General features: G+C 74.0%; 43 protein-coding genes and 2 pseudogenes (1 of these 45 running past the window's edge). 17 read left to right on the top strand and 28 right to left on the bottom strand.

Annotated elements, in window-relative coordinates; translation table 11 throughout:
- Positions 1–153: 153 nt before the first annotated feature.
- The 8 genes from NX801_RS13315 to NX801_RS13350 all read left to right on the top strand — a co-directional run bounded on the left by NX801_RS13315 (position 154) and on the right by NX801_RS13350 (position 11,415).
- Positions 154–4,098 carry a sensor histidine kinase gene (locus NX801_RS13315; RefSeq protein ID WP_258787827.1) on the top strand — a complete coding sequence of 1,315 codons (3,945 nt, stop codon included), beginning with the start codon at positions 154–156 and terminating at the stop codon, positions 4,096–4,098.
- 9 nt (positions 4,099–4,107) lie between these two features.
- Positions 4,108–4,521 (top strand): roadblock/LC7 domain-containing protein, encoded by a 414-nt coding sequence (locus tag NX801_RS13320; protein ID WP_258787907.1) that lies wholly within the window; start codon positions 4,108–4,110, stop codon positions 4,519–4,521.
- 116 nt (positions 4,522–4,637) lie between these two features.
- Complete coding sequence (locus NX801_RS13325) at positions 4,638–5,042, top strand: DUF742 domain-containing protein (protein WP_258787828.1); 405 nt, start codon at positions 4,638–4,640, stop codon at positions 5,040–5,042.
- A complete protein-coding gene (locus NX801_RS13330; RefSeq protein WP_258787829.1) occupies positions 5,023–5,610 on the top strand; it encodes a GTP-binding protein in 588 nt (195 codons plus the stop codon). Before NX801_RS13325 ends, NX801_RS13330 begins: the two co-directional genes overlap by 20 nt.
- Positions 5,611–6,125: 515 nt before the next feature.
- On the top strand, positions 6,126–9,707 hold the full coding sequence (locus NX801_RS13335) for a nitrate- and nitrite sensing domain-containing protein (protein ID WP_258787830.1): 3,582 nt from the start codon (positions 6,126–6,128) through the stop codon (positions 9,705–9,707).
- A 10-nt stretch (positions 9,708–9,717) separates the two neighbouring features.
- Entirely contained in the window at positions 9,718–10,131 is a 414-nt protein-coding gene (locus NX801_RS13340) for a roadblock/LC7 domain-containing protein (RefSeq protein ID WP_030980891.1), read from the top strand.
- A 95-nt stretch (positions 10,132–10,226) separates the two neighbouring features.
- The gene (locus NX801_RS13345) at positions 10,227–10,853 is read left to right on the top strand and encodes a DUF742 domain-containing protein (protein ID WP_258787832.1); all 627 of its coding nucleotides are present in this window, start codon (positions 10,227–10,229) and stop codon (positions 10,851–10,853) included.
- Positions 10,834–11,415 carry a GTP-binding protein gene (locus NX801_RS13350; RefSeq protein ID WP_069978110.1) on the top strand — a complete coding sequence of 194 codons (582 nt, stop codon included), beginning with the start codon at positions 10,834–10,836 and terminating at the stop codon, positions 11,413–11,415. The genes NX801_RS13345 and NX801_RS13350 overlap by 20 nt, the downstream gene beginning before the upstream one ends.
- Before the next feature lie 271 nt (positions 11,416–11,686).
- Here NX801_RS13350 and NX801_RS13355 read toward each other — a convergent pair whose 3' ends face one another.
- From NX801_RS13355 to NX801_RS13365, 3 genes are all read right to left on the bottom strand, one after another.
- Positions 11,687–11,884 carry an acyl-CoA carboxylase subunit epsilon gene (locus NX801_RS13355; protein WP_258787834.1) on the bottom strand — a complete coding sequence of 66 codons (198 nt, stop codon included), beginning with the start codon at positions 11,882–11,884 and terminating at the stop codon, positions 11,687–11,689.
- A gap of 107 nt (positions 11,885–11,991) precedes the next feature.
- A complete protein-coding gene (locus NX801_RS13360; RefSeq protein WP_258787836.1) occupies positions 11,992–13,575 on the bottom strand; it encodes an acyl-CoA carboxylase subunit beta in 1,584 nt (527 codons plus the stop codon).
- 188 nt (positions 13,576–13,763) lie between these two features.
- Positions 13,764–16,163, bottom strand: a complete 2,400-nt coding sequence (locus NX801_RS13365) for a polysaccharide lyase 8 family protein (protein ID WP_258787838.1) — start codon at positions 16,161–16,163, stop codon at positions 13,764–13,766.
- A 623-nt stretch (positions 16,164–16,786) separates the two neighbouring features.
- Between NX801_RS13365 and NX801_RS13375 the strand changes: the two genes are divergently transcribed.
- Positions 16,787–17,809: a hydroxyacid dehydrogenase gene (locus tag NX801_RS13375; protein WP_258787840.1), complete on the top strand. Its 1,023-nt coding sequence runs from the start codon at positions 16,787–16,789 to the stop codon at positions 17,807–17,809.
- Between the two features lie 27 nt (positions 17,810–17,836).
- On the opposite strand, the pseudogene NX801_RS13380 reads toward NX801_RS13375, so the two are convergent.
- Positions 17,837–20,923 (bottom strand): annotated as a pseudogene (locus NX801_RS13380) (endo-alpha-N-acetylgalactosaminidase family protein); the annotation flags it as partial.
- Positions 20,924–21,127: 204 nt separating this feature from the next.
- On the opposite strand from NX801_RS13380, the gene NX801_RS13385 reads away from it, so the two are divergent.
- Positions 21,128–21,784, top strand: a complete 657-nt coding sequence (locus NX801_RS13385) for a YceI family protein (protein ID WP_258787841.1) — start codon at positions 21,128–21,130, stop codon at positions 21,782–21,784.
- Positions 21,785–21,923: 139 nt separating this feature from the next.
- On the opposite strand, the gene NX801_RS13390 is transcribed toward NX801_RS13385, so the two are convergent.
- The 6 genes from NX801_RS13390 to NX801_RS13415 form a co-directional block, all read right to left on the bottom strand.
- Positions 21,924–22,223 (bottom strand): hypothetical protein, encoded by a 300-nt coding sequence (locus NX801_RS13390; protein ID WP_258787842.1) that lies wholly within the window; start codon positions 22,221–22,223, stop codon positions 21,924–21,926.
- Positions 22,224–22,377: 154 nt separating this feature from the next.
- Positions 22,378–23,751, bottom strand: coding sequence for a hypothetical protein (locus NX801_RS13395; RefSeq protein WP_258787844.1), 1,374 nt, complete (start codon positions 23,749–23,751; stop codon positions 22,378–22,380).
- Between the two features lie 171 nt (positions 23,752–23,922).
- Complete coding sequence (cimA, locus tag NX801_RS13400; RefSeq protein ID WP_258787845.1) at positions 23,923–25,548, bottom strand: citramalate synthase; 1,626 nt, start codon at positions 25,546–25,548, stop codon at positions 23,923–23,925.
- A gap of 570 nt (positions 25,549–26,118) precedes the next feature.
- The gene (locus NX801_RS13405; protein WP_258787846.1) at positions 26,119–27,210 is read right to left on the bottom strand and encodes a branched-chain amino acid aminotransferase; all 1,092 of its coding nucleotides are present in this window, start codon (positions 27,208–27,210) and stop codon (positions 26,119–26,121) included.
- 258 nt (positions 27,211–27,468) lie between these two features.
- The gene (locus tag NX801_RS13410; RefSeq protein WP_258787847.1) at positions 27,469–28,524 is read right to left on the bottom strand and encodes a 3-isopropylmalate dehydrogenase; all 1,056 of its coding nucleotides are present in this window, start codon (positions 28,522–28,524) and stop codon (positions 27,469–27,471) included.
- Between the two features lie 122 nt (positions 28,525–28,646).
- Positions 28,647–28,781 carry a hypothetical protein gene (locus NX801_RS13415; RefSeq protein WP_258787848.1) on the bottom strand — a complete coding sequence of 45 codons (135 nt, stop codon included), beginning with the start codon at positions 28,779–28,781 and terminating at the stop codon, positions 28,647–28,649.
- 532 nt (positions 28,782–29,313) lie between these two features.
- Here NX801_RS13415 and NX801_RS13420 point away from each other — a divergent pair.
- Both NX801_RS13420 and NX801_RS13425 read left to right on the top strand, forming a co-directional pair.
- Positions 29,314–29,664 carry a PadR family transcriptional regulator gene (locus NX801_RS13420; RefSeq protein WP_258787849.1) on the top strand — a complete coding sequence of 117 codons (351 nt, stop codon included), beginning with the start codon at positions 29,314–29,316 and terminating at the stop codon, positions 29,662–29,664.
- 106 nt (positions 29,665–29,770) lie between these two features.
- The gene (locus NX801_RS13425; RefSeq protein WP_258787850.1) at positions 29,771–30,517 is read left to right on the top strand and encodes a hypothetical protein; all 747 of its coding nucleotides are present in this window, start codon (positions 29,771–29,773) and stop codon (positions 30,515–30,517) included.
- A gap of 150 nt (positions 30,518–30,667) precedes the next feature.
- On the opposite strand, the gene NX801_RS13430 is transcribed toward NX801_RS13425, so the two are convergent.
- Together NX801_RS13430 and NX801_RS13435 are read right to left on the bottom strand one after the other, a co-directional pair.
- Positions 30,668–31,216 (bottom strand): GNAT family N-acetyltransferase, encoded by a 549-nt coding sequence (locus tag NX801_RS13430; RefSeq protein WP_258787851.1) that lies wholly within the window; start codon positions 31,214–31,216, stop codon positions 30,668–30,670.
- A gap of 132 nt (positions 31,217–31,348) precedes the next feature.
- Positions 31,349–31,723: a hypothetical protein gene (locus NX801_RS13435; protein ID WP_258787852.1), complete on the bottom strand. Its 375-nt coding sequence runs from the start codon at positions 31,721–31,723 to the stop codon at positions 31,349–31,351.
- A gap of 196 nt (positions 31,724–31,919) precedes the next feature.
- Between NX801_RS13435 and NX801_RS13440 the strand changes: the two genes are divergently transcribed.
- Positions 31,920–32,735 (top strand): DUF1206 domain-containing protein, encoded by an 816-nt coding sequence (locus tag NX801_RS13440; protein WP_428986139.1) that lies wholly within the window; start codon positions 31,920–31,922, stop codon positions 32,733–32,735.
- A 381-nt stretch (positions 32,736–33,116) separates the two neighbouring features.
- Complete coding sequence (locus NX801_RS13445; RefSeq protein WP_258787855.1) at positions 33,117–33,764, top strand: SigB/SigF/SigG family RNA polymerase sigma factor; 648 nt, start codon at positions 33,117–33,119, stop codon at positions 33,762–33,764.
- A gap of 134 nt (positions 33,765–33,898) precedes the next feature.
- Here the strand turns inward: NX801_RS13445 and NX801_RS13450 are convergent, their stop codons facing one another.
- Positions 33,899–34,270, bottom strand: a complete 372-nt coding sequence (locus NX801_RS13450) for an STAS domain-containing protein (protein WP_258787857.1) — start codon at positions 34,268–34,270, stop codon at positions 33,899–33,901.
- Positions 34,271–34,401: 131 nt separating this feature from the next.
- A complete protein-coding gene (locus NX801_RS13455) occupies positions 34,402–34,872 on the bottom strand; it encodes a MarR family winged helix-turn-helix transcriptional regulator (protein WP_258787859.1) in 471 nt (156 codons plus the stop codon).
- Between the two features lie 127 nt (positions 34,873–34,999).
- Between NX801_RS13455 and NX801_RS13460 the strand changes: the two genes are divergently transcribed.
- Entirely contained in the window at positions 35,000–36,175 is a 1,176-nt protein-coding gene (locus NX801_RS13460; protein ID WP_258787860.1) for a PP2C family protein-serine/threonine phosphatase, read from the top strand.
- A gap of 20 nt (positions 36,176–36,195) precedes the next feature.
- Here NX801_RS13460 and NX801_RS13465 read toward each other — a convergent pair whose 3' ends face one another.
- From NX801_RS13465 to NX801_RS13475, 3 genes are all read right to left on the bottom strand, one after another.
- On the bottom strand, positions 36,196–36,654 hold the full coding sequence (locus tag NX801_RS13465; RefSeq protein ID WP_258787861.1) for an ATP-binding protein: 459 nt from the start codon (positions 36,652–36,654) through the stop codon (positions 36,196–36,198).
- Positions 36,655–37,062: 408 nt separating this feature from the next.
- Positions 37,063–38,694 carry an L-glutamate gamma-semialdehyde dehydrogenase gene (pruA, locus tag NX801_RS13470; RefSeq protein ID WP_258787862.1) on the bottom strand — a complete coding sequence of 544 codons (1,632 nt, stop codon included), beginning with the start codon at positions 38,692–38,694 and terminating at the stop codon, positions 37,063–37,065.
- 48 nt (positions 38,695–38,742) lie between these two features.
- Positions 38,743–39,669, bottom strand: a complete 927-nt coding sequence (locus NX801_RS13475; protein WP_258787863.1) for a proline dehydrogenase family protein — start codon at positions 39,667–39,669, stop codon at positions 38,743–38,745.
- A gap of 173 nt (positions 39,670–39,842) precedes the next feature.
- Here NX801_RS13475 and NX801_RS13480 point away from each other — a divergent pair, with 173 nt between their 5' ends.
- Positions 39,843–41,225: a PucR family transcriptional regulator gene (locus tag NX801_RS13480; RefSeq protein ID WP_258787864.1), complete on the top strand. Its 1,383-nt coding sequence runs from the start codon at positions 39,843–39,845 to the stop codon at positions 41,223–41,225.
- A 36-nt stretch (positions 41,226–41,261) separates the two neighbouring features.
- On the opposite strand, the gene NX801_RS13485 is transcribed toward NX801_RS13480, so the two are convergent.
- A complete protein-coding gene (locus tag NX801_RS13485; RefSeq protein ID WP_258787865.1) occupies positions 41,262–42,167 on the bottom strand; it encodes an NADP-dependent oxidoreductase in 906 nt (301 codons plus the stop codon).
- A gap of 87 nt (positions 42,168–42,254) precedes the next feature.
- Between NX801_RS13485 and NX801_RS13490 the strand changes: the two genes are divergently transcribed.
- Complete coding sequence (locus tag NX801_RS13490) at positions 42,255–42,842, top strand: TetR/AcrR family transcriptional regulator (RefSeq protein WP_258787866.1); 588 nt, start codon at positions 42,255–42,257, stop codon at positions 42,840–42,842.
- On the opposite strand, the gene NX801_RS13495 is transcribed toward NX801_RS13490, so the two are convergent.
- The 10 genes and pseudogenes from NX801_RS13495 to NX801_RS13540 form a co-directional block, all read right to left on the bottom strand.
- Complete coding sequence (locus NX801_RS13495) at positions 42,817–44,037, bottom strand: hypothetical protein (protein WP_258787867.1); 1,221 nt, start codon at positions 44,035–44,037, stop codon at positions 42,817–42,819. The two genes, NX801_RS13490 and NX801_RS13495, sit on opposite strands and share 26 nt — an antisense overlap.
- A complete protein-coding gene (locus NX801_RS13500) occupies positions 44,034–44,519 on the bottom strand; it encodes a hypothetical protein (RefSeq protein WP_258787868.1) in 486 nt (161 codons plus the stop codon). Before NX801_RS13500 ends, NX801_RS13495 begins: the two co-directional genes overlap by 4 nt.
- On the bottom strand, positions 44,516–45,394 hold the full coding sequence (locus tag NX801_RS13505) for a hypothetical protein (protein ID WP_258787870.1): 879 nt from the start codon (positions 45,392–45,394) through the stop codon (positions 44,516–44,518). Before NX801_RS13505 ends, NX801_RS13500 begins: the two co-directional genes overlap by 4 nt.
- A gap of 177 nt (positions 45,395–45,571) precedes the next feature.
- Positions 45,572–46,330, bottom strand: coding sequence for an SDR family oxidoreductase (locus NX801_RS13510; protein WP_258787871.1), 759 nt, complete (start codon positions 46,328–46,330; stop codon positions 45,572–45,574).
- 317 nt (positions 46,331–46,647) lie between these two features.
- Entirely contained in the window at positions 46,648–48,252 is a 1,605-nt protein-coding gene (serA, locus tag NX801_RS13515) for a phosphoglycerate dehydrogenase (RefSeq protein WP_258787873.1), read from the bottom strand.
- A 618-nt stretch (positions 48,253–48,870) separates the two neighbouring features.
- Positions 48,871–49,872: a ketol-acid reductoisomerase gene (gene ilvC, locus NX801_RS13520; RefSeq protein ID WP_258787875.1), complete on the bottom strand. Its 1,002-nt coding sequence runs from the start codon at positions 49,870–49,872 to the stop codon at positions 48,871–48,873.
- 223 nt (positions 49,873–50,095) lie between these two features.
- Positions 50,096–50,620: an acetolactate synthase small subunit gene (ilvN, locus tag NX801_RS13525; RefSeq protein ID WP_258787877.1), complete on the bottom strand. Its 525-nt coding sequence runs from the start codon at positions 50,618–50,620 to the stop codon at positions 50,096–50,098.
- 29 nt (positions 50,621–50,649) lie between these two features.
- A complete protein-coding gene (locus NX801_RS13530; protein WP_258787878.1) occupies positions 50,650–52,509 on the bottom strand; it encodes an acetolactate synthase large subunit in 1,860 nt (619 codons plus the stop codon).
- 671 nt (positions 52,510–53,180) lie between these two features.
- Positions 53,181–55,988: pseudogene (locus NX801_RS13535) on the bottom strand (putative bifunctional diguanylate cyclase/phosphodiesterase); the annotation flags it as partial.
- A gap of 1,183 nt (positions 55,989–57,171) precedes the next feature.
- On the bottom strand, positions 57,172–57,671 hold the 3' portion of the coding sequence (locus tag NX801_RS13540) for a 2-hydroxyacid dehydrogenase (RefSeq protein WP_258787880.1). Its footprint extends 451 nt past the window's final position; only the last 500 of its 951 coding nucleotides appear in the window; its start codon lies beyond the right edge, outside the window; the stop codon is at positions 57,172–57,174.

The following is a 57,671-nucleotide window of genomic DNA, read 5'->3' on the forward strand; positions in this document are numbered from 1 at the left end:
CAGCGGCGCGACGCAGCGCCGAGTGAGTGGCGGGAAGGGGGGAGCCGCACCGGTCACTCACGACCACCGAACGAGCGCCACGGCGCTCCAAGACGCCGACACCGTCTTCTCCGCGCGAGCGGAAAGACGCCTGGTCCAGAGGTTGCGACGCTAGTGCAGGGACGTTTCAAGAGGGATGGCAGCGCTGCGGCGGAGCAGGAGCCGCGCGGCGGGACCGACCGCGGCTCCTCGCCCCAGCACCCCCAGAGCCAAGGAGCCGTGACGGGCGGTGCCCCCACCGACCACGCGCAGGCTCCGGGCGCGGCGGGCCCGGCGCACTCCGGCCGTACCGCCCGCGCGGGCCGCGCCGCCGGTGCGGCGCCCTCCGCCGAGCCGGCGGACGGCAAGCCGGCGGGTCCGGGCAAGGGCAAGGCGGCGAAGGGCCCCAAGAGCCCGTCCGACACCGGCCCCCGAATAGCCCTGCGCAACTGGCGCATCAGTACCCGACTGGTCTCCCTGCTCGCCCTCCCCGTGGTCGCCGCGACCACCCTCGGTGGCATGCGCATCAGCGAATCCATGGAGCGCATGGAGCAGCTGGACCACATGCAGCTGCTCACCGAGCTGACCAGGGAGGCGACCAACCTCGCCAAGGCGCTCCAGAAGGAGCGCGACGAGTCGGCCGGTCCGCTCGCCACCGGCCGCGAGCCGAACGAGAACGCCACGGTCGTCGAGCGGCGGGACGCCACCGACAAGGCGCAGAAGGCGTTCCTCAACGCCACCGACAAGATCGGTGACACCCAGGGCGACGAGGCCCTCCAGGCCATCCGCGCCAATGTGAGCCAGATCGGCACCCAGGTCGTCACCCTGGCCTCGATCCGGCAGGACGCCTTCGACCCGAAGCGGCAGAAGTCGCAGACCGTCGACGCCTACAACCGGGTCATCGAGTCGCTGCTGAGCCTCTCCCAGGACATGGCCCAGGCCACCAGCAACCCCGAGATGATCAAGCGCACCCGTGCGCTGGCGGCGTTCTCCTCCGCGAAGGAGTACGCCTCCATGCAGCGGGCCATCATCGCCGCCTCGCTGCCGGGTCCCGCGGGTCTGGGCAAGGAGCTGCAGGCCGAGAAGATCAACCCGAACGACCGTCTCTACGGTGAGGCGGCCCGCACCAACGAGGACGCGGCGCTCAAGTCGTTCCAGTCCATCTACGCCTCCAACGGCGGCAACGCCGAGGAGCTGCTGGCCCCGCTCAACGAGGGCAACGCGGCCATCCAGGAGGCGGACTCCTACGCCACCCGGGCGCTGACCGACCCGATGGGCATCAGCAACTCCCCCCGTACCTTCAAGGACTGGGCCGACGCGTCCGGTACCAAGATCACGGCGATGGACAGCATCGAGGCCACCCTGCTGGGCGAGATGGAGACCAAGGCCCGTGAGCTCCGCTCGGAGTCCGAGCGCGAGGCGATCATCAGCGGTGCGCTGATCCTGCTGGTGCTCGGGGTGTCGCTGGTCGGCGCCTTCGTGGTGTCCCGCTCCATGATCCGGTCGCTGCGCCGGCTCCAGGACACCGCCACCCGGGTCGCCCAGGACCGGCTGCCCGAGCTGGTCAAGCAGCTCTCCGAGTCCGACCCGCAGGACGTGGACACCTCCGTGGAGTCGGTCGGCGTCCACTCCCGGGACGAGATCGGCCAGGTGGCCGCGGCCTTCGACGACGTGCACCGCGAGGCGGTCCGACTCGCCGCCGAGCAGGCCCTGCTGCGGGGCAACGTCAACGCGATGTTCACCAACCTCTCGCGCCGTTCCCAGGGCCTCATCCAGCGTCAGCTCTCCCTCATCTCGGAGCTGGAGTCCCGCGAGGCCGACCCGGACCAGCTCTCCTCGCTCTTCAAGCTCGACCACCTCGCCACCCGTATGCGCCGGAACGGTGAGAACCTCCTCGTCCTCGCCGGTGAGGAGCCGGGCCGCCGGTGGACCCGGCCCGTCCCGCTGGTCGACGTGCTCCGTGCCGCCGCCTCCGAGGTGGAGCAGTACGAGCGCATCGAACTGGCCTCGGTGCCGCCGACCGAGGTGGCCGGCCGGGTCGTCAACGACCTCGTCCACCTCCTCGCCGAGCTGCTGGAGAACGCCACCTCGTTCTCCTCGCCGCAGACCAAGGTGCGGGTCACCGGTCACGCGCTGCCCGACGGCCGGGTGCTGGTGGAGATCCACGACACCGGTATCGGCCTCTCCCCCGAGGACCTGGCCGCGATCAACGAGCGGCTCGCCTCGCCGCCCACCGTGGACGTCTCGGTCTCCCGCCGGATGGGTCTGTTCGTGGTCGGCCGGCTGTCGCTCCGGCACGGCATCCGCATCCAGCTCCGTCCCTCGGACTCCGGCGGTACGACCGCGCTCGTCATGCTCCCGGTGGACGTGGCCCAGGGCGGCCGCAAGCCGCAGAAGGCCGGACCCGGCGGCCAGGGCGCCCCGTCCGCGCCCGGTGGCCGGCTCCCCGGCGGCCCCGGCCAGTCCGGTGGCGGACGCCCCGGTCTGCCCGGCGGCTCCGGCGGCGGTGGCTCGGCCGCCGGCCTGCTGAGCGCGGGCGCCGGCGCGGCCCGCAACCAGGGCGGCGGCCAGGGCCCGCGGGCCGCGCTGCCCGGCCGCGACGACGCCCCCGGCAGGCCGGGCGGCGGCCCCCAGCAGGGCGGCGGCCTGTTCGGCGGCGGCAACGGTGCCGGCGCGGGCGCCCGGCCGGGCCAGGAGCGCCCGAACCGCCGCCCGCAGCCGCAGGACCGCGCCCCGGCGCGCGGCGGGAACGGCGACCAGAACCTCTTCGGCGGACCGTCGGCGGCGGGCGCGGCGGGAACGCCGGGCGCGCCGGGCACCGCGGGCACGACGAGCAGCGGTCTCCCGAGCCGCTCCGACGTCTGGGGCGGTTCCGCCCCCGGCCCGGCCGGCTCCCAGCAGCCCGGCTCCGGCACCCCCCAGCAGCCCGGTTTCGGCAACGGCTCCGGCGCCCCCGGCCAGTCCGGCTTCGGCAACGGTGCCGGCGGCCAGGCCCCCGGCCGCCTGGGCGGCACCGACCGGCCCGGCGCCGGCCCGGTGCCCCCGGCCGGCCGCCGCGACCAGGGCCCCGGGCGCGAGCAGCGCCCGGCCGCTCCCGACGCCCAGCGCCCCGAGCTGCCCGGCGGCTCCGCCCAGGGCGCCCCGCGCCCGGCGGCCACCAGCTGGGGCGCCGTACCGGCGCAGCCCGGGCCCGCCCGGTCCGCGACCCCGCAGGACGGGCCGCGCGGCCACGAGGAGCCGGACGTCACCGGTGGCCACCGGGCCCGCGACGGCTACGGCCAGGACCGGGGCGGGTACGGCCAGGGGCTCCCCGACGGCCACGGCGGCCGCGACGGCTACGCCCAGGACCCCGGCCGCGACGGCTACGCCCAGGACCCCGGCCACGGCGGCTACGCCCAGGACCCGGGCTCGACCGGCCAGTTCGCACGCCCCGGCGCCGGCGAGCCGCAGCACCGGAACCAGCACCAGGGCCAGGCGCCGAACCAGGGCCAGGGCCAGAACCAGGGCTTCGCCCCGGAGCGGGGGCAGGACCCGCTGGGCCTGCCGGCCGGCGACGGCTACGGCGCGCCGCAGCGGCAGGACGCCCTGCCGCCGGCCGGCGCGGGCGACGGCCGGACCCCGCTCTACGACACGCTGGAGACCAACTGGTTCCACGGTGCCCCCGAGGGCGGCCGGCCGGACCAGCAGGGGACCCCGGCGGCGAACGGCGGCGGCCACCCGCGCCACGACGAGACCGTCCAGCACCCGGTGGTGCCGCACTCCGCCCAGGAGTCGTCCACCACCGGCCAGTGGCGGACCTCCCCCAACGACGAACTGGTGCGCCAGGCCGAGCGGGCGCGGAAGCCCGCCGCGGGCGGGATCACCACCTCGGGTCTGCCCAAGCGGGTGCCGCGTGCCAATCTGGTGGCGGGCACCGCGCAGGAGCAGAACCACCAGAGCGGGCCCCAGGTCTCGCGCGCCCCGGACGATGTGCGCGGTCGGCTGACCAACCTGCGCCGGGGCATCCAGCAGGGCCGGCAGGCGGGCAACTCGTCCACCGGCAGCTACGACATCGGCCCTTCTCACCAGCAGGAGCGTTAGTTGAGACCGATGAGCCAGGCGGCGCAGAACCTGAACTGGTTGATCACCAGCTTCGTGGGCAACACCCCGGGTGTCTCCCACACGGTGGTGGTCTCCGCCGACGGACTGCTGCTGGCCATGTCGGAGGGTTTCCCCCGCGACCGTGCCGACCAGCTCGCCGCCGTCGCCTCCGGGCTGACCTCGCTGACAGCGGGGGCGTCCCGGATCTTCGAGGGCGGCCGGGTCAGCCAGACGGTGGTGGAGATGGAGCGCGGCTTCCTCTTCATCATGTCCGTCTCGGACGGCTCCTCGATGGCCGTACTGGCGCACCCGGACTGCGACATCGGTCTGGTCGGCTACGAGATGGCGCTGCTGGTCGACCGGGCCGGCAGCGTCCTCACCCCGGATCTCCGCGCGGAGCTCCAGGGCAGCCTGCTCCACTGAGGCGGTACGCCCCCGCGTACCGCTCCGCCAAGTCAACCGTCGGCCGGTCCGACACCGGCCCCCCACCGGCCCAGTCAGCGACAGGCAGACCATCTGCTGTCACGCCCGGAGGATTCATGACCCCGCCCCCCGCCTCTCACGATCCGTACGGTGTCTCACTCGATTCGTACGAGGAGGAAGGCGACCAGCCGCTGGTGCGCCCGTACGCCATGACCGGCGGCCGGACCCGGCCGCGGTACCAGCTCGCCATCGAGGCCCTGGTCTCGACCACGGCCGACCCGGCGATGCTCGGCACGATGCTCCCGGAGCACCAGCGGATCTGCCACCTCTGCCGTGAGGTCAAGTCGGTGGCCGAGATCTCGGCCCTGCTGTCGATGCCGCTGGGTGTGGCCAGGATCCTGGTCGCGGACCTGGCGGAGGCCGGCATGGTGGCCATCCACCAGCCGGGCAACGGAGAGGCCGGCGGCACGCCGGACGTCACGCTGCTGGAAAGGGTGCTCAGTGGACTTCGCAAGCTCTGACGGCGGGACCGGCCAGAGCCGGTCGACCACCAGCGCGAAGATCGTGGTGGCGGGCGGGTTCGGCGTGGGCAAGACCACCTTCGTCGGCGCCGTCTCGGAGATCAACCCGCTGCGCACCGAAGCCGTCATGACCAGCGCCTCCGCCGGCATCGACGACCTCACCCACACCGGCGACAAGACCACCACCACCGTCGCCATGGACTTCGGCCGCATCACCCTCGACCAGGACCTCATCCTCTACCTCTTCGGCACCCCCGGACAGGACCGCTTCTGGTTCATGTGGGACGACCTCGTCCGCGGCGCCATCGGCGCCGTCGTCCTCGTCGACACCCGCCGCCTCGCCGACTGCTTCCCCGCCGTCGACTACTTCGAAAACAGCGGCCTCCCCTTCGTCATCGCCCTCAACGGCTTCGACGGACACCAGCCCTACACCCCCGACGAAGTACGCGAAGCCCTCCAGATCGGCCCCGACACCCCCATCATCACCACCGACGCCCGCCACCGCGCCGACGCCAAGAGCGCCCTCATCACCCTCGTCGAACACGCCCTCATGGCACGGCTCAAGTAGGGCACGGCCCGAGCCGGGACGACGGCTCCCCCGCGGGGAGCGGTCGCGACGACCGGGGTGACCGTATGGCCGGACGACCACCGCCGACCGGGGTGACCGGGTGACCGGACGACGACCGGAAGGATCTTCAAATGGGGGCAGCTCTACGCCAGTTGTTGTAGTCATTCCGGACGAAACGCGGAGAATCCAGCGGGATTCACGGGGGCGGAGTGTGTCCTTTGACACGGTCCGCCCCCGCGTTCATAACGTTTCGACAGAGAATTGCGGCAGGACGGACACGACACGCGGTCGCCCGGTGCCGCTGCGCTCACATGAGCCCCGCCATTTGGCGGCGGTCGCTCTTTATGCCCGTTTTATCTGCGGTGCTGGGCACGGCTCCTGCCCGGAACGGGCTGTTTGGAACCCGGCCGCTTCGCATGCTGCAATGCGTCGACCTGTCGAACTCCAGAGTAGTTACGGCCCCGAACAGTAAAACGGCACGACCCAGGTGCCGGCGCCGAGAGGTTGTTGGTCGAGTGAGGCGAAGCAAGAACAGCGCCGCAGAGCAGCAGGCGCGGGGGAACTTCACCCCCGCCCAGCGCACCGCGGTGCCGCCTGCCGATGCGCCTGCGGACCCCCCGGCCACCGCTGCCGGCGGCGGCAAGGGCGGTTCCGGCAAACTTTCCCCGCGCAACTGGCGGGTGCCCACCCGGCTGAACGCCATCCTCCTCATACCCGTGGGCGTCGGCCTCGTCATGGGCGGCTTCCAGGTGAGCGCGTCCATCAGCACCTGGCGCGAGGCGCAGGACGCCGAGAAGACGGCGCTGATCGTGCGCGCCGCCTCGGAGTACGGCTCCGCGCTGCTCGACGAGCGCGACCTGACCGCCGAACCGCTGCTCACCGCCAAGTCCGACGAGGACCGGTCCGCGCGCGCCGTCAAGGACGCCTACGCCAAGACGGACGCCGCCAAGGAGAAGTTCGACGCCGCCGTGCGGGACATGCCGTCCAAGCGCGGCCTGGACCGCCGGCTCCAGCTGTTCCGGGGCGAGGAGCCCAAACTGGAGCAGCTCCGCCAGCAGGCGTACATCAAGGCGCAGGACCCGACCCGTACCGAGGAGGGGTACGTCGAGGTCCAGCACTCCCTGATGGAGTTCTCCAACGAACTCAGCCTGGGCACCGGCAACATCACCAGCTTCGGCCGTACGGTCTACGCCCTCCAGCTCGCCAAGGCGGCCGCCTCCCTCCAGCGCTCCATCGGCACCCATCTGCTGGTCCGGCCGAGCACCAGCGAGCAGGTCTTCCGCCAGCAGTCCACGGCCTTCAACTCGTACAACTACCTGGAGCAGATCGCCCTCGGCGAGTTCGTCTCCGGCGGCACCGCCGAGGACGCCGAGAACCTGAAGCGGGTCATGGCCGGCAAGGCCACCGAGGGCGGGAAGAAGCTCCAGGCCGCGGGCATCGACTTCGACCTCAAGCCGGGTCAGACGGTCTACGACTACCTGGCCGCCCAGATCGGCGGCAGCCCGGACGCCGAGTCGCTCAAGGGGCTGAAGTCCAAGGGTGTGATGCCGGAGACCTGGCTGGGCGCCGCCACCGCCAAGTTCGACGGCTACGGCGAGGTCGAGTCCGGCCTGGTCAGCAAGGCGGTGGACGAGGCCGCGGCGATCTCCGACGACGCCAGGAACGACGCGATCATCACCGGTGCGGTCACCGTGATCGCCCTGCTGACCGCCTTCATCCTGGCCGGGATGATGGCCCGCCAGATGAGCCGCGCGATGCGCACCCTGCGCACCGCCGCCTTCGGCATCGCCGGACAGCGCCTGCCGATGCTGGTCGACCAGCTCTCCCGCACCGACCCGGGCCGGGTCGACACCCGGGTGGAGCCGATCCCGATCGACTCGCGCGACGAGATCGGCGAGGTCGCCCGCGCCTTCGACCAGGTGCACCGGGAGGCCGTCCGGCTCGCTGCCGAACAGGCGCTGCTGCGGGGCAACGTCAACGCGATCTTCACCAACCTGTCCCAGCGCAACCAGTCGCTGATCGAGGGCCAGCTGACCCTCATCACCGACCTGGAGAACAACGAGGCCGACCCGGACCAGCTGGAGAACCTCTTCCGGCTGGACCACCTGGCCACCCGTATGCGCCGCAACGGCGAGAACCTCCTCATCCTCGCCGGTGAGGAGCCGGGCCGCCGCTGGGACCAGCCGGTCCCGCTGGTGGACGTGTTGCGGGCCGCCTCCTCGGAGGTGGAGGCGTACGAGCGCATCGAGCTCAGCGGCGTACCGGAGACGGAGATCCACGGCCGGGCCGTGACCGACCTGGTGCACCTGCTCGCCGAGCTGCTGGAGAACGCGACCACCTTCTCCTCGCCGCAGACCAAGGTCCGGGTCACCGCGACCCGGCTGCCGGACGGCCGGGTGATGGTGGAGATCCACGACAAGGGCATCGGCCTGACCGCCGAGGACTTCGCGGACATCAACCACAAGCTGGCCAATCCGCCGACCGTGGACGCCGCGATCTCCCAGCGGATGGGGCTCTTCGTGGTCGGCCGGCTGTCGGACCGGCACGGCATCCGCGTCCAGCTGCGCCCCTCGGGCGAGCAGGCGGGCACCACCTCGCTGGTGATGCTCCCGGACGCGATCACCCACGGCGGCGGAGACGCCTCGCCGGACGGCGACTTCACCGTCTCCTCGATCATCCCCGAGCAGGACGGCTACCGGGGCGCACCGGCCCGCACCGCCGCCGAGCTGGGCTTCGACGACTCCCAGTACGAGCAGCCGGCCGGTACCGCCAAGCGTCTCGACCCGGTCGACAGGTCGCTCAAGCGCGAGGAGCGCCGGGCCGGGCTCGCCGCCCAGCTGAACGGCTTCGAGCGGCCGGACCAGCCCGACCGGGGCCACGGCGGCCCGGAGCAGGGCGGACCGGCCGGCGCGTACGACCAGGGCCGCGGCCAGGAGGCGTACGGCCAGGAGGCGTACGCCCAGGGCCCGTACGGCCAGGACGGCTACCCGGTGCCCGGCGGCTTCGGCCAGGACCCGAACGGCCACGGCCACCGGGACGGGTTCGCCCCGGCCGGCGAGGGGCTGCCGGGGGGACCGGGCACGGCCGGCCAGGACGGCGGCTACCCGGCCGCCGCCGACTACGCCACCGGCGAGCACACCGCGCCGGGCGACTACCCGACGGGCGAGCTCCCGGTCCAGGGCGACTACGCCACCGGTGAGCTGCCGGTCCAGGGCGCGTACCAGGGGACCGAGTACGGCGGCGGTGGGTACGCCACCGGCACCGACACCACGGACGGCTACGGCACGGGCGGCTACCCGGCCCAGGACGCGTACGCCGCCGGCGGCTACCCGGACGCCAGCGCCGGCCAGGGCGGTGACCGGGGCGGGTACGACGGCTTCGGTACCGGCGCCGCGCACGACGACTGGCCCCAGCAGGACGGCCGCGCCGGTCACCCCGGCCAGGGCGACCAGGACGCGTACGCCACCGGCTACGACGGGCTGCCCGGCGCCGGGACCCCCGGCGCCCCGGCCGGCGTTCCCGGGAACGGCTCGGAGCGCGTAGGCTTCGACCGTCCGGGTTCCGTCACCGGCACCGACGGCCTCCCGGCCGAAGGCCATGAACTGACCGACGCCGGTCTGCCGCGCCGCGGCAGCCCCCGGCAGCAGGCCCCGCAGCAGGAACAGTCCGCGCCGCAGGCCCCGTCCGCCCCGCAGGGGCCGCGGGAGCCCCTGCCGGTCCGGGGGGTCCCGCACGGGGGCGACGCTCCGCAGAGCTCTCCGGAACCGGCGGGCGACGCGGACGGCTCCGACGGCTGGCGCTCCACCAACGACGAGCGCTGGCAGCGGGCCGGGAAGCTCAAGGAGCCCAAGGCCGGCGGAGTCACCTCGTCCGGACTCCCGCGGCGCGTGCCCAAGGCGAACCTCGTCGAGGGCACGGCGGAGCAGACCCCGCAGGGCGGCCCACAGGTCTCCCGCGCCCCCGAGGACGTGCGCGGCAGGTTGAGCAACCTGCGGCGCGGTGTCCAGCGGGGACGCACCGCGGGAACGGACACGAACGGACCGGCCACTTACGATCGACCCAGTGGCCCGGGTAGTACCTACAACCAGGAGCGTTAGTGTGAGCCCGATGAGCCAGGCGGCGCAGAATCTGAACTGGTTGATCACCAACTTCGTGGACAACACCCCCGGTGTTTCCCACACGGTGGTGGTCTCCGCCGACGGACTCCTGCTGGCGATGTCCGAGGGTTTCCCCCGCGACCGTGCCGACCAGCTCGCCGCCGTCGCCTCCGGACTGACCTCGCTGACCGCGGGGGCGTCCCGGATCTTCGAGGGCGGGGCGGTCAACCAGACCGTGGTGGAGATGGAGCGCGGCTTCCTCTTCATCATGTCCATCTCGGACGGCTCCTCGCTGGCCGTCCTCGCCCACCCGGACGCCGACATCGGTCTGGTCGGCTACGAGATGGCGCTGCTGGTCGACCGGGCCGGTACCGTCCTCACCCCGGATCTCCGTGCGGAACTCCAGGGTTCTCTGCTCAACTGACAGACAGGCCGTGCGTTTCACGCCACCGCGCCATAGGGTGCGGTGGCGCGGCTCCACAGGGACATGGACCGCGACCGGCAGTCGGAGGAGGCAACGTGGCAACACCCCCAGGCGGACACCATCCGTACGATCCGTACGACGGTGCCCAGCGGGCCCACGGTGAGAACGGGCAGAACCGCTTCAACTTCCCCTCGGCGCCCAGCGGTCACGGACCGGGCCACGACCCGCGGCAGCAGCAGCCCTACCCGCAGCAGCAGCCGTACCCGCAACAACAGCAGCAACCGCCGTCGTACGACCGCCCGTTCGACCGGGCGGCGGCCCAGCGCGGCCGGCCGGCGCAGCAACGCCGGCGGGCGGCACCGGCGCCCCCGGCGGGCGGCCACAATCCGCTGGTGCGTCCGTACGCCATGACCGGCGGCCGGACCCGGCCGCGGTACCAGCTCGCCATCGAGGCCCTGGTCTCGACCACGGCCGATCCGTCCCGGCTGCACGGGCAGTTGCCCGAGCACCAGCGGATCTGCCGGCTCTGTGTCGAGATCAAGTCGGTCGCCGAGATCTCGGCACTTCTCTCCATTCCCCTCGGCGTCGCCCGGATCCTCGTCGCCGACCTGGCGGAGGCCGGCCTTGTCGCCATCCACCAGCCCGGCGGCGACGAAACCGCCGGCGGACAGCCAGACGTGACACTGCTCGAAAGGGTGCTCAGTGGACTTCGCAAGCTCTAGCGGCGGTGCAGCCCGCTCAACCACCAGCGCGAAGATCGTGGTGGCGGGTGGGTTCGGCGTGGGCAAGACCACCTTCGTCGGCGCCGTCTCGGAGATCAACCCGCTGCGCACCGAAGCCGTCATGACCAGCGCCTCCGCCGGCATCGACGACCTCACCCACACCGGCGACAAGACCACCACCACCGTCGCCATGGACTTCGGCCGCATCACCCTCGACCAGGACCTCATCCTCTACCTCTTCGGCACCCCCGGACAGGACCGCTTCTGGTTCATGTGGGACGACCTCGTCCGCGGCGCCATCGGCGCCGTCGTCCTCGTCGACACCCGCCGCCTCGCCGACTGCTTCCCCGCCGTCGACTACTTCGAAAACAGCGGCCTCCCCTTCGTCATCGCCCTCAACGGCTTCGACGGACACCAGCCCTACACCCCCGACGAAGTACGCGAAGCCCTCCAGATCGGCCCCGACACCCCCATCATCACCACCGACGCCCGCCACCGCGCCGACGCCAAGAGCGCCCTCATCACCCTCGTCGAACACGCCCTCATGGCACGACTGCGGTAACGAGGTCCCGTCCCTCCCCCGGCTGCCACCGCCGCCGGGACCGGCCGCCGCACGGGACGCACGCCACGGGCCCGTCGCACCTCACCGGTGCGACGGGCCCGCGCTGTTTCCCGTACCGGCGCGGCGGTACGACCCGGCGGTGCGGCGGTGACGCGCGGAGGCGGTACGGCGGCGGCGCGGTGACCCGGCGGTACGGCGAAGGCCCCCGGTGCCCGTGGCGATCGCCGAACGGGTACCGGGGGCCTTCGGTGGCAGCGGGGCCGGGCCGGGGTCAGCCCTGCCAGGAGTGGGCCGAGCGGAAGCCGGACTGGCGCTCCAGCCGCCGCCAGCCGGCGGTGGAGCGGGCCGGGCCGTGCGCGGCGGCGGCGGGGCGGGCGTTGGCCCGGGCGAGCAGGACGGCGGTGATGGCCGCGAGCTCCTCGGGGTCGGCGTGACCCTTCTCGACGCGGAGGAGGGAGGCGTTGGTCACAGAGTGCTCCTCGAAGGGGCCGGCGGGGCCGGCCGGATCGGTGGCCCCCGCGCGACCGGGACGGGACCGGCGGGGCCGGTGGGTCCCGGTGGCGGGGCGGAAGGCTGTTACTGGGGCGGGTTGCCGTGCTTGCGGGACGGCAGGTCGGCGTGCTTGGTGCGCAGCATCGCCAGCGAGGAGATCAGCACCTGGCGGGTCTCCGACGGGTCGATGACGTCGTCCACCAGGCCGCGCTCGGCGGCGTAGTAGGGGTGCATCAGCTCGGCCTTGTACTCCTTGACCATGCGGGCGCGCATGGCCTCGGGGTCCTCGGCGTCCGCGATCTGCCGGCGGAAGATCACATTGGCGGCGCCCTCGGCGCCCATCACGGCGATCTCGTTGGTGGGCCAGGCGTAGGTGAGGTCGGCGCCGATGGACTGGGAGTCCATCACGATGTAGGCACCGCCGTACGCCTTGCGCAGGATCAGCGAGATCCGGGGCACGGTGGCGTTGCAGTAGGCGTAGAGCAGCTTGGCGCCGTGCCGGATGATGCCGCCGTGCTCCTGGTCGACGCCGGGCAGGAAGCCGGGGACGTCCAGCAGGGTGAGGATCGGGATGTTGAAGGCGTCGCACATCTGGACGAAGCGGGCGGCCTTCTCGGACGCCTCGATGTCCAGCACCCCGGCCAGGGTCTGCGGCTGGTTGGCGACGATGCCCACGACCTGGCCGTCCAGCCGGGCCAGCGCGCAGATGATGTTGCGGGCCCAGCGCTCGTGGACCTCCAGGTAGTCGCCGTCGTCGACGAGCTCCTCGATGACCTTGGCCATGTCGTAGGGCCGGTTGCCGTCGGCGGGCACCAGGTCGAGCAGGACGTCGGAGCGGCGGTCGGCCGGGTCCTCGGCCGGGTGGGACGGCGGGTTCTCCCGGTTGTTGGAGGGCAGCATCGACAGCAGGTAGCGGACCTCCGCGATGCAGGTCTCCTCGTCGTCGTAGGCGAAGTGCGCCACGCCGGAGGTCTCGGCGTGCACATCGGCGCCGCCCAGGCCGTTCTGGGTGATCTCCTCGCCGGTGACCGCCTTGACCACGTCCGGACCGGTGATGAACATCTGCGAGGTGTCGCGGACCATGAAGACGAAGTCGGTCAGCGCGGGGCTGTAGGCGGCGCCGCCGGCGCACGGGCCGAGCATCACGCTGATCTGCGGGATGACCCCGGAGGCGCGGGTGTTGCGCTGGAAGATGCCGCCGTAGCCGGCCAGCGCCGAGACGCCCTCCTGGATCCGGGCCCCGGCACCGTCGTTGAGCGAGACCAGCGGCGCTCCCGCCGCGATGGCCATGTCCATGATCTTGTGGATCTTGGTGGCGTGCGCCTCGCCCAGCGCGCCGCCGAAGATCCGGAAGTCGTGCGCGTAGACGAAGACCGTACGGCCCTCGACCGTGCCCCAGCCGGTGATCACACCGTCGGTGTACGGCTTCTTGGCCTCCAGGCCGAAGCCGGACGCCCGGTGCCGCCGCAGCTGCTCGACCTCCCGGAAGGAGTCCGGGTCCAGCAGCAGCTCGATCCGCTCCCGCGCGGTCAGCTTCCCCTTCGCGTGCTGCGCCTCGGTCGCCCGCTCGCTCGGCCCGCGCCGGGCCTCTTCACGCAGCGCGTGCAGCTCGGCCACGCGCCCACGGGCGTCGGTCGCCTCACCCTGGGTTTCGTCCACAACGGTCATGGATCGACCTTACGGACCCGGACAAGAAAATCACGCCGTCGACTCCGTACAGTCTCGCGCCGGATCTGCTGTGAGCCCCGCACAGAACCGTCGGCGAAGGCAGCCGAACCACCAGCCGGAGACGGTGATCTCTTGTGGGGTTCCCACAAGGGCCACCCGGAGTCTGCCTGGAGGTCGCCCGGGGACGCTCAGAGGGCGACCGAGCAGTGGTGTCCGGCGCAGGCGGTGCCGGGCGCGATCCGCAGCCGCAGTTCCCGGCCGGCCGCCAGTACGGTGACGGAGGGGTCGGCGCCGAGCACCCGGCGGACCGGGCGCCGCCAGACCAGCTCCACCGGGGCCCCGGTGCGCGGCGGCTCGGCCAGCCACACGGTGGCGGTCCGGCCCCGGCGCCGGACCAGCACGCTCGCCGCCCCGGCGACGGTCAGCGCCCCCACCGTACCGGCCCGCCAGAAGTTGGCGGCGGTCAGCCCCAGCCGCCGCACGGCGATCCCCTGGCGGCCGGCGGTGTTGGCGAGCACGGTGTACCGGTACGGGTCACGGGCCCGGGCGGCGGTGCGGGCACGCCCGGCCCCGGGCAGCAGGACGTACGCGTAGCCGGCGTCCACCGGGTCGGTGCCGTGGTCGAGCCAGAGGGTCAGATAGCGGCGGGTGCGGCGCTCGGTGGAGCCGGTGCCGTTGATGTCGCGCCAGGCGCCGGTGCGGTCCTCGCGCAGGGTGCGCAGCGCCGCCGTGCCGCCGGGCAGCAACCAGCCGCCGTGGCCCTCCAGATGGGCCCAGCGGGCGCCGGTGGTGAGCCGCGCGGTGCCGCCCTCGCCCAGGCAGCGGTTGTCCACCACCGTCTCGACCGGCACCCCGTCGGCTGCGGTGATCCCGGCACCCAGGCAGATCACCGCGTCGTCCGTGAAGAACCAGGACTTCCGGGCCTCCAGGGTGGAGCCGAGGCCCCTCAGGTGCTGGCCCACGGCGGCGTACTCCCCGTCGGAGACCCCGCCGGTCCAGCGCACCGGTGGCTTGGGCTCGCCCCACTCGCCGCCCGCCCGGTCCGGCAGCCGCCGGGTGGAGACGGTGGTGCCGGGCAGCCGGTACCAGTCCACGGTCGGCCAGAACCAGTCGGTGTACTGCGCCCCGTTCCCCGGCCCCCACCAGGAGAGCAGCCCGGCCCCGGTGTGCCAGCCGCGCGGGTTCTCGCCGTTGCCGCACTCGTAGGACGCGATCCGGTCGGAGGCCATGGCGAGCGAGGCGGTCCAGCGCGGGCGGCGGTGGACGGCCCGGTCCATGGCGGCGAAGAGCCGGTGGCCGACCGGCTCCGGTGCGGGGGCCGCCGGTCCGCCGGCGACCGCCCGCAGCCGGGCGAGGTCGGCCGTCCCGAACTGGCCGTCGGTCAGCACCGGGCTCACCGTGTCCCGTTCGATCCACCCCTTGACCAGGCCGTGCCAGCGCTCCCGCTCGGCCGGGCCCGCGCTCTCCGCCAGCAGCGCGATCGCCGCGACGACGGCATGGCCGTGGTGGTGGTCCCCGCGCAGCAGCCCGCGCGGGTCGTTGCGGGAGATCCCCCGGCTGATGGCCCGTCCGCTGACGCAGTCCATCATCAGCCCGTCGTGGACGAGCGGCGCGAAGGCGTGCTCCACGCTGTCCAGGACCCGCTGCCGCTCCGGGTCGGTGACGGCCCAGGGCGAGCCTGCGAGCAGCGCGAACAGCCGCCCGAGCCCGTCGAGCAGCACCTGCCCGTACGTTCCGGTGTACGGCACCCAGGTGTGCTGGACGAAGCTGCCGTCGGCGTAGAGCCCGTCGCCGGAGGTCACGTACGGGAAGACCGGCGAGAGCGCGTCCCGGGCCAGCGCCAGCTTGCCGGGGCGGTGGCCGAGGACGCCGCGCAGGGCGACGGAGCGGCAGAGGTCCACCCGGTTGGCGCCGGTGGAGGTGCCGCTGTAGTCGCCCAGCATGCTGTCCGGGACGAAGTGGTCGACGGCGGCGGTGGCGGCGGCGATCCGGTCCCCGGTCAGCTCGGGCCGGAGCGCGGCCACGATGTCCATGAGCAGCCGGGGGCTCCCGATCTGCCACTCCCACCAGTTGCCGTACCGGGTGGTGCCGGGGTGGTAGATCCGGGCGGCGAGGTGGTCGAGCCCGCGCACCACGTCCGCGAGCAGCCCCCGGTCGCCGGTGTGGCCGGTGCCGGGCTGGACGTAGGCCTGGGTCATCGTCCAGAGCCGCTGGTAGCTCTGGGTGATCCCGGAGGGCGGGTCGAAGGGGAGGCCGGGCCAGAGAGTGGTGGCGGTCGGCGCCATGGTGGCCCGGTACCCGGCGGCGAGCCGGCCGGTCTCCGCGAGGCGGCCGGCGTACGGTTCGGCGGCCGGGTCGTAGCCCGCGCCCAGCTGGAGGGTGAGCCAGCGGACCCGCAGCTCCTCGAAGACGGCCGGGTCGGCCGGGTCGGCCTGCGGGGCGGGTGCGCGGCCGGCGCCCGGCGGCGGGACGGCGGCCGGGGGTGCCCAGGAGCCGGCGGCACGGGCGCCCAGGGCGGCGGAGGAGCCGGTGGCGAGGAACCGGCGGCGGGACCAGCGGGACGAGCCGGACGGCGGGCGCGGCTGCACGGGGACCTCCAGGGTCGGGCGGGGTGCGGGGCCGGGGGTGCGGGACCGGGGGCGTATCGGGCAGTGACCGTACGGGAGGGCGGAGGGCGCGGTCGTACGGGCACGGCCGGGTCGGCCCAGCCGTACCACCGTCCGCGCGCCGCGCCAAGGGCGCCGGGCAGGGCGCGAGGAGCGCGGGCGGGCGGTTCCGGCGGGGAGCACCCGTACGGAGGAGGTCGCGGAGGAGGGCCGGGAGCCGGTGGCGGCCGACGGCGGGTCACCCGGGTGGCGGAGGACCCTTGTCGGGGTCCGACTGTCCGGTCGTCCGGCTGCCCGGCTGCCCGGCTGCCCGAGGACGGAGTGGTGCGCGCCCGGCGGGGGCCCGGATCGTGGCGCCGCCCCGGCGGACGCGGCCGGGGCCGCCCGCCGGACGGGGTCATCCCCTCTTGACGCCGACCGGTCGCGGCCGAAGGGTGTCCTCCACCGGCCTCCCCCTTCCTCCTCTCCCCGCCTTCTCGCCCCCCCCTCCAGATCCTTCCCGGTCCCCTCCGGACCCCTTTCCCAGCCCGCCCCCGGCCCCTTCGCGGGCGCTCCCCCGGCCCCCGGCCGCCTTCCCGGCCCCTTCACACAGGAGCAGCAGCACCATGCGAACCGAGACCCCCCGCCGCCCCCGGACGGTCCTGGCGATGGACCCGCCGGTCCGCGCGGCGCTGTTCGACGAGGCGGCGCTGGCCCGGCTGGTGGCGCTCGCGGAGACCGATCCGGCGCTGGTGGTACGGGACTTCGCCGATCCGGCCGCGGCCGGGGCGCTCGCCGGAGCGGAGGCGCTGTTCACCGGCTGGGGCTGCCCGCCGCTGACCGCCGCCGCCCTGGACCGGATGCCCCGGCTGCGTACGGTGGTCCATGCCGCCGGGTCGGTGAAGGACCACATCACCGACGCCTGCTGGGCGCGCGGGCTCACGGTGGCCACGGCGGCGGCCGCCAACGCGCTGCCGGTGGCCGAGTACACGGTGGCCGCCGTCCTCTTCGCGGGCAAGCGGGTCGCCGCCGCCCGGCACGCCTACCGGGAGCGGCGCGGCCGGCTGGACACCCTCGCCCTGCTCGCCGGGGCCGGCAACCACCGCGGCACGGTCGGTGTGGTCGGCGCCTCCCGGATCGGCCGCCGGGTGATCGAGCTGCTGCGCCCGTACGACCTGCGGCTGTTGCTGCACGATCCGTACGTCTCCGGGGCCGAGGCGCGCCGGCTGGGCGTCCGCCCGGTGGACCTGGCCACCCTGGCCCGGTCCAGCGAGGTGGTGACCCTGCACGCGCCCGGACTCCCGGAGACCCGGCACCTGTTCGACCGGGAGCTGCTCGCCCTGCTGCCCGACGGGGCGACCCTGGTGAACACCGCCCGGGGCTGCCTGGTGGACACCGGGGCGCTCACCGCCGAGCTGGTGGCGGGCCGGCTGAGCGCGGTGCTCGATGTCACCGAGCCCGAGGTGCTGCCGGCCGGCTCCCCGCTCTACGACCTGCCGAATGTGCTGCTCACCCCGCACATCGCGGGCTCCCTCGGCAATGAGCTGCCCCGGCTCGCCCAGGCGGCCCTGGACGAGCTGGAGCGGTACGCCCGGGGCCTCCCCTACGCCGACCCGGTCCGGCCCGGCCGGCTGCACCGGTCGGCGTAGCGGCCGGGGTCAGTCCCCGGCGGCCGGCGCGCACACCGGAGCCTCCCGCGCCGGGCCGAGGTCGGTGACGGTGAAGTCGTCCAGCACGAAGTCGGCGCCGGCCGGGGCGCCCGCGCGCTTGCGCAGACCGGTCCAGGTGTCGCCGCAGCCGGGCGTCACCGTCTCGGTGAAGCGGGCGGTGGTGCGCTGCTGCCCGATCGGGGTGCGCCGGGTCTCCACCGAGCGGCCGTCCGCGTCGTACCCGGTGACCCACTCATAGGCCCCCGGGTGGCTGGACTGGTGGGCGTACTCGATCCGGTAGCGGTGCCCGGGGGTGAGCGGGACGGTCCAGGGGGCGGTGCGGTAGACCAGTCCGGCGTTCTCCTCATGGGACTTCAGCGACCACTCGCCGGCGAGCACGTCGTCCACCAGCTTTCCGTTCCAGCCGGCCTGGGTGTAGGGGGCGTGCAGCCGGGCGAGGTGGGTGCGGGGGTCGTTGGTGCCGCCCGCGTCGCCCTTCAGGAACGGGCCCCAGCCCTGGTCGACCGCCTCGAAGTCCTCGGTGCCGGAGGTACTGGCGGCACCGGGCGCGCCGGGTGCGCCGGGCGGACCGCCGGCCGGGGCGGTGGCGACCAGCCGGACGTCGTCCACCCGGACCCGGGCGCCGCTTCCGCCGGCCGCCGTGACGGAGAGGGTGGTGCGGCCGTCGCGGGGCGCGGTGAAGGCGACCTTGGCGCGCTGGAAGGACGTACCGTGCCAGTCGGAGGCGGCGATCCGGTTCGGGACGGTGGAGCGCTCCACGGCGACCGACGCGCCCCCGGCGGCGAGGGTGGTCCGGCGGGTGGCCCCCGGCTGGACCTCGATCCAGGCGGAGGCGGTGTACCGGGCGCCCGGGGTCAGTCCGGTGATCCGCTGGGCGAGCCCGGCGGGCGCGGTGCCGGTGAGCGCCGCGCTGTTGCGGCCCGAGTCGTCGGTGTGGCGGGTGACCGCCCCGGTGGTGCTCCAGCCGCGCAGCCGGGCGTCGTTGAAGCCCGGGTCAGCCACCGGGGTGGACTCGCCCCAGCGCGGGTCGGCGGGCCGGGGCGCGGCGCCCGGGTGGAGGACGTACGCCTGGCCGGCGGCCGCGGTGAGGGTGATCCGGCCGTCGGGCCCGGGGCGCACGGTCCCGGTGCGCACCCGGCCGTTGTCGGTGAGCCGGTGGACCGTGTACGGCCCGCTGCCCGGTGGCACCGCCCACCTGCTGGTGCCACCCGACTTGTTGTAGTGGTAGAGCTTCCTGCCGCCGTCCCAGGGCAGTAGATAGCGGTCGCCGTCGAGCACCGTGCGGCCGTGCTCCCGGAAGGTCCGCCGGCCGTGCTCCAGAGTGCCGCGCACCCCGCCGGTGAAGGTGATCTCCTGGTCGGTCCAGCGCAGGATCCGCTGGTGCTGGAGGTACTTGGCGGGGAGGTCGCGCTGCCAGACGTTGGCGGTGAAGGCGGTGTGGTCGTTCTCGCCGGTCCAGCCCTCGAAGTCGGCCAGGGCGGTCTGGCCGAGGATGGGGTGGTCGTTCCAGACGTCCTTCTCGCCGTTGCGGATGAAGCGGATGATCCGTGAGTTGAGGCCCTTGTTGGTGGCGCCGCCGTAGTCGAGGTCATTGGCCCAGTGCGACCAGAGCGAGGCGTGCTCGAACTTGTCGGCCCACTCGGTACCGACGGTCCAGCCCTGTTTCCGGGCGGCCCGCAGGGTCTCGTCCGCGATCCAGCCGTGGGTGTGATAGACGTCCACATAGAGGAAGTCGAGGTTGCGGTCGGTCTCGTCGCGCAGCCGCTGGAGGCGGCGGGTCAGGTCGCCGCTGGTGAGGTCGCGGCGCTGGTCGATGGAGTAGCTCTGGTTGAGCCAGTTCCAGCCGGGCCTGGCCTTGTCGACCAGGGTCTCGCTGAAGTTCCGCGCCTCCGGGTAGGACTCGGTGGCGTTGATGTGCACCCCGAAGTCAGCGTTCCACTTCTTCCCCTGCCGCAGCAGGGAGTTGAGGTCCTTGAGGCCGCCGGCCCGCTCGTTGTAGTTGCCGCCGTAGTCGGGGTGGGCGGAGTCGTGGCCCTCGGCGCCGTACCCCTTGAGGATCGCCAACTGGCCGAGCCCGTCGGTCTCCAGGGAGATCCGCTTGATGTCGTCCAGGGTGCGGGCGAAGGGATGGGTGGCCTGACTGGCGAAGTTGAACGGGATGTGGGTGATCACCCGGTCCGGGGTGCCCGCGCTGCCGGGGGCGGTCCGGCCGATGGTGCGGAAGGCGACGGCGGCGTCCTGCCAGTCGACCACCCGGTCGCCGTTGGCGTCCGGGGTGACCACCACCTTGGCCCAGGGCAGGTCCTCGCCGCGCTCCGGCTCGGGTGCCCCGGCGGCGCGGTAGGTCCACTGGCCGGACCAGACGCCCACCCGTACGCCGCCGCCGTCCCCGGCGCGCACCGCCTGGTGCCAGAGCCGGGCGTCGTCGCCGTCGGTGGGCCCGGCGGGCTTGTCGTAGCTGGAGTTGGACTCCACGGCGGCGGCGAGCGAGCCGGTGTTGACCAGCGCGTACGAGGCTCCGCTCGCCACCGCCTCGGGCGCGGTGTCCGGGCCGACCGCCGCGAACACATCGGCGGTGCGGGTGGAGTCGGGATCCAGGCGGGTGAACGCGGTGGCCGCGCCCGGTTCGCCGGAGCCGACCGAGACCAGGTCGTGGCCGGGGATGTCCAGGGTGCCGACCCGGAACGCCGGGGTGTCCCGGACGGCGGTGATCCGGAAGGTGGTGGCCCGCCCCGACACCCCGAGGGAGGCGTCCAGCTCCACCCCGGGCAGCGCCGGGAAGCCGAGCGTGTACCGGGCCTCGGCGCCCGTGACCACGGGTGCCCCGATGGGGCGTACGTCGTAGGGGGTGCCGTTGAGGGTGACCCGGGTGACCGGCCGGGTGCTGCCCAGCAGCCGGGCGCCGGTGGCCCGGTCGGTGTACGACAGCACCCGGGGGAAGTCCCCGGCGACGGCGACCTCCAGCTGCCCGGAGCGGAGCACGGCGGCCCCGGGCGGGGGCTCGGCCGACCGGGCCGCGACCGGCCCGGCCAGGGTGAACACGACGGCGGAAGCGGCGGCGAGTGCGCACGCCGCGCGGATTCGTGGCGACATGCGGTCCGGAGTAGCCGCCCCCTCGGAAGACCGTCAACGCGTCTCCCGCCGGCCACCGCCCCCAGTCCAAGCCTCCGGGCGCTCAGTCCAAGCGGATCCGGAAGCACCGGAGCCTGATGGTTGAAAGTTAAATGGAATGCCGCTACGGTCGAATCAGTTGAACGATGAACGAACGACGTCGTATCGAGAATGGGGTGCGTTCCCATGGGTCTCTTCCACCGTGACAGCCGTGACAGCCGTGACAAGGCGGCCGTCACCGGCACGACCGCGAAGGACACCGCCGCGACCGGTGCCACCACGACCGTCGTCGATCCGGCGCTCGCCGCGCTGACCGGCACGTACACCGTCGACCCGGCCCACAGCGAGCTGGGCTTCACCGCCCGGCACGCCATGGTCACCAATGTCCGGGGCTCCTTCACCGATTTCTCGGGCACGCTCCGGCTCGACGGCTCGGACCCGGCCGCCTCCAGCGCCTCGATCGACGCCCGGATCGCCTCCGTGGACACCGGCAACGCCGACCGGGACACCCATCTGCGCAGCGGCGACTTCTTCGACGCCGAGCAGTTCCCGGAGATGACGTTCCGCTCCACCGGCGCGGAACACCTGGGCGGCGACGACTTCCGCCTCACCGGTGACCTCACCCTCAAGGGCGTCACCCGTCCGCTCACCATCGACCTGGCGTTCAACGGCTCCGCCAAGGACCCGTTCGGCAACGAGCGCGTCGGCTTCGAGGGCCGGGCCGAGCTGCTGCGCTCCGAGTGGGGGCTCACCTGGAACGCCGCCCTGGAGACGGGCGGGATGCTGGTGAGCGACAGGATCAAGCTGACCTTCGACATCTCGGCCGTCCGCGACACCGCCTGATCCCCCGGGCGATCCGGGCGACCGTACGCCCGCCCCCTGGCCGACCGTACCGGGTCCGGCACCCCGCACCCGGGGCGCCGGACCCGTCGCCGTACGCCCCCCGCCCGGGGCGGGTCGGCACCGTGCCGGAGGCGGCGCCTCAGCCGCGCACGGGCTCCGGGACGAACGGAGCCATCTCGACCCGTGCCACAGGCAGGCCCAGCTCGGCCAGCCGCTCGACGGCCCAGGCCACGGCCTCCTCCAGATGCGGTGCCGTCACCGCGCAGGGGAACCGGACCCCGTCCGGGTCCTCCTCCCAGCCGATCTCGCCACCCGCGAGGGCGTCCGCGTGATCGAACCGGTCGGACTGCGCCTCACCCGGCCGTTCGCCGGGGTGCAGGGTGAACGACCAGACGCGGGTGTCCGCCGTACGGCCAAGTGCCTTTACCGACATGGTCATCGCCCTCCCTGTGGCTCGCGCGGCGGTCACCGCGCCCACGGGGAGGAACGAGCACCGGGGTGGACAGGGCACGGCCCCGGGCGGGGCGGGGGCCGACAGGGCACGGGCCGGGCCACAGGGCACGATTCGGCCCCGGGCGGCGGCGCCCGGGTGGCTAGAAGCCGCCGCCGCCGAAGTCCCCGCCACCGCCACCGAAGCCCCCGCCGTCGCCGCCGAAGCCGCCTCCGTCACCGAAGCCGCCGCCGAAGTCGGAGGGATTGAAGTCGCCGCCGGAGAAGTCACCGCCCGCGTAGTCGCCGCCGTCGAAGCCGGGGCCGCCGTAGTCGGCGGCGTACGCCGGGGTGGAGAGCATCGAGCCGAGCAGGGTGCCGGTCAGCAGACCCGGGAGCATGCCGCCGCCGAAGTAGCCGCCCGCCCAGGGGCCGTACGCCGGGCCGGCCTCCCAGTAGGGGCGGCGGCCCCGGTCGGTCTCCACGGTGCGGGCCATCGGGTCCCGGCCGTCCCGCAGCCGGGCCGCGTCGGCCGCGCAGACCGGCACCTCGCGCACCGCTCCCCCGTCCGGCGCCCACTCCGCCTCGGTCGCGGCCGGTCCGTGGCGCGGGTCGAAGAAGCAGGGGGCCCGCCGCTCGGGAAGCGGGCGGCCCTCGCGGCGGGCGGCGAGGACGGCGAGCGAGAAGCGGCCGTCCTCCAGCGCCTCGGTCACCCCGCGCACCTCGCCCGGGTGCCGGGCCCCGGCCATCCGGCTCTTGGCCTGGTCGTAGGCGTCGAGGGCCCGTTCGTAGTCGGCGCGCATGGCGTCGTCGGCGCCCTTCTCGGCGGGGTGGAAGTCCAGCCGGTCCAGCTCCTCGCCGAACGCGGTGATGTCCTCGTCCACCACCACCCGGAGCCTCGCCAGCTCCTCTGCCTCCCGCTCGGCCTTCCGGCGCCGGTTGCGGCGGACCACGGCGTACGCGGTCGCCCCGCCGGCCGCCGCCACCGCGCCCACGGTGACCAGGCCGGCCACCGGCACACCGCCGTCGTCGCCGGGCACGCCGGACCAGCTGTCCGGGGCCGAGCCACGGGTCTGGGGCAGCACCTGGTCCACGAAGGAGTTCAGCTCGGCGGTGGCGGAGACACCCGGCTGCCGTACGGCGGTGACCACGTTCTGGACCGCCCGGGACGGCATCACCGAGCGGTCGGCGCCGGCCGCGAACCGGTCGCCCAGCCGGATCGCGTAGAGCCCGGTGACCCCGGTCTCGGCGCGCAGGTTCTGGAGCAGCTTGGCCTCCGGGAACGCGGCGGTGGCCGGCAGCACGGCCACGAAGACCGGCTTGTCGGCGTTCTTGATCCGCTGGGCCAGGGCGTCCGCGTCGGCCTTGGGCAGCTGGTCGGCGGCGCCGGGGTGGACGTACACCGGCCCCTTCCGCAGCGCCTCGGCCACCTCGGACAGCCCTGAAGCCCGGGCCCCGGCGCCGGGCGCCAGGGCGAGCAGCAGCAGAAGCGTCAGCCCCGCCAGGGCCGACAGCGAGATGAGCGGCCTGGTCCTCATACCTCGACGCTACCCGAATGGCGGTAAAGGAGACATGTGTGCGGGCGGGAGTGTGCTGGGACCCGAGGGGCGGCCGGGGTGCCGAGGACCCCGGACCCGAGGGCCCCGGAGCCGGGGAGGACCGGAGCCGGGGAGGACCGGGGCCGGGAGGACCGGGGCCGCCCGGGGGCGTCACTCGGCGGGGGCGACCCCGGCGCGCAGCAGGCCGTAGGTGTACGCGTCCTCCAGCGCCTGCCAGGAGGCGGCGATGACGTTCTCGCCGACGCCTACCGTCGCCCACTCCCCCTCGCCGTCCCCGGTGGTGACGAGCACCCGGGTGGTCGACTCGGTGCCGTGCCTGCCCTCCAGGATGCGGACCTTGTAGTCCACCAGCTCCAGCTTGGCCAGCTGCGGGTAGATCCGCTCCAGGCCCGCCCGCATCGCCCGGTCCAGGGCGTTGACCGGGCCGTTTCCCTCGGCGGTGGTGACGATCCGCTCGCCCTTGGCCCAGAGTTTCACGGTGGCCTCGTTGGCGTGCGTGCCGTCCGGGCGGTCCTCGGTGATCGCCCGCCAGGACTCCGTACGGAAGTACTGGCGCGGGCCGCCCTCGGCCTCGGCGCGGAGCAGCAGCTCGAAGGAGGCGTCGGCCGCCTCGTAGGTGTAGCCGCGCAGCTCGCGTTCCTTGACCCGCTCCACCACCCGGCCGACCAGCTCCCGGTCGCCGCGCAGGTCCACCCCGAGCTCCCGCCCCTTCAGCTCGATCGACGCCCGGCCGGCCATGTCGGAGACCAGGGTGCGCATGGTGTTGCCGACCAGCTCGGGGTCGATGTGCTGGTACAGGTCCGGGTCCACCTTGATGGCCGAGGCGTGCAGCCCCGCCTTGTGCGCGAACGCGGAGACCCCCACGTACGGCTGGTGCGTGGACGGCGCCAGGTTGACCACCTCGGCGATGGCGTGCGAGATCCGGGTCATCTCGGCGAGCGCCCCGGCCGGAAGCACCCGCTTGCCGTACTTCAGCTCCAGCGCGGCGACGACCGGGAAGAGGTTGGCGTTGCCGACCCGCTCGCCGTAGCCGTTGGCGGTGCACTGGACATGGGTGGCGCCCGCGTCCACGGCGGCCAGGGTGTTGGCGACGGCGCAGCCGGTGTCGTCCTGGGCGTGGATGCCGAGCCGGGCGCCGGTCTCCGTGAGCACGCCGGCGACGACGGCCCCCACCTGCGCGGGCAGCATCCCGCCGTTGGTGTCGCAGAGGATCACCACCTCGGCCCCGGCCCCGTGGGCCGCGCGGACCACGGCCTCGGCGTAGGCCGGATTCGCCCGGTGGCCGTCGAAGAAGTGCTCGCAGTCGACGAAGACCCGGCGGCCCTGCTCGCGGAGGTACGAGACGGTGTCCGCGACCATCGCCAGGTTCTCGTCCAGGGTGGTCCGCAGCGCCAGTTCCACATGGCGGTCGTGCGCCTTGGCGACCAGGGTGATCACCGGGGCGCCGGAGTCGAGCAGCGCCTTGACCTGCGGGTCCGCCGCGGCGGTGGTCCCGGGCCTGCGGGTGGCGCCGAAGGCCACCAGCTGGGCGTTCCGGAAGCCGATCTCCTGGCGGGCCCGGGCGAAGAACTCGGTGTCGCGCGGGTTGGCGCCGGGCCAGCCGCCCTCGATGAAGCCCACGCCGAAGTCGTCCAGGTGCCGGGCGATGGTCAGCTTGTCCGCGACGGTGAGGTTGATCCCCTCGCGCTGGGCGCCGTCGCGCAGCGTGGTGTCGAAGACATGGAAGCCGTCGCCGGGGGCCGGGACGGCGGCGGGACTGTCGGTCTCCGTGGTCATGATGGTTGGCTCCTGTCGGATGGAGGGCTCCGGAACGACTGGCTCCACTGCCCACCGTCCCGCGCGCCGCCGTTCCCGGCCGGGGTGGGGGCCGGAAAACGAAAAGACCCCTCGCGGATGCGAGAGGTCTGCGCGCGGGTCTGGACACGGTGTCCACCGCCCGTGGAGGGTGCTGCCGCGGGGTCAGTGGTCACTGCGGACCGGCGCGCTGCTGCCGATAATCACCGGGTGAGCGAGCACACCGGCAGTCTGCCACAGGGCCCCGCGAACCCGGCATCCGGTCTCACCATGCGGGCGGCCGGTCCACAGGACGGATCATGAACCGCGCACGAAGGGGCCACGGGCGGGGTCACGGGCGTGCGCGCCGATGGTCCACCGGCCGGAACAGGAGCGGCGCGCGGACGGTCCACGAGCCGGATCCGGGCCCGGCGCGCGGACAGGCCCGGGGCTCGGAGCCCGGGGCTGACGGGCCCGGCCCGGGGACCTGGGACCGACGGCCTCGGGGCTGACGGGCCCGGCCCGGGGCCCGGGTGGTCGTGCGGAGACTGCCCGGGCCCGGCGGGGCGGGGCTCAGCCCAGGTGGTGGGTCCAGCCGTGGACGTCCTCGGCGGCGCCCGTCTGGATGTCCAGCAGCGCCTTGCGGAGCCTCAGCGTGACCTCGCCCGGCTTGCCGTCGGACTGGGTCCACTCGCCGTCGCGCGACTTCACCAGGCCGACCGGCGTGATCACCGCGGCCGTACCGCAGGCGAAGACCTCGGTGAGGGTGCCGTTCTCGCTGTCCCGACGCCAGTCGTCGATGGTGAGCCGGCCCTCCTCGGCGGTGTAGCCGAGGTCCTCGGCGAGCCTGAGCAGCGAGTCCCGGGTGATGCCGGCCAGCAGCGAGCCGGTCAGCTCGGGCGTGACGATGCGGTCCCCGTACACGAAGTACAGGTTCATGCCGCCGAGTTCCTCGACCCACTTGTGCTCGACCGCGTCCAAGTAGGCCACCTGGTCGCAGCCCTTCTCGGCGGCCTCGGCCTGGGCGAGCAGCGAGGCCGCGTAGTTGCCGCCGGTCTTGGCGAAGCCGATGCCACCGGGGACGGCGCGGACCCGGTCCTCGGAGAGCCAGATGGAGACCGGGCGCACCCCGCCGGGGAAGTAGGCGCCGGCCGGGGAGGCGATGACGATGAAGAGGTACTCGTTGGCCGGCTTGACGCCCAGGCCCACCTCGTTGGCGATCATGAACGGGCGCAGGTAGAGCGAGGACTCGCCGCCGTGTTCGGGCACCCAGTCGATGTCCTGGCGGACCAGCGCGTCACAGGCGGCGACGAACGTCTCCACCGGCAGTTCCGGCATGGCCAGCCGGCGCGCGGAGAGCTGGAACCGCTCGGCGTTGGACTCCGGCCGGAAGAGCGAGACCGTGCCGTCGGGGCGGCGGTACGCCTTCAGCCCCTCGAAGATCTCCTGCGCGTAGTGCAGGGTCATGTTGGCCGGGTCCATGGACAGCGGCGCGTACGGGGTGAGCTCGGCGTCGTGCCAGCCCCGGCCCTCGGTCCACTTGATGGTCACCATGTGGTCGGTGAAGTGGCGGCCGAACCCGGGGTTGGCCAGGATCGCCTCCCGCTCCGCGTCCGACAGCGGGGCGGAGGAGGGCTTGAGCTCGATCGTGGGCGTCGTCGTCATGAGTGCTGTGTCCTTCACCGTTGTGTGTGATGGACCGCGCGCACGCGACGGCTGCTGCCGGCACGTCCGGACGCACCGCTTGCCGCGGCCCCGCGTTCGATTATCGCCCGCGGGTCGGCGGCTGGATACGGCGGTGCGCTCGGACGGCGGCGTGCGGGCACGACGGCGTGGGTGCGGTCCGGGCTCCGATGGTGGCACCGGCGACCGCACAGGTGAAGCCGCCGGGTCCGGTGGCGGCCCGGCGGCTGAGCGAAACCCTCAGTCGGCGGGCCGGTTCGCTACGCGTACCGCGAGCGCGTCGCCGGTCTCCTCCGTGGTGCGCGGGGTACCGGCGTCCCGCTCCGCCAGGTCGGCGGCGACCGCCTCCTCCACCCGGACGGCCTCCGCCTCGTGGCCGAGGTGGCGCAGCAGCAGGGCGACCGAGAGGACGGTGGCGGTCGGGTCGGCCTTGCCCTGGCCCGCGATGTCGGGCGCGGAGCCGTGGACGGGCTCGAACATGGAGGGGAACGCGCCGGTGGGGTTGATGTTGCCGGAGGCGGCGAGGCCGATCCCGCCGGTCACGGCGGCGGCGAGATCGGTGAGGATGTCACCGAAGAGGTTGTCGGTGACGATGACGTCGAAGCGCTCCGGCCGGGTGACGAGGAAGATCGTCGCGGCGTCGACATGCAGATAGTCGGTGGTGACGTCCGGGTACTCGCGGCCGATCCGGTCGAAGGTCCTCGTCCACAGATGGCCGGCGTGGACCAGCACATTGTTCTTGTGCACCAGGGTCAGCTTCTTGCGGGGCCGGGCGCCGGCCCGCTCGTACGCGTCCCGGACGACGCGCTCGACGCCGTACGCCGTGTTGACGCTCACCTCGGTGGCGACCTCGGCGGGGGTACCGGTGCGCAGCGAGCCGCCGTTGCCGGTGTACGGACCCTCGGTGCCCTCGCGGACGACGACGAAGTCGATGGCGGGGCGCCCGGCCAGCGGGGTGGCCGTGTTCGGGAAGAGGGTCGAGGGGCGCAGATTGACGTAGTGGTCGAAGGCGAACCGCAGCTTGAGCAGCAGCCCGCGCTCCAGCTCCCCGGAGGGCACGGACGGGTCCCCGACGGCGCCGAGCAGGATGGCGTCGTGCGCCTTGAGGGACTCCAGCTCCGCGTCGGGGAGCGTCTCCCCGGTGCGGTGCCAGCGCCGGGCGCCGAGGTCGTACTCCTCGGTCTCCAGCTTCACGTCCGCCGGGAGGACGGCGCGCAGGACCTTGAGGCCCTGGGCCACGACCTCCGGGCCGATGCCGTCACCGGGAATCACTGCCAGATCGATGCTGCGAGACATGCCGGCACCCTACTCCTCGTCCCATTGGCTGACATGTCAGGTCCAGCATGCGGACGCCCGTACCGGCCGGCCGGGCTCCGGCGGGCGGCCCGGCGACCGGCGGGCGACGCGGGACGGCCGGCTCAGTGGCCGGTGGCGCCGCCGTTGTCGCGGCGGTCGAGGGCCCGCTGCAGCGCGGCGGCGGCGTTCTGGCGCTCGGCCTCCTCGCGGCGGGCGGAGTGGCGGATCCGGGTACGGCGGACGGTGTCAGCGGCCATGGTGATCGACTCCTCGACAGGGCGATGGTGGACGGACGGACAGACAGCGAGACGGCGGGTGAAGAGCGGATGCTCCGGCGCACCCCCACTCCGGGCCGGACGGACGCCGGACGGGCGCCGGACGGACGCAACGGCCGACCGCGACGGCCGCCGAAACGGCCGGACGCCCCGGCAGGGCGGCGGCACGGCGCGGACACCGCGGGGACGGACGCCGCGAGGACGGATGGCGCGGCACGGGAGCACGGCGAACCGGCACGGGGGACGCGACGGCACCCGGGGGCGCCGTACGGCGGGGTCCGTGGAGCACCGGCGGAGGCGGGGAGCGGCGCCGCAGGGGTTGCCTGCCGGGCGGTCGCGCTCCAGCCCACCGCCGCCCGATGGGGCGGACGGAAGGACCGGCTCCCTTTCCACGTTAAGGGAGGTCCGGGCATCTGTCGCCGCCATTACTCGGACTTCCTACTATCTGAGACGCCGGATAAGTCGTTCACCCAGCTAGGTTGCATAACTGACTAGCTGGTGATGTGATCTACCCATGGCCACAGACCGCAGAGCCAGCTGGCTCAAGGGCGTCCTCGACCTGCTTGTTCTCTCCTGCCTGCGGGACGGGGAGAGCTATGGCTACGAGATCTCCAAGGCCCTCGCCGCCGGCGGGGTGGGCGAGATCAAGGGCGGGACGCTCTACCCCGTGCTCAACCGGCTGGAGGAGGCGGGGCTGGTCACCGCCGAGTTCCGGGCCGCCGAACGCGGGCCCGGCCGGCGCTACTACCGGCTCACCGCCGAGGGCCGTACCCGGCTGACCGCCGGCAGCGCCGCCTGGCGGGACTTCCACACCGCCGTACGGGACCTGCTCCCGGACGAACCCGCCGCGCCCGGCACCGACTAGCACCGGGGCCGGCCCCGACCACGGCCCCAGCCGTCTCCGACCGGGGCCCAGCCGTCTTCGCACCGACCGTCCACCGCACCACGGACCGCACCACAGGGGGACCGACATGACGACCGACCACCACCACTACTTCCAGGAGCTGGCAGCCGCGCTGCGGGGGGCCGGCGTACCGGCCGACCGGGCCGACGCCACCGTGGCGGACCTGACCGGGCATCTCGCCGAGACCGGGGCCGACCCGCTGGCCGAGTTCGGGCCCGCCACCGAGTTCGCCGCCCGGCTGGCGGGCGGCGGCCCCGAAAACACCGGTCCCGACGAGCCCGACGAGCCCGGCGCGGCGGCCGAGAGCTGGCGGTGGACCTGCGACATCTACAACGACCGCCGGCTGCTGGGCATCTACGGCGACCAGGGGTGGGAGGTCGAACGGCTGGACACGCTGGGGCGGTTCGTCTGCCGCCGCTCCCCCGGCACCGCCCTGCGCTGGGAGTACCGGCGGGAGCCGATGACCCTGCTGAACCGCAGGGCGGTGATCGACCGGCTGGCCCCGGAGGGCTGGGAGCTGTGCGGGGAGTGGATCCTCTACGCGTACTTCAAGCGCCCGAGGGCCGCCGAGGCCGGTCCGGCCGCCGCGCTGACCGAGCTTCCGGCGCCACCGCCCCGCTCCCTCTTCCTGAGCCGGCACGGCAAGCTGGTGCTCGGCCTCTGCGCGTCCCTGGTGCTGCTCTCCCTCGTCCTGCTGGCCGTCTCCGGCAGCAGCGGCCCGTGGTGGGTGACGGCCGTGGCAGGCGCCTGCGGGGGCGTGGGGGCGCTGTACGGGGTGCGGCGGGACATCCTGAAGGGGGCGGAGAGCCGGTAGCGGCCGGACCCACCGGGCGGACGGGAACCCGGCGGACCGCCGGGCGACGGGAAGTCCCGGCGGCAGGCCCCGGCCCGTCGGCCGGTGGGCCGCCCCCGGCGGCCCGCACCGCTCACAGGACACCGCCTCCGCCTCACGGGACACCCCGCCTCAGAGGACGTCGCCGTCCCGCCAGTCGAAGAGCAGCGGCCCGTCGGCGGCGACGGGCAGCGGACGACCGCCCGCGGGACGGAGGAAGGTGGTGTCCTCCTCGTCCGGCAGATGCTCCACGCCGCCGGGGCCGTACGCCTCCACCCGGCCGTTCCAGAGCTGCCAGCCGCGCGCCCGGTAGAGCGCCGCGCCCTCGTCGGAGGCGGACAGGGCGCCGAACTCGTAGGCCCCGTCCACGACTTCCTCCAGGGCCGCCATGATCCGCCCGCCCAGTCCCTGGCGGCGGCGGTCGGCGCGGACGGCCACGGCCTCCACATAGCCCACCCGGTGGGCCCGGCCCCTGTGCACCACCCGGCGCATGACCACACTGCCGTGCGCGACGATGCCGCCCTGGCTGTCCACGGCGTACGCGTGGACGCCGCCCAGCCCGTGCTCCCAGTCCTCGTCGCCGAAGTCACCGTCGAAGGCACGGGTCAGCATGGCGCGGACGGCGTCCAGCGTGCCGGGGTCCAGCTCGAAGGTGTGGGCGGTGCGCAGGGTGTCGGTCATCCCGCCACTCTGTCAGCCGGCGCGCCCGCCCGGCACCTGCTTTCCGGCGCCTCCGGCCCGGCGGGGCGGGATCCGGAGGGCCCGCGCCACCGGACGGCCGGCGGACACGGAGGCCCGCGAAGCCGGAGGGCCTCAGAGGCGTCCGCCGGTGAGGCGGGAGAGCGGTCCGCGCTGCCGCAGTCCGGAGCGGCGGCCGAGCGCGTACGAGGAGGCCACCACGGTGGCGACCCCGGCGCTCGCGCCGGCGGCTATCGCCTTGCGCGCCTTCACCAGCGTCCAGGCGGTGCCCACCTTGCCGACCGTGGCACCGGCGGCCGTGCCGACCGCCGTCTGGACCGTACGCGCCGCCGACTTGGCCTTCTCGCTGGTCGCTCCGGAGAGTCCGGCGAGGGCCTCCTTGCCGCCCCGCACGGTGCGCGAGGTTCCGTTGGCCGTGCTCTTGGCGGCTTCCTGGGCGCGTTCCTTGGTGCTCGTCGAGCTCTGGGTCGTCTTCTTCGTCTCAGCCATGCACCCCGGATAACCGTCCGTAGCGCCTTCAAACTGACCCTCGCTCACGGTGGCGGGCCCGACGCCCGGTTGCCGCCACGTTCCTCTCCCGCCTCTCGCGTCCCGGGCTGCTCGCCGCGGCGGAGCCCCGGCCCGGGGGCCGGTTTCCGCGCCGGGCCGCCGGGCACCCGGCTGCCGGAGGTGTGCCGTCATGGTGATGCACAGCAGCAAGGCCGTCCTGGGGCAGCTCAACAGCAGGCGCGGCGAACAGGCCCTGGAGGTGGCGGGCCGCTGGGGCTTCGCCGCCCGGGGTGTCATCTATGTACTGGTCGGTGTGCTGGCACTGCGCATCGCCCTCGGCGGGGGCGGCGGGGAGCAGGCCGACAAGGGCGGCGCGCTCGCCGAGATCGCGAGCAAGCCCTTCGGGGCGGCGCTGCTCTGGGTGGTGGGCATCGGGCTGGTGGGAATGGCCCTCTGGCAGCTCTCCGAGGCGGTGTGGGGCACCAAGACGACCAAGCGGCTGCTGTCGGTCGGGCGGGCCGTCTTCTACGGGGTCGTCTCCTGGTCCGTGCTCACCTTCGCCGCCGGTGACCACAGCCAGGGCGGTGGCTCCAGCGACCAGCAGTCCCAGGACGTGACCGCCAAGGCGCTCGATCTGCCCGCGGGGCAGTGGCTGGTGGCGGCGGTCGGCGTGGGCATCGCGGTGACCGGTGTGGTCGGAGCCGTACGGGCCGGGATGCGGAAGTACCACAAGCACCTCAAGCTCGGCGAGATGTCCGCCACCTCGCGCAGGGCCGTCGATGTGACCGGGGTGTCCGGCGGGATCGCGCGCGGGCTGGTCTTCCTGGTGGCCGGCGGCTTCGCGGTCGCCGCGGCCGTGCAGTACGACCCGGACAAGGCCAAGGGCATGGACGACACCCTGCGCGCCTTCGCCGGGACGCCGGCCGGGCCCTGGCTGATGGCCGCGATAGCCCTGGGGCTGGCCATGTTCGGCGTCTTCTGCTTCGCGATGGCCCGCTGGCGCCGGGTCTGAACCGGTCCGGACCGGCGTCCCGGAAGGCGCCGGGGCGGCTCGGGGCGGCCCTGGGCCGGGCCACTCGTTCAGGGGACATGGCGTATGACTCACCGTGGGTGAGGGTACGTGTGCGCCGCGATGACGACTCATGCCCTCACTCACTTCCGCACGCCCCGGGCCGTCCCGGGCCCGTCCGCTCCCCCGGCCTCCGGTGAGAGACCCCCCGTCCCCCGGCAGAAGACCCGGGCGGATTCCCCGGGCCGCCGGCGTCCCGTCCGAAAGCCCCTCCGACACACGGCAGTTGACCCGCTCCCTCTTCCAGCGGCTGGCCGGCCTGGAAGAGGGCACCCCGGAGCACGAGTACGTCCGCGATGTGCTGGTCGAGCTGAATCTGACGCTGTGCGCCACGTCGCCCGGCGGACGCGCCCCCTCGGGGGCGACCAGGAGGACATCGTCCAGGTCGGCACCATCGGGCTGATCAAGGCGATCGACCGCTTCCAGCTCGGCCGCGAGGTCGAGTTCGCCACCTTCGCCGTGCCCTGCGTCGTCGGGGAGATCAAACGCTTCTTCCGCGACGCCGCCTGGGGCGTCCATGTCCCGCGCCAGCTGCGCGAACTGCGCGCCGGCCTGCGGGCGGTCACCGAGGAGCCGACCGGCCGGCTCGGCCGGGAACCCGGTGTCCGGGAGCTGGCCGGGGCCACCGGCCACAGCGAGGAGACGGTCGCCGAGGCGCGGCCGGCGGGCAACGCCTACCGGGTCGGCTCGATCGACGGTCTGCTCCATGAGGGCCGGGGCGGCGGGACCACCCTCGCGGACTTCCCGGGCGCCGAGGATCCGCGGATCGACATGCTGGAGTACGTACGCAGTCTGGCGCCGCTGATGGCCCGGCTGGACGAGCGCCAGCGGCGCGTCCTGCGGATGCGGTTCGGTGACGAGATGACCCAGGCCCAGATCGGCGCGGCGCTCGGCATCTCCCAGATGCATGTCTCCCGGCTGCTCACGCGGAGTCTGCGCCAGTTGCGCGCCGGGATGACCGGCACGGGCTGAGCCGGTCGCCGTCAGGACCGGCGGTCACCCGTCCGAACCGGTCGTCCGTGTGGACCGGCGTCCCGTGCGAGCTCGTCGTCCGTGCGGACCGGTGTCTCGTCCGGGCCGGTCGCCCGGGGCGGGCGTGCCGCCGGTCAGCCGCCCGCGACCGGCGGGACGGCCACCCCGGTCGCTTCCGCCACGCTGGCGTGGATCGGGAGGACGTCCTCCAGGCCGGTCAGCGAGAAGAGCCGCAGCACGAACCGCGAGGGCGCGGCGATCCGCAGCCGGTCGCCCAGTTCGGCATAGGTCTGGAGCAGCACGTTCAGCATGGTCGAGTCGGCGAACCGCAGCTCCGACAGGTCCAGCACCAGCGGCTCCCCCGCCGGCACCGCCTTTTCCAGCAGCGCCCTCAACGGCGCCACATTGTCCAGGTCCGCCTCCCCGGCCAGCCGTACGACATGGGCGCCGGGCTGCTGGTCCTCGGTGATCCGAAGGGAGTGATCGGGGTCGTGGGGAGAGTGCACGCCCTCACGATAAAGCTGATAGTTGCCGTTTGACAACATTCTCCCTGTAGCAACAGTCTGTCCCCAGCAGGATCGCGGAAGGAGCGCTCCTCAGGCGGACGAGCGAGGGGGGAAGTGGACCCGGAATGGTGCTAGGCGCTGTCTGCTACGGAGTGACCACCGGCGCCCGGTCTGTCCTCCGCGTCCTCCAGGTCCTCGACGGCGTCCCGGAAGGCGATCAGCCCCTCCGCCAGCGCGTGCACCGCGGCCGGTTTCATCCGGGCCAGCACGGCCGCCACCTCCCGGGCGCGCGCCTCCCGCAGCTCCCGCAGCACGGTGTGGCCCCGCCGGCTCAGCCGCAGCTCCACCTCGCGCCGACTGGTCGGACTCGGCGCCCGGGTGACCAGGCCCATCGCCTCCAGCCGGTCGCACAGCCGGCTCACCGAGGAGTTGCGCGAGCGCAGCACGTCGCTCAGAGTTCTGAGATTCGTACCGTCGTGCCGCTCCAGCACGAGCAGGGCCCGTAGTTGTGAGGGCGACACCGGCCCGGAGGGCACGGCCTCCTGTCCGCGCCCCAGCAACACCTCCAGAAGTTCCGCGACCGCGCACACGTCTTCAGCCATCTGCTCGGGATGGCGCGGAGTACTGGGGAAGCGGGGCACCAATCCACTGTGTCACTCGGCGGCCCCGTTTGTCAGCCCGAGTGTTCCCGACGCCGCTCAGAGGAAGGCCCGAACGAGGGTGACCGACATGTTGGAGTTCGAGAGGTCCCTGCGCGCGGCCCCGCCGCACGCGCTGCTCGACGTGGTCCGGGACCGGCTCGTGGCGGCCTACGGCGCCCGGGGGGTGGATCTGCTCCTGGCCGACTACGGCCTCACCGTCCTGCAGTCGGTCCAGATCTCCGGCGAACCCGCCCGGGCCGTGTCGCTGTTCGACAGCGCGGAGGGCCGGGTCTTCGGCAGCCAGGAGGGACAGCTCCAGGCCACCCGCGACGGCCTCGCCGTCGACCACCATCTGCCGGTCACGGTGCGCGGCGAGCGGCTGGGCGTCCTCACCGTGCAGCTGCCGGCCGGCGGGGCGGCCGACGAGCCGATCCCGGCACTGAAGCACGTGGCGGAGGTGCTCGGGCACGAGATCCTGGTGGCCGAGCGGGACACCGACCTGTACCAGCGGGCCCGGCGGGTCGCCCGGCTCACCCTCGCCGCCGAGATGCAGTGGCAGCTGCTGCCGGGGCGGGCCTGCGCCCAGGCAGGGTTCGAACTCGGGGCCCAGCTCCAGCCCGCGTACACGGTGCACGGCGACCACTTCGACTGGGCGGTGGACGCCACCTCGCTGACCGTCACGGTCACCAACGGGATGCACGAGGGCATCGAGGCGTCCATGCTCACCGGCCTCGCGGTCAACGCCCTGCGCAACGCCCGCCGGGCCGGCACCGGAATCGCGGACCAGGCCGCCCTGGCCGATCAGGCGCTGTACGCGCAGCACCGGGGCGCGCTCTACCTCTCCACCCTGCTGCTCCGGTTCGACCTGGAGCAGGGCACCGCGACGGCGGTGGACGCGGGCTCCCCGCAGCTCTGGCGGCGGCGCGGCCGGAGCGTCGAACGGGTGCGGCTGGAGCCCCAGCTTCCGCTGGGCATGTTCGAGGAGTCCGACTACCGGGTACAGCCGGTGGACCTCCGCCCGGGCGACCGGGTGCTGGTGGTCAGCGACGGGGTGTACGAGGCGGTCTCCCCGATCGGGGAGGTGTACGGCGAACGGGCCCTGGCCCGCGCCATCCAGTCGACCAGCCTGCTGCCCGCCGCCTCGGTACCGGGCGCGCTGCTGCGCGAACTGGCCGCCCACCGGGACTCCGAGAGCCCGGAGGACGACTCGGTGGTGTTCTGCCTCGACTGGCACGAGCGGGCGGAGGTCGCCGCGGCGGTCTGAGGCGAGGGGACCCGCAGGGCTCAGTCCGGGTCGCCCAGCGCGAACGCCGCACGCACCCGCTTGCCCACCGGGACGTGCTCGACGGTGAGCCGGTCGCAGAGCGCGTGCACGATCTCCATGCCGTGGCCGCCCACCCGGCCGGGATCCCGGTCGAACCGGTACGGCAGGGCGCAGCTGCTGTCGTACACGGTGACGGTGAGCCATGACGCCTCGCCTTCGAGTTCCAGCAGATACGGCCCGAAACTGTGGCGGTCGGCGTTGGTGACCAGTTCGCTCACGACGAGACGGACATCCTCCGCGCGGCGCCCCGACAGGGGGGCGAGCCACTCGGCGGCGAGCTGCTGGAGGAACGAGTCCGCCAGCGCCCTCGCGTCGGCGATGCACCCGGGCTCCCCGGTGTACTCGGCGGCACGGCGCAGCGGCTGGACGGGCGCCAGGTGCCCGAGGGCGCGCGGGTCGGTGGTCATGTCGGTGTTCATCTGCGTGCGTGTGCTCCTGCCTCGGAGGCGGCGCGGGTGCCGGACCGGCAGAGCCGCGCGTACCCCGCTTCCCACCGGCCATGCCTACCGGCTGAAAAGATTCCCGGACCCGGGATTTTTCGTCCCTTTTGCGGCAGTTGACGCCGATCCTCGGTCGGCCGGGACGCGCCCGGACCGGTCCGGAAAGCGGCCCCCGTGACGACACCGGACAGCGGCCCGTGACTCCCCCGCTCCCCCGGCGGGCGGAGCGCCAGGCGGCCCCGGGGTACGGCCGCGCCAAGGAACCGGCGGACATGAGAACCGCCCCCGACCGGCACGCGGAGGTGCCGGAGGGGGGCGGTGTCCTGGACCGGCGCCGGAGGCGGTGCCGGGGCCCGGCCGCCCGGGCGGGGCGGCCGGAGGGGGGCGTCAGCCCATGTGCGGGTAGGTGTACTCGGTCGGCGAGACCAGCGACTCCTTGATGGCGCGGGTCAGCGTCCAGCGCATCAGGTTCTGCGGGGCGCCGGCCTTGTCGTTGGTGCCGGAGGCCCGGCCGCCGCCGAAGGGCTGCTGGCCGACGACGGCGCCGGTCGACTTGTCGTTGATGTAGAAGTTGCCCGCGGCGTACCGCAGCTTCTCCATCGTGTGAGCGGCGGCGGCGCGGTCGCCGGCGATCACCGAGCCGGTCAGGGCGTAGGCCGAGACCGACTCCATCTGCTCCAGCATCTCGTCGTACGTGTCGTCCTCGTAGACGTGGACGGCGAGGATCGGGCCGAAGTACTCGGTGGTGAACACCTCGTTGGCGGCGTCGGCGCACTCGATGACGGTCGGGCGGACGAAGTAGCCGACCGAGTCGTCGTAGGTGCCGCCGGCCACGACGGTGCAGGAGGCGTCCGCCTTGGCACGGTCGATGGCGGCCTTGTTCTTGGCGAAGGCCCGCTCGTCGATGACGGCGCCGATGAAGTTGGTGAGGTCGGTGACATCACCCATCTTGATGCCGTCGACCTCGGCCGCGAACTCCTCCTTGAAGCCGGAGTTCCAGATCGAGGCCGGGATGTACGCGCGCGAGCTGGCCGAGCACTTCTGGCCCTGGAACTCGAAGGAGCCGCGGGTCAGCGCGGTCTTCAGCACCGCGCGGTCGGCGCTCGGGTGCGCCACCACGAAGTCCTTGCCGCCGGTCTCGCCGACGATCCGCGGGTAGGAGCGGTAGTTCTCGATGTTGTTGCCGACCGTCTTCCAGAGGTGCTGGAAGGTCTTGGTGGAGCCGGTGAAGTGGATGCCGGCCAGGTCGGGGTGGTTCAGCGCCACGTCGGAGACGGCGATGCCGTCACCGGTGACCAGGTTGATGACGCCCTTGGGCAGCCCGGCCTCCTCCAGCAGCTCCATGAGCAGCACGGCGGCGTGGGTCTGGGTCGGGGACGGCTTCCAGACCACCACGTTGCCCATCAGGGCCGGGGCGGTGGGCAGGTTGCCCGCGATAGCGGTGAAGTTGAAGGGCGTGATCGCGTAGACGAAGCCCTCCAGCGGCCGGTGGTCCAGCCGGTTCCAGACGCCCGGGGCGTTGGCCGGGGGCTGCTCGGCCAGCAGGTCACGGGCGTACTTGACGTTGAAGCGCCAGAAGTCGACGAGCTCGCAGGGGGTGTCGATCTCGGCCTGCTGGGCGGTCTTGGACTGGCCCAGCATGGTGGAGGCGGCCAGCGTCTCGCGCCAGGGGCCGGCCAGCAGCTCGGCGGCGCGCAGGATGATCGCGGCGCGGTCGTCGAAGGACATGGCGCGCCAGGCCGGGGCGGCGGCCAGGGCCGCGTCGACGGCGTCCTGGGCGTCCTGCTCGGTGGCGCCGGCGAAGGTGCCGATGACCTTGGCGTGGTTGTGCGGCTGGACGACGTCGACGCGCTCGCCGCCGCCCATGCGCTTGACGCCGCCGATGGTCATCGGCAGATCGATCGGGTTCTCGCCCAGCTCCTTGAGCTTGGCCTCCAGGCGGGCACGCTCGGGCGAACCGGGGGCGTAGCCGTGCACCGGCTCGTTGACGGGGGCGGGGACCTGGGTCACAGCGTCCATGGGTTCCGTAACTCCTTCGGTGTGCGGGGTGAGGGGGTCGGCCCCGGGTCAGTTCTTGGTGATCATCGAGCGGACGAAGAACAGCAGGTTGGCCGGCTTCTCCGCGAGACGGCGCATGAAGTAGCCGTACCAGTCCGTGCCGTACGCGGTGTAGACCCGCATCCGGTGTCCCTCGGCGGCCAGCCGGAGGTGCTCCTCGCTCCGGATGCCGTACAGCATCTGGAACTCGTACTCGTCCGGCTTGCGGCCGGCCCGGCGGGCCAGCTCCTGGGTGATGGCGATGAGCCGGGGGTCGTGGGACCCGATCATCGGGTAGCCCTCGCCGGCCAGGAGGATCTTCAGGATGCGGACGTACGCCTTGTCGATCTCCGCCTTGTCCTGGATGGCGACGGAGGCGGGCTCCTTGTACGCCCCCTTCACGATACGCACCCGGCTGCCGTCGGCGGCGAGCCGGCGGGCGTCGTCCTCGGTGCGGTACAGGTACGCCTGGATCACACAGCCGGTCCCGGGGAAGTCCTTCCGGAGCTCCTCGTGGATGGCGAACATCGAGTCCAGGGTGGTGTGGTCCTCGGCGTCCAGGGTGACGGTGGTGCCGATCGCGGCGGCGGCCTCGACCACCGGGCGGACATTGGCGAGGGCCAGCTCGTGGCCGCCCTCCAGCGCCTGGCCGAACATCGAGAGCTTGACGGACATCTCGGCCCGCTCGCCCAGCTCCAGCGCCTTGAGCCGGTCGATCAGCTCCAGGTAGGCGTCCCGCGCGGCGTACGCCTGCTCCGGGGTGGTGATGTCCTCGCCGACGACGTCCAGGGTGACTTCCAGGCCCTTGGCGGCGGCGTCCCGGACGATCGGGACCACCTGGTCGACCGTCTCGCCGGCGATGAAGCGGTCCACGACCTGCTTGGTGCCCGGCGCGGCGGAGACGAAGCGGCGCATCTGGTCACTGCGCGACGCGGCGAGGATCACGGGTCCCAGCACGGGGGCACCTCCAGGAACAGGGGAGAAGGACGGCCGGAACCGAACGGGTCGGGGACGGCACGGAGAACCACCGTGAAACATAAGGATGGCAGCGATCTCCGGCCATCGACAGCTGTCACGCATCCGCCGCCCGGGCCTCAGACAATTGTCTGAAAGGGTGCGAGAATGCCGGGATGAAGGGCGATTACCAGGACCTGGTGGACGAGATCTCGGCGCTGCTGGGCGCCCCGGCGACGCTGGAGAACCGGGATTTCGAGCTGATCGCCTTCGGGGCCCACGACAGCGACAGCGCCTTCGACGCCTCCACGCTGGATCCGGTCAGGACCCGCTCGATCCTGACCCGCCGGTCCACCCCGGCGGTGCGGTCCTGGTTCGAGGCGTACGGCATCACCCGTGCCACCGGCCCCGTGCGCATCCCGGCGGCCCCGGACGCCGGGGTGCTGCGTGGCCGGATCTGTCTTCCGGTACGCCACCGGGGCGTGGTGCTCGGCTATGTCTGGCTGCTCGACACCGAGCCGGGCCCCTGCCCCGAGCGGCTGACGGCCGCCATGGAGGTGGCGACCCGGATCGGCGGGCTGCTGGCGGACGAGGAGCGGGCGGGCGCGGATCTCTCCCGGGAGCTGCGGGCGGTGCTGGTGGCCGAGGGAGGCCGCCGCCACGACCAGGCGGTCGACGCCCTCCGCACCGCGCTGGGCCCGGACGCCGAGGGCCCGCACGCCCTGGTGTGCGTCGCGCCCTGGCCGGGCGGCGCCGGCCCCTCGGCCCGTACGGTCCCGGGGGCGGCGGCGCTCTGCACGGTGCCCCGGCCGGACGGCGGTCAGGTGCTGGCCGCGCTGGTCCGGCTGCGCGCCCCCGACGCCCTCGCCCCCGCCCTCACGGCCGCCGCCCGGCTCCGGGACGCGGCGGCCTCGGGGGGCCGGGGGGCTTCCGGGAGCCGAACGGGTTCCGGTGCCGGGGCTTCCGGGGCTTCCGGGGCTCCTTCCGGGAGCCGGGCGGCTTCCGGCATCGGGGCTTCCGGGGCTTCGACCGGTACGGCCTCCGGTGCCGGGCCGGTCGCCCCGGGAGCCGGGCCGGCCTCGGGGGGCCGAGGGGCTTCCGGGTCCGGGCCGGGGGGCTCCGGGTCGGGGCCGGGGGGCTCCGGGCCCGGGCCGGTCGCCGGGGTGGCCGAGCCGCGCAGGGGGCTGGCGGAGCTGGCCGGGGCGTGGCGGGAGGCACTGGCCGCGACCCGGGCGGCGCGGGCCCAGCCCCGGCTGGGCCCGGTCGCCCACTGGTCGGCCATCGGCCCGTACCGGCTGCTCACCGCCCTGCCGCCGCTCCCGTCGCACGACCCGGCGGTGGCCGCCCTGCTGGCCCCGGCCCACACCGAGCTGGCCCGCACGGCGGAGGCGTTCCTGGACGCGGCGGGTCAGGCCGGCCGTACCGCCGCCGCCCTGGGCATCCACCGCCAGACGCTCTACTACCGGCTCTCCCGGGTCGAGCGGCTCACCGGGCTGGACCTGGACGAGGGCGAGGACCGGCTGCTCCTCCACATGGCCCTCAAGGCGGCCCGGCTCTGAGGGAACGCGGGGCCGGCGCGGCCGTACCGGTGGTGATCAGTCGGCGCGGACGACGACCACCCGGCGTCCGCGCGTATGACCGGCCTGGCTGTCGGCCTGCGCCGCCGCGGCCTCCGCGAGCGGGTACGCCTTCTCGACCGGGATGTGGAGCTTCCCCCGCGCGATGAGGCCGGCGGCCTCCGCGAGCGCGGCCGGCACGTCGCCGGTCACACCGGCGAACCGGACCCCGAACTCCGGCGCGCCGAGATCCGCGATGCTGATCACCTTCTCCGGATCCCCGGTCAGCTCGACCAGTTCGCGGATCACCCCCGAGCCGGCCAGGTCCAGGGCCGCGTCGACCCGGCCGAGCCGCCGTACCCGCTCGACCCAGCCCTCGCCGTAGGTCGCGGCGAGGGCGCCCAGGTCGCGCAGATACTCCTGGTTGGCGGCCCCGGCCGTGCCGATCACCGTGATGCCGCGGTCGCGGGCGATCTGCAGCACCGCCGATCCGACTCCCCCGGACGCGCCGCTGACCAGCAGCGTCTGCCCGGGCCGCACACCGACCTCGCGGAGGATCCGCAGCGCGGTCTCCACGACGGAGGGGTACCCGGCCGCCTCCTCGAACGTCAGCCCCTCGGGCATCCGGGTCCAGGCCGACAGCACCGCGAACTCGGCATAGGTGGCCGAGCCCCTGCCGAACACCCGGTCGCCCGTCTCGACCCCTTCGACGCCCTCCCCGACCTCGTCCACCACACCGGCGGCGTCCTGGCCGGTTCCGGCGGGCAACCGCTGGAGGGGGTGGGCCTTCAGGACCTGGCCCTCCCGGACCCGCCAGTCGGCGGGGTTCACCCCCGCCGCCCGCACCGCGACACGTATCTGACCGGGGCCCGCGTGGGGCTCCTCGACGTCCTCGACATACAGGACGTCCGGACCGCCGAACTCGGCGAAGCTCATTCTCCTCATGCGGTCGACCGTAGCACTAACGGTTAGCCTTTCGGAACCGTTAGCTTTTCGAGACGGTTATGACTTCGTATTTGGTAGCGTGACCCCATGACCGTGGAGCCCGGACGCCGTGAGCGCAAGAAGGCCGCGACCCGCCAGAAGATCGCCGGCACCGCGCTGCGGCTCTTCCTGGAGCGCGGGTACGACGCGGTGGGCATCCGGGAGGTGGCCGCCGAGGCCGATGTGGCCGTCACCACGCTCTTCGCCCACTTCGCATCGAAAGAGGCCCTGGTGTTCGAGCAGGACGCGGAGTTCGAGCAGCGCCTCGTCCGGGCGGCCACCGGCCGGGCACCGGACGAGCCGCTCGTCCCCGCCCTCCGCCACGAGATCCGGGCCCTGGTGCGCCACTGCACGGCGGAGAGCGCCGCCCCGGTCTGGCAGCTGATCGACACGACACCCGCCCTGCGGCAGTACGAGGAGTCGATGCGGCTGCGTCACGCGGAGTCGCTGGCGGCGGCCATCGCCGCCGATCCCGGGCAGGGAAGGACGACGACGGCCTGCCGGACGATCGCGCGGTTCGCGATCGACGCCTTCGCGCTGGCCCGGGAGGCCGCCGATCCGGAGGCGGCGGTGGACGAGGTCTTCCGGATGATCGAGGCGGCCTGGGAGGTCAGCGGCCCGTCCCGGCCCGCGTGAGGAACCGGCGCAGCTCGCGGACGAGCGGATGCGCCGGGCCGGGAGCGGCGGTGAGGGCGGCCAGCACCTCCTGGAGCAGCTCCCCGGCGGTGACCGGGTCCAGGGTGCCGGCGACCCGGTGGAGCTGACCGGCCAGCGAGAGCGAGGGCCGCGCCTCGGCGAGCGGGTCGTCGGCGGTGACCACCAGCAGCGCGGCGCCGCCCAGGATCGCCCGCCACGCCTCCCGGGCGTTGGCCTCCAGGCCGAGGCGCCGGTACATCGCCAGCAGCCGTACCCACTCCACCAGCACCTGCGGGTGGCCGTCCCGCCAGGCCTTGACGGCCGCCACCACCAGGTGCTGCTGGCGGGCGAGCGCCTCCCGGCGGGCGCCGGAGCGCCAGAGCCGGTGGGTGGCGGCCGACTCCGCGAGGACGTCCTGCCGCCGGGAGCGGGGCGCGGCCACCCCGGTGAGCAGCAGCAGTACGGCACCCGCCGCCACCAGGTACAGCCCGGCGCCCGGAGCCAGCCGGAGCAGCCGCCCGTCGGGCGCCGGGACGGTGCCGAGGTCCAGCAGGTCGGTGAGCGCCCAGCCGGTGGCCAGCACCCCGGCGCCGCGCAGGGCCGAGCGCTGCCAGGTACGGGCCCGCCCCAGCAGGTACAGGGCACCGGGCCCGGCCGCGAGCACCGCCAGCAGCAGGGTGACCAGCCCGTCGCCGCCGACCGTCCCGAGCCGGGAGCCCAGGGTGGCGACGCCGGTGGCGGTCCGGCCGTACCCGTGGGCCACGGCTGCCGCGTCCGCCCCGGCGAGCTGCGGCAGCAGGGAGCCGGCCGCCAGCAGGGCGCAGCCGAGCAGCGCGAGCGCCCCGGCCCACCGGTCCCGGCCGGACCTGACCAGCCGGTCCGCGAGCCGCCGGGGGGCGGAGCGCCGGACGGTACCCGGGGGAGCCGGCTCGGACTCGGACGCGCCGGACGGGTACCCGGGCGCGCCGGACGGGTACGCGAGGGCGCCGGATGCCGGGCCGCCCGGGGCCCCGGGGGCGCCGGACGGACGGGCGGGGCCTCCAGTCGGGTACGCGGGCGCGACCGGCGCCGGGCCGGCGGGCGGCCGGGGTGCCGGGACACCGTCCGCCCGGCCGCCCGCCGGTCCCGTGCCGGGAGGTTCCGGTGGGCCGGCCGGGGTCCCCGGGCCCGGGCGGGGCGGCTCCGGGGCGGTCATGAGGCGGTCCGCAGCACGAACGCGGTGGCCGAGTCCACCGCCAGCCAGAAGACCACCACCAGGGTCAGCAGCGCCAGCGCCGTACCCCAGCGGTGCGCCCGGTACCAGCCCGCGCGCCGGAACCGGCCGGCCGTCAGCAGGACCGCGCCGGGCACCAGCACCAGTAGGGTGGCGCCCGAGACCAGGACCCGGAGCACGCTGTCGCCCCGGGCCGGCAGCAGCGCGGCGCCGACCGCCTGCCCGGTGAGCCCGTCGAAACCGCGCACCGCCGCGTAGGTGACCGCCGCCAGGCCCGCCACCGAGACCGTGACCAGGCCGGCCAGGATCAGGTACTCCCGCGCGCCCGGCGCCCCGTCGCCCCCGCCGCCGTCCCCCCGGTCGCCGTCGCCCCCGGGCGCACCGGGCGCGTTGCCGTCCGGCGCGTACCCCGGCTCCCCGGGATGTGGCGCCCCCGCGCCTCCCACCGGATACTCGCCGCTCATCCCCGTCCTCCCTCCACGCCGTACGGGCCCACGGCCCCGGCGTACGTCCGCCGCCCGGCCCGGGTGCGCCAGGCCCGGACGCCGGCCACCGCCGCGGCCACCGGGAACAGCGCCAGACCGGACCTGGCCGTCACCCACTCCACGAGCCCGAGCGGTCCCGGCCCGGAGGCCAGGTCGTCCGTCGCCGGCTGGGCTCCGAAGGCGAGCGTGCCGTGCCGCTCCGGAGCGCCGGCCGCCCCGAGGAGGGTGATCCGGTACCGGCCGGGGCCGAACGAGCCCAGCGTCAACTGGTGCCCGGTGTACGGCCGCCCGGCCCGGCGGACCGGATACGGCGGGTCCTCCACCGGGGCGCCGAACAGCCCGGCGGCGCCCGGGGTCACCGGCTCGGTCCTGGCCACCGGACCGGTCCGGGCGGGCGGGGTGTACGGGCGGTCCGCCGGGACCTCCACCCAGAGGCCGTACCAGCCGTCGCGATCGACCGTCACCTCGAAGGTGGTGACCCCGGCGGCGACCCGCTGGTAACGCTCGGCGGAGTCGTCGTTCACCCGCTGGCCGAGGTGGACGGCGGTCAGCAGCAACAGCGCGCCGCACCCGGCCAGCAGTTCCGGCAGCGGCCGCCGCCGGGACGGGCCGAGTTTCAGAAAGGCGTGCTCACGGGCCTCGTCCGCGTACCGCCGGAACGGCTTCGCGACCCGCCGGCGCAGCCACCACTCCGCCGCCCGCTCCCCCGCCCGCCGGGCCCACCCGGCGCGAGGGCCCGAGCCCCTGCCCGGCCCGGCTCCGTCCGGCCCTGTCCTGCCCGGCCCGGCTCCGTCCGGCCCTGTCCTGCCCGGCCCGGCTCCGTCCGGCCCCGCCGGCTCCCGGCGGCCGTTCATGGCGTCGTCCCGGTACGCATCCGTCGCCTCCCCCGGTGCGGGAGCGCGCCGCGGCGCCGACGCCCGCCGGTCGCGCCCCCGTGTCCGCCGTCACGGTAGGACCGGCGCCCCGCCACCGGCCCGGGCTTCGCGCGTTCCGTTACCTTCTTGTCACCCTCCGTCGGAGGCGGGGCGGGGTCAGCGCACCGTGTAGCCGCCGTTGGCGAAGATCGTCTGACCGGTGATCCACCAGCCGTCGGTGGCCAGGAACCGCACCAGCGGTGCGATGTCCTCGATCCTGGTGAGCTGATCGCCCAGCGCCTGCGACTTGTGGAACTCCACTCGTTCGGGTGTCTCCTGGCCGTAGAAGAACGGGGTGTCCATCGGCCCCGGCGCCACGCAGTTGACGGAGATCCCGCGCCCGGCGAACTCCTTGGCGGCCGCCCGGGTGAAGTGCTCCACCGGCGCCTTGAGCCCGGCATAGGTGGAGTAGCCGTCGGTGAAGGCGGCGAGCAGCGAGGTGACGACGCTGATCACCTTGCCGTGGTCGTCGACGTGCTTGCCGGCCTCCCGGATGAAGAAGTACGCCGCCTTGGCGTTGACGGCCGCCATCCGGTCGTACTCCTCCTCGGTCGTCTCCACGATGGGCTTGCGGAGGACCATCCCGGCCGTGTTCACCGCCACGTCGATGCCGCCGAACTCCTCCCGGGCGGTCGTGAAGAGCCGCTCGACCTCCGCCACCCGGGTGAGGTCGCCCTGGACGGTCAGCGCCTGCCCGCCGGCCACCCGGACCGCGTCGGCGGTCTTCTCGGCGTCGGCGGCGGTGGCGTCGGAGTGGTAGTGGATGACGACCCGGGCCCCGTCGGCGGCGACGGTGGTGCTGATGAGGCCGCCGAGGTTCTTGGCGCCCGCGCCGACGAGGACGGTCTTGCCGGAGAGCGAGTGCTGCGCGGTCATGGTGCTGTTCCCTTCGAGCCGGGGATCTCTGAGGCGCGCCCCGCCCGGCCCGCGCCCGGACCCGCGCTCCTTGCACCTTCCGGCGATTCCGGCGCCTTCGCATCACGAACCCGGGCGTCTTCGCGTCACGGACTCCGGGCTCCCTGGCATCGCGAACCCGGGCCCGGGCGCCTTCGCCTCACCGGCCCGGGGGCTGCCGCCCCGTCCGCCGGGGGCCGTCACCCCGCAGGGGCGGGCACGGCCCCGGGCACGCCCCGGGCACGGCAGAGGCCGGGTGCGGAAGTCCGCACCCGGCCTCTGCCGACAGCCGCCCCGGGTCAGTCGGCCAGGTTCACCGAGCGGGCGGAGGTGGCGCCGACCTCGGCGGTCAGCTCGGCCAGGACCGGCGGCGGGACGGTGTCGTCCACGGTGAGGACCGCGAGCGCCTCGCCACCCTCCTCCAGCCGGGAGACCTGCATGCCCGCGATGTTGAGGCCCGCCTCACCCAGGATGCGGCCGACGGTGCCGACGACGCCCGGGCGGTCCTCGTAGCGCAGCACCACCATGTGGTCGGCGAGCGCCAGGTCCACGTCGTAGTCACCGACGGCGACGATCTTCTGGAGGTTCTTGGGGCCGGCCAGGGTGCCGGAGACCGCGACCTCCTCGCCGCCGGCCAGGGTGCCGCGCACGGTGACGACGTTCCGGTGGTCGGGCGACTCGCTGGAGGTGGTGAGCCGCACCTCGACACCGCGCTCCTGGGCGAACAACGGGGCGTTCACATAGGACACGGTCTCGTCCACCACGTCCTCGAACACGCCCTTGAGCGCGGAGAGTTCGAGCACCTTCACATCGTGCTGGGTGATCTCGCCGTACACCTCGACGTCCAGCCGGACCGCGACCTCGCCCGCCAGCGCGGTGAAGATCCGGCCCAGCCGCTCGGCCAGCGGCAGCCCCGGCTTGACGTCCTCCGCGATGACTCCGCCCTGGACGTTCACCGCGTCCGGGACCAGCTCGCCGGCGAGGGCCAGCCGCACCGAGCGGGCCACCGCGACGCCCGCCTTCTCCTGGGCCTCGTCGGTGGAGGCGCCCAGGTGCGGGGTGCAGACGACCTGGTCCAGCTCGAAGAGCGGGGAGTCGACGCAGGGCTCCTTGGCGTAGACGTCGAGGCCGGCGCCGGCGACCCGGCCCTCCTTGAGCGCCGCGTACAGCGCCTCCTCGTCGACGATGCCGCCGCGCGCCGCGTTGACGATCCGCACCGTGGGCTTGACCTTGTGCAGCGCCTCGTCCCCGATCAGGCCCAGGGTCTCCGGGGTCTTCGGCAGGTGGACGGTGATGAAGTCGGCGGTCTCCAGCAGCTCGTCCAGCGAGAGCAGCTTGACGCCCATCTGCGCGGCGCGGGCCGGCTGGACGTACGGGTCGTAGGCGACGACCTTCATGCCGAAGGCCGACATCCGCTGGGCGACCAGGATGCCGATGCGGCCGAGCCCGACCACGCCGAGGGTCTTCTCGCTCAGCTCGACGCCGGTGTACTTGCTCCGCTTCCACTCGGCGTTCTTGAGGGCGGTGTTGGCCTGCGGGATGTTCCGCGCGGTGGCGATCAGCAGGCCGCAGGCCAGCTCGGCGGCGGTGACGATGTTGGAGGTCGGGGCGTTAACCACCATCACACCGGCCTTGGTGGCGGCGGAGACGTCCACATTGTCCAGGCCCACCCCGGCCCGGGCGATGACCTTCAGCTTCCGGGCGGCGGTGATGGCCTCGGCGTCGACCTTGGTGGCGGAGCGCACCAGGATCGCGTCCACGTCGGCGATGGCGGGGAGCAGCGCGCCCCGGTCCGCGCCGTCGCAGTGCCGGATCTCGAAGTCCGGGCCCAGGGCGTCCACGGTGGCGGGCGACAGCTCTTCGGCGATGAGTACCGTGGCTTTTCGACTGGGGTACGAGCTCACGTGGGTCCTCACAAGTCCTGTGCGGACGGCCGTCCCGACGGCCGCAGGCGGTGGAGGGGCTAGCCGCGTGGAAGACGCACGACGCTGTGGGCCTGACGCGTATGTGTTCAGCAGTGTAGTGCGGCCACCGGTCATCTTTTCCGCCCTCGCGGAAGGATCACCCGTCCGGGTTGGCCGACCCGGCCAACCCACCGACCCCACCGGCCCCGGACCGGGTCCCTCCGGTCAGGACGGCGCGGGGCAGGGCCGGGTGGCGGGCAGGAGCCGGGCGTGCCGGCCCCGGGTCGTACGGGCCCCGGGCCCCGGCCCACGGCGGGCCCGCGACGGGCGGCCGGCGGCACGCACGGCGCGGCCCCGGGCAGGGCGGCAGCCTCAGGCACCCGGCGGGCCCGAGGCGGGCGGTCAAGGGCGGGCACGGAGCGGCCGGGGCCGGGCGCGCCCCCGGCCCGGATCGTACGGCTCCCGGGCCACGGCGCGCGCCGGACCCGTGACGGTCGGCCGGCGCCGGGCACGGGGCGGCGATGGGCAGAGGCCGCCCCGTGGGCCGGGCGCGGGGGCCGGGCACGGGGCGGCGGCCCGGGAGGAGGTCCCGGGCCGCCGCCCGCCGAGCCGGACGGCTCAGAGCTCCTCGTCGTCCACCCAGCTCATGAGCTTGCGCAGTTCCTTGCCGGTGGTCTCCAGCAGGTGCTCGGAGTCCTGGGTCTTGTACTCGTTGTACTTCTTCAGACCGCCGTGGTACTCCTCCATCCAGTTCTTGGCGAAGGTGCCGTCCTGGATCTCGCCGAGGATCTTCTTCATCTCGGCCTTGGTCTGGTCGGTGATGATCCGGGGGCCGGTCACGTAGTCGCCCCACTCGGCGGTCTCGGAGACCGACCAGCGCATCTTCTCCAGGCCGCCCTCGTACATCAGGTCCACGATCAGCTTCAGCTCGTGGAGGCACTCGAAGTACGCGATCTCCGGCTGGTAGCCGGCCTCGACCAGGGTCTCGAAGCCCGCCTTGACCAGCGCGGCGGTGCCGCCGCACAGCACGGCCTGCTCGCCGAAGAGGTCGGTCTCGGTCTCCTCGGTGAAGGTGGTCTTGATGACCCCGGCGCGGGTGCCGCCGATGCCCTTGGCGTACGAGAGGGCCAGCGCGAACGCGTTGCCGGTGGCGTCCTGCTCGACGGCCGCGATGCACGGCACGCCGCGGCCCTCCTCGTACTGGCGGCGGACCAGGTGGCCCGGGCCCTTGGGGGCGACCATGGCGACGTCGACACCGGCCGGCGGCTTGATGAAGCCGAAGCGGATGTTGAGGCCGTGGCCGAAGAACAGCGCGTCGCCGTCCTTCAGGTGCGGGGCGATCGACTCCTCGTAGACCTGGCCCTGGATCGGGTCCGGGACCAGGATCATGATGACGTCGGCCTCGGCGGCGGCCTCGGCCGGGGTGGTCACCCGCAGGCCCTGCTCCTCGGCCTTGGCCCGGGACTTCGAGCCCTCGTGCAGACCGACGCGGACGTCGACGCCGGAGTCGCGGAGCGACAGCGCGTGGGCGTGACCCTGGCTGCCGTATCCGATCACCGCGACCTTGCGGCCCTGGATGATGGACAGGTCTGCGTCGTCGTCGTAGAACAGCTCGGCCACTGGGATTTCTCCTTGTTACGGGTCTCACCGGGTTGTGCCGGTGTGCCTCCCACCGTACGGCGGAGGCGGAGGTGGTTCGGGAGGGACGGGGAGTCACGGAGGTGACGGGGGCGGGTGGTTCGGACCGTGCGGGCTGTTCGGACCGTTCGGACCAAGCGGCCGTTCGGACCGTTCAGGCCGTTCGGACCAAGTGGCCGTTCGGACCGTCCGGGCCGGGGGCCGTTCAGGCCGAGCGGTCGAGCGCCCGCAGCGAGCGGTCCGTGATGGACCGGGCGCCGCGCCCTATGGCGATCGTGCCGGACTGGACGAGCTCCTTGATGCCGAACTGCTCCAGCATCTTGAGCATCGCCTCCAGCTTGTCGGTCGAACCGGTGGCCTCGATGGTGACCGCCTCGGGCGAGACGTCCACGGTCTTGGCGCGGAACAGCTGGACGATCTCGACGATCTGGGAGCGGGTCTCGTTGTCGGCGCGGACCTTCACCAGGACGAGCTCGCGCTGGATCGCGGCGCCGGGCTCGAGTTCGACGATCTTCAGGACGTTCACCAGCTTGTTGAGCTGCTTGGTCACCTGCTCCAGCGGCAGGTCCTCGACATTGACCACAATGGTGATGCGGGAGATGTCGGGGTGCTCGGTGACACCGACGGCGAGCGAGTCGATGTTGAAGCCGCGGCGGGAGAAGAGCGCGGCGATCCGGGCGAGGATGCCGGGCGTGTTCTCGACCAGGACGGAGAGCGTGTGCTTGGACATGGGCTCGTTCTCTCTCACTCTCGCTGTCTTCAGTCGTCCGCGTTGTCACCGAAGTCGGGGCGGACGCCGCGCGCGGCCATCACCTCGTCGTTGGAGGTGCCGGCGGCGACCATCGGCCAGACCATGGCGTCCTCGTGGACGATGAAGTCGACCACGACCGGGCGGTCGTCGATCGCGTTCGCCTCGGCGATGACCTTGTCCAGGTCCTCCGGGCGCTCGCAGCGCATCGCCACGCACCCCATCGCCTCGGCCAGCTTCACGAAGTCCGGGACCCGGGTGCCGGCGCTCGGCTCCCGGCCGGTGGCGCCGGGGCCGGAGTGGAGCACGGTGTTGGAGTAGCGCTGGTTGTAGAAGAGGGTCTGCCACTGGCGGACCATCCCGAGGGCGCCGTTGTTGATGATCGCGACCTTGATCGGGATGTTGTTCAGGGCGCAGGTGACCAGTTCCTGGTTGGTCATCTGGAAACAGCCGTCGCCGTCGATGGCCCAGACGGTCCGGTCCGGGCGGCCCGCCTTGGCGCCCATGGCGGCCGGGACGGCGTACCCCATGGTCCCGGCGCCGCCGGAGTTGAGCCAGGTGGCGGGGTGCTCGTAGTCGATGAAGTGGGCGGCCCACATCTGGTGCTGGCCGACGCCGGCGGCGAAGACGGTGCCCTCGGGGGCGAGCTGTCCGATGCGCTGGATGACCTGCTGGGGGGAGAGCGAGCCGTCGCCGGGCTGGTCGTAGCCGAGCGGATAGGTCTCGCGCCAGCGGGAGAGGTCCTTCCACCAGGCGCTGTAGTCGCCGCGGTGGCCCTCGCTGTACTCCAGCTGGACGGCCTGGACCAGGTCCGCGACGACCTCCCGGGCATCCCCGACGATCGGCACGTCGGCGGTGCGGTTCTTGCCGATCTCGGCCGGGTCGATGTCGGCGTGGACGACCTTGGCGAACGGCGCGAAGCTGTCCAGCTTGCCGGTGACCCGGTCGTCGAAGCGGGCGCCGAGGGCGACGATCAGGTCCGACTTCTGGAGCGCGGTGACGGCGGTGACCGAGCCGTGCATCCCGGGCATGCCGACGTGCAGCGGGTGGCTGTCGGGGAAGGCGCCGAGCGCCATCAGGGTGGTGGTGACCGGGGCACCGGTCAGCTCGGCCAGCACCTTCAGCTCGGCGGTGGCGCCGGCCTTGAGGACGCCGCCGCCGACGTACAGCACCGGCCGCTTCGACCGGACGATCAGCTTGGCCGCCTCGCGGATCTGCTTGGCGTGCGGCTTGGTGACCGGGCGGTAGCCGGGCAGGTCGGTGACCGGCGGCCAGCTGAAGGTGGTCCGCGCCTGGAGGGCGTCCTTGGCGATGTCGACCAGGACCGGTCCGGGGCGGCCTGTGGAGGCGATGTGGAACGCCTCCGCGATGGTCCTCGGGATGTCCTCGGCCCTGGTGACGAGGAAGTTGTGCTTGGTGATCGGCATGGTGATGCCGCAGATGTCCGCCTCCTGGAAGGCGTCCGTGCCGATGGCCTTGGAGGCGACCTGACCGGTGATCGCGACCAGCGGGACCGAGTCCATGTGGGCGTCCGCGATCGGGGTGACCAGGTTGGTGGCGCCGGGGCCCGAGGTGGCCATGCAGACGCCGACCCGGCCGGTGGCCTGCGCGTACCCGGTGGCGGCGTGGCCCGCGCCCTGCTCGTGCCGGACCAGGACGTGGCGCACCCGGGTGGAGTCCATCATCGGGTCGTACGCGGGGAGGATGGCGCCGCCGGGAATGCCGAACACCGTGTCGGCGCGGACCTCTTCGAGAGAGCGGATGAGGGACTGCGCACCCGTGACGTGTTCGACGACGGTGGGGGGCGTGCCGCCGGTACGGGCCCGCGGCTGCGGATGGTGGGCCCCGGGGGCCTGCTCGGTCATCGGCATTCTCTTCTCGAAGCTGAGGGTTGCGCGGGGTCCCGCGCGGTGGTGCGGGGCCCTCGCGTTCTCGCGAGGCTTTCGCGAGGGGTCTCACGAGGTCGGTCGGTCCGGCACCCCGGGGGTGCCGGTGCAACAAAAAACCCCTCGTGCCGTGAGGCAAGCGAGGGGAGCGCGTCGGGGGAGGTCAGCGGGGCCGTGACGGGCCCGCTTCAGCCGACGCGCTTTCCAAGTACGAGAATTCGGGTGCGCATGGCAATGACCCTCCCCCCGGCGCGCCCTCAGTGTCAAGTGGGTGGGACGCGCGTCTCATCATGTGAGCGCAGGGGTGGCGGACCCGAACCGTTTCCGGTCAGACCCGCGCTCGTTCCGGTCAGACCCGTTCCCGTCAGACCCGCTCCGCTGCCGGTGCGTCCGCCGCCCGTCAGCGCCGCGCCCGCGCCCGGACGGCCGGGGCCCTTGCCCCCGAGCCCCGGGGCCGGCCCGCCGCCCGTCAGACCCGCGCCCGGCAGGCCGCCGCCCGGCCGCCCGGCGCCGGCCCGCCCGGAGCCCGTACGGCCCGCTCCGGCGCCCGCCAGACCGCCGCCCGCCGTCAACCCGCCGCCCGCAGCCAGTCCGCCGCCCGCGGCCAGTCCACCCGCCGCACTCAGACCGCCCCCCGCGGCCAGTCCGCCGCCCGTGCCGCTGAGGACCGGCAGCGGCACCGGCTCCGCCCCCACGGCGGGGAGCACATGCCGGGCCAGGGCGCGGCGCAGCCGGTACTCGTCGAGCGGCCCGCAGAAGGCCATGCCCTGGGCGTGGGTGCAGCCCATGGCCCGCAGCGCGGCGACCTGTTCCGGACGGTCCACCCCGTCGGCCACCGACTCCATGCCGAGGTCCCGGGCGATGCGCAGCAGACCGCTGGTGATCTTGTGCTGACGGGCCGACTCCACCACCCCGTCCACCAGGCTCCGGTCGAGTTTCAGGATGTCCACGGGGAGCCGGCGCAGGGCGTTGACGGCGGCGTATCCGCTGCCGAAGCCGTCCAGCGCGATCCGCACGCCCAGCCGGCGGAGGGCGACCAGCCGCCGCTCCAGTTCGTCGAACGGGATCCGGGGGTCGCTGTCCGAGAGCTCCACGATGAGTGCCCCGGAGGGCAGCCCGTGCTCGGTGAGCAGCGCCTCCACGGTGGAGAGCGGCATGGAGCGGTCCAGCAGGGCGCGGGCCGAGAGCCGGACGGTCACCGGCGCCCGGTGACCGAGCCGGCCCCGCTCGGCGGCCTGCGCCACCGCCTTCTCCAGCAGCCAGCGGCCGAGGTCGGCGGCGCGCTCGCCGTCCTCGGCGGAGCGCAGGAACTCGGCGGGGGTGAACAGGATGCCCTGCGCGGAGCGCCAACGGGCCTGCGCGGCGACGGCGGCGATCCGGCCGGTGGCCAGGCTGACCACCGGCTGGTGGAGCAGCGCGAACTCGCCGTCGTGCAGGGCGGTGCGCAGCCGGGCGGTCAGCTCGGTGCGGCGGGTGACCTCGGCCTGCATCTGCGGGGCGTACAGCTCGACCCGGTTCTTGCCGCCGGCCTTGGCGCGGTACATCGCCAGGTCGGCGTTGCGCAGCAGGTCGCCGGCGCTGATGCCGGGCTCCGCGAAGGCCACGCCGATGGAGGCGGCGACCCGGACCTGGCGGCCGTCGATCCGGTACGGCTGGGAGAGCGTGATCCGCAGCCGGTCGGCGATCTCGTGCACCTGCACCTCGCGGGCGGCCTGCTCCCGGCCGCCGTCACCGAGGATGAGCGCGGCGAACTCGTCGCCGCCGAGCCGGGCGGCGGTGTCCCCGGCACGCACCGACTCCTGGAGCCGGCGGGCGGCCTGGATGAGCAGCTCGTCGCCGGCCTGGTGGCCGAGGCGGTCGTTGACGCCCTTGAAGCCGTCCAGGTCGATGAAGAGCACCGCGGCGCCGGAGTCGCCCGCGCGCCGGCCGCTGAGCGCCTGTCGGACCCGCTGGGTGAAGAGCGCCCGGTTGGGCAGGTCGGTGAGCGGATCGTGCTCGGCGCTGTGCTGGAGCTGCGCCTGGAGGCGGACCCGTTCGGTGACGTCCCGGCTGTTGAGGATCAGTCCGCCGTGGTGGCGGTTGACGGTGGACTCGACATTGAGCCAGTCGCCGGTGCCGGAGCGGAACCGGCACTCGATCCGGGTGGTCGGCTCGTCGGCCGGCGCGGCGGCCAGGAAGCGGCGCACCTCGTGGACGACGCCGCCGAGGTCGTCGGGGTGGATCAGGTCGGCCAGCTCGGTGCCGACCAGTTCGTCGGCGTCCCGCCCGTACACCCCGGAGGCGGCCGGGCTGACGTACCGCAGCACGCCGTCCGGCGCGGCGATCATGATGACATCGCTGGAACCCTGCACCAGGGAGCGGAAGTGGTTCTCCTTCTGGGCCAGTTCCTGGGTGAGGGCGATGTTGTCGACCAGCATGATGCCCTGCCGCATGACCAGTGCCAGCACCACCGTGCAGCCGGTGAAGAGCACCACCCGGTCGACGCTGCGGTCCTCGATCACGTTGTACAGGATCCCGAGGGTGCAGACCGCGGCGGCGAGGTACGGCGTGAGCGCGGCGAGCGATCCGGCGATGGGCCTGCTGGGCGACCGGGGCCCGCGCGGCGGTACGGCGTACCCGGCGCGGCGGACGCCCCAGGGCGCGTACGCCAGCAGCAGCGAACCGGCGAACCAGCCGGCGTCCAGCAGCTGGCCGGAGGAGTAGTGCTCCCGCAGCAGCGGCGAGGTGAAGAGCGCGTCACAGAGCACGGTGAGCGCGAGGGCGCCGATGGCGGTGTGCACGGCGGAGCGGTTGGCCTGGGTGCGCCGGAAGTGCAGCGCCAGGACCATGCTGACCAGCACGATGTCCAGCAGCGGATACGCCAGCGAGAGCGCCGCCCGGGCCACGCTCTCACCCCCGGCGTCGGCCGCGTGGGCGAGCGCCAGGCTCCAGGAGAGGGTCAGCAGCGAGCCGCCGATCAGCCAGGCGTCCAGCCCCAGACAGACCCAGCCGGCCCGGGTGACCGGCCGCTTGGCCAGCACCAGCAGCCCCACGATCGCGGGCGGCGCGAAGAGCAGGAAGAACAGATCCGCGACGGAGGTGCCCGGCACCTCACGGTCGAGCACCACCTCGTACCAGCCCCAGACGCCGTTGCCGCAGGCCGCCATGGCCGACGAGAAGGCGAACAGCAGCCAGGCGGGCCGGAATCCGCCGCTCCGCCGCCGCGCGTACAGGAAGCACGAGACCGAGGCGATCAGCGCGGCCAGGCTGAGCCCGAAGTCGCCCATCACCAGGGCGGTCCGGCGGGAGCCCCAGCCGAGCAGGGCACCCAGCGCGTACCCCCCGCAGGCGAGGGCGAGCAGCAGCTGCACGGCCGGACCACCGGTCCGCCGGGGCGCCACCGGGGCGCCCCGGCCGCCGTGGTCCACGACCGGTCCGGGCCCGGCGACGGGCCGGCGCTCGACGAGCATGCCGGGGGCGCTCACCGGACCGCTCCTCGCGGCGTGACCGTCGGCGGACGGTGCGGCCGGAGCCTGGCCCCGGGCCGGAACTCCTGCCGGAGCCCGGGCCGGAGTCCGCGCCCCTGCCGGATCCGGAGTCCGCGCCGGCGGAGTCCCTGCCGGAGCCGGAGAAGTGCCGGAGCCCGCCGCGACGACCCCGAGGGTCGCTGTCGGCCGCCTCGCCGCGTCGGAACTGTGGTCCATCGACCGTGCATCACCCGTCGCCCCCCTCGGATTCTGATCGGTACTCACATCGCTCCCCTGCGCCGGCCCTGTGCTCGACGCGTCCCCCCAGATCGGGACGATACACCAGGATCGTCACGGAGGGACAGGGGTGCTCTACGCTCCGTGACGATCATCGTCATTACTGGCGCGTATAGCGCCCGACCTGCTGCGGAGCGTGTTCGAAGGGTGATGTGGACCTTGGTCGCGCGGGCGGCCGTCCCCGCCCCGGGACGGTCCGTCACCCGGTCGGGGAGCCCCGGAACGACCCCCGCCCGGGCCCCCGGAACCGCCCGGAATTCCGCCCCGGGAAGCGTTCGGAGAGTCGTCCGGGAGCGCCGTCGGGGAGCCGTACCGGCGAGACCTCCGGCGCCGCCGGGCGCTCCCGGGAAACGGCCTCCGGAGATCACCCGCAGGGGGGTGGACCCGGACGTCCGGCCGGGCCGGCGCCCCGGGCAGGCGTACGGCTGCGGGCCGCCGCCGGGGGCCGGACGACCCGGGCACGGCCTCCCGCCGGAACGGACCGGGCGGACCGGGCCCGGATCCGGCCCGGCACGAGGGACCTGGCGGACCGGGGCCACGCCGGTGCGACGGGCCGGGCGGACCGCCGGGTACGGGCTCCCGCCGGGGACCGGGCGGACCGGCCACGCGCACGGGCCCGGGCCACGGGGGCGGACCGGCCGGTCCAGGTACGGGTCCCCGCCCGGGACCGGCCGGTCCGGGTACGGGCTCCCGCCGGCGGCCGGGCGGACCGGCCACGCGCATCGGCCCGGGCCACGGGGGCGGACCGGCCGGTCCGGGCAAGGATCCCCGCCCGGGGCCGGGCGTTCCCCGTACGGGTCCCCGGCCGGGGCCCGACGACCCGGGTACGGGTTCCCGCCGGGGCCCGGGCGGGCCGGGCGCGTGCCCGGAGCCGGGCCGCCGCGCGGGGCCGGGGGCCCCGGGGTCAGCCGGTCGTCAGGACCACGTTCCGCAGGGATTCCCCGGCCGCGAACCGGGTCAGCTGGTCGGCGATCAGCCGCTTGGCGCGGGGCATGAAGGCGGATGTCGAACCTCCGACATGAGGGCTGATCAGCACACCGGGGGCGTGCCACAGCGGATGGCCGGCGGGCAGTGGTTCGGGGTCGGTCACGTCCAGCGCGGCGGTGATCCGCCCGGTGGCCGTCTCGGCGAGCAGCGCCCCGGTGTCCACCACCGGGCCGCGCGCCATGTTCACCAGCAGCGCGCCGTCCTTGAGGCGCTTGAGGAACCCGGCGTCCGCGAGGTGGTGGGTGTCCGGGGTGAGCGGGGTGGAGAGCACCACCACATCGGCCTCCGGCAGCAGCTCCGGCAGCTCGGTGAGCGCGTGCACCGGGCCGCGCGTGGAAGCGCGGGCGGAGCGCGCGACGCGCATGACCCGCGCGCACTCGAAGGGCGCGAGCCGGTCCTCGATCGCGGCGCCGATGG

Origin of the sequence: Streptomyces pyxinae (assembly GCF_024756275.1) — a bacterium.
In the GTDB taxonomy this organism is placed as follows: domain Bacteria; phylum Actinomycetota; class Actinomycetes; order Streptomycetales; family Streptomycetaceae; genus Streptomyces; species Streptomyces pyxinae.

Bases quoted from the DNA above. Each gene is read 5' to 3' on its own strand.
- NX801_RS13320 (WP_258787907.1), top strand. From the start codon at position 4,108: ATGAGCCAGGCGGCGCAGAACCTGAACTGGTTGATCACCAGCTTCGTG.
- NX801_RS13325 (WP_258787828.1), top strand. From the start codon at position 4,638: ATGACCCCGCCCCCCGCCTCTCACGATCCGTACGGTGTCTCACTCGAT.
- NX801_RS13340 (WP_030980891.1), top strand. From the start codon at position 9,718: ATGAGCCAGGCGGCGCAGAATCTGAACTGGTTGATCACCAACTTCGTG.
- NX801_RS13360 (WP_258787836.1), bottom strand. From the start codon at position 13,575: ATGACCGTTGTGGACGAAACCCAGGGTGAGGCGACCGACGCCCGTGGG.
- NX801_RS13375 (WP_258787840.1), top strand. From the start codon at position 16,787: ATGCGAACCGAGACCCCCCGCCGCCCCCGGACGGTCCTGGCGATGGAC.
- NX801_RS13385 (WP_258787841.1), top strand. From the start codon at position 21,128: ATGGGTCTCTTCCACCGTGACAGCCGTGACAGCCGTGACAAGGCGGCC.
- NX801_RS13390 (WP_258787842.1), bottom strand. From the start codon at position 22,223: ATGACCATGTCGGTAAAGGCACTTGGCCGTACGGCGGACACCCGCGTC.
- NX801_RS13395 (WP_258787844.1), bottom strand. From the start codon at position 23,751: ATGAGGACCAGGCCGCTCATCTCGCTGTCGGCCCTGGCGGGGCTGACG.
- cimA (WP_258787845.1), bottom strand. From the start codon at position 25,548: ATGACCACGGAGACCGACAGTCCCGCCGCCGTCCCGGCCCCCGGCGAC.
- NX801_RS13405 (WP_258787846.1), bottom strand. From the start codon at position 27,210: ATGACGACGACGCCCACGATCGAGCTCAAGCCCTCCTCCGCCCCGCTG.
- NX801_RS13410 (WP_258787847.1), bottom strand. From the start codon at position 28,524: ATGTCTCGCAGCATCGATCTGGCAGTGATTCCCGGTGACGGCATCGGC.
- NX801_RS13415 (WP_258787848.1), bottom strand. From the start codon at position 28,781: ATGGCCGCTGACACCGTCCGCCGTACCCGGATCCGCCACTCCGCCCGC.
- NX801_RS13420 (WP_258787849.1), top strand. From the start codon at position 29,314: ATGGCCACAGACCGCAGAGCCAGCTGGCTCAAGGGCGTCCTCGACCTG.
- NX801_RS13425 (WP_258787850.1), top strand. From the start codon at position 29,771: ATGACGACCGACCACCACCACTACTTCCAGGAGCTGGCAGCCGCGCTG.
- NX801_RS13430 (WP_258787851.1), bottom strand. From the start codon at position 31,216: ATGACCGACACCCTGCGCACCGCCCACACCTTCGAGCTGGACCCCGGC.
- NX801_RS13435 (WP_258787852.1), bottom strand. From the start codon at position 31,723: ATGGCTGAGACGAAGAAGACGACCCAGAGCTCGACGAGCACCAAGGAA.
- NX801_RS13440 (WP_428986139.1), top strand. From the start codon at position 31,920: ATGCACAGCAGCAAGGCCGTCCTGGGGCAGCTCAACAGCAGGCGCGGC.
- NX801_RS13455 (WP_258787859.1), bottom strand. From the start codon at position 34,872: ATGGCTGAAGACGTGTGCGCGGTCGCGGAACTTCTGGAGGTGTTGCTG.
- NX801_RS13460 (WP_258787860.1), top strand. From the start codon at position 35,000: ATGTTGGAGTTCGAGAGGTCCCTGCGCGCGGCCCCGCCGCACGCGCTG.
- NX801_RS13465 (WP_258787861.1), bottom strand. From the start codon at position 36,654: ATGAACACCGACATGACCACCGACCCGCGCGCCCTCGGGCACCTGGCG.
- pruA (WP_258787862.1), bottom strand. From the start codon at position 38,694: ATGGACGCTGTGACCCAGGTCCCCGCCCCCGTCAACGAGCCGGTGCAC.
- NX801_RS13480 (WP_258787864.1), top strand. From the start codon at position 39,843: ATGAAGGGCGATTACCAGGACCTGGTGGACGAGATCTCGGCGCTGCTG.
- NX801_RS13485 (WP_258787865.1), bottom strand. From the start codon at position 42,167: ATGAGGAGAATGAGCTTCGCCGAGTTCGGCGGTCCGGACGTCCTGTAT.
- NX801_RS13490 (WP_258787866.1), top strand. From the start codon at position 42,255: ATGACCGTGGAGCCCGGACGCCGTGAGCGCAAGAAGGCCGCGACCCGC.
- NX801_RS13495 (WP_258787867.1), bottom strand. From the start codon at position 44,037: ATGACCGCCCCGGAGCCGCCCCGCCCGGGCCCGGGGACCCCGGCCGGC.
- NX801_RS13500 (WP_258787868.1), bottom strand. From the start codon at position 44,519: ATGAGCGGCGAGTATCCGGTGGGAGGCGCGGGGGCGCCACATCCCGGG.
- NX801_RS13505 (WP_258787870.1), bottom strand. From the start codon at position 45,394: ATGAACGGCCGCCGGGAGCCGGCGGGGCCGGACGGAGCCGGGCCGGGC.
- NX801_RS13510 (WP_258787871.1), bottom strand. From the start codon at position 46,330: ATGACCGCGCAGCACTCGCTCTCCGGCAAGACCGTCCTCGTCGGCGCG.
- ilvN (WP_258787877.1), bottom strand. From the start codon at position 50,620: ATGTCCAAGCACACGCTCTCCGTCCTGGTCGAGAACACGCCCGGCATC.
- NX801_RS13530 (WP_258787878.1), bottom strand. From the start codon at position 52,509: ATGCCGATGACCGAGCAGGCCCCCGGGGCCCACCATCCGCAGCCGCGG.